Origin of the sequence: Nitrosomonas sp. (assembly GCF_019752415.1) — a bacterium.
Taxonomy (GTDB): domain Bacteria; phylum Pseudomonadota; class Gammaproteobacteria; order Burkholderiales; family Nitrosomonadaceae; genus Nitrosomonas.
Map to the genome: position 1 here is coordinate 57,554 of NZ_JAIEME010000025.1, position 48,997 is coordinate 106,550.

Genomic DNA, 48,997 nt, shown 5'->3' on the forward strand with positions numbered 1-48,997 from the left:
ACAAGTGCGTCAAGAACAAGCGAATAAGCAATATCAAAATCGATTATTAGAAATGCAAACCGTAGAAAAGATGATTCCCCACCTTATTAAAGATGAACCGAGCAAGCAAGCAGCTGTAATAGCTATTAGTGCTTTAGCATCACCCGAAGTCGCCGCACGAGTAGCAGAAACATATGGAGGACAAGGATCTATTAATGCATTAGCGCAGTTGGCAAGAACTGACTCGGCAAATTCATCAGCTCCCGCCATCACGGCTCTGACTAACATTGCGTCACGTGAGTCGGAATCTTATAAACCGGCTCATGAGGCACTTGGCAGCGTGCTTGAAGGGAGAGATAGAGCAATCGTAAAGCTTTTGGAAAATGAAGTAGCCATTTGCAATGGTTTCGTAATTGGAGGGAAGCAAGGTTGGGTTGTAATACCAAGATACTGCATTGATCGAACTAAATCGACAAAGTCCTTAATGTCGATCCAATTTGGGGATGGAAAGAAAGCTCAGGTCACTTCTCGAAGAAATAGTCCAGAAGGTTTGCTCGTTTTTCTGAAGCTAGATGCTGAATCGCCTACTTTTTTACATCTATCTAGAAAACAATTGCCAGTTGGAAGTGCTGTTTCTCACATCTCCTACCATCTAAACTCTTTAAACACTAACGACCGTAGTCTACTTAGTATAGTTCTGGGGGTAGTAGTTGAGTCTGGAAAAATGTCATTTCTAGATGTAGTTTCCCGCGATAAGGATATTTCTGCATATGGCTTAAAAGTAAAATTGAATATCAACAATCAAGACTATCTTTTAGGTACAGGAGGGGGTCCACTTCTAGATGACGAGGGAAATGTTGCATGTATGACGTTTATGCGTGATGCAAAAGGCAATGAGCAATGCGTTTCTGCAGAAGTGATTTCAACTGCTCTCAGCTCATTAAAGGCTGAATAATATAATACTTTAGTTTGAAATAAATCAAATTTTTAACTACAGCATACAAATGCAAGTAAGTTATATGCGGAAACTGATGTTGAAACAAATTCAACAATTTACCCAAAAAGTTATTGCAATTAGTATTTATTCTATTTATGAATCGAATAGGACGCAAATTATTATACTTTTGTCCTAATAAGTGCCAAATAAGACGCAAAAAAATTCTATTTTCGTCCTATTTTTTGATATTTTGTACCAAATTAGTTTTTGCTTGATATTTTTTCTAACACATTGGTTCATGCTCTTTTCGCGCTTTTTTTCTTTCTATTTATTTAGTACCAAATAGGACGCCCCCTCACAGATTGCAAGCTGTGGCAAGGTATTTTCTCGGTTACTTTCAATAAAAAACCGCCCTATCTGTCCATATACAGACTAAAATAAAAAAAGTAGCAGAAAATTTAATTATCAATGGATTATTTTCTCAATGAAGAAAAAATTATCACTTACATTAATAGCAGCAATCCTCCTGCTTAATGGATGCGGATCAGTCAGAGAAAATAGAATCAGACAAGATGTATTATCTGACAACAGCATGCCGGAAGAAATACGCAGGGCGATCGATCTTAAGGAGCTGGTCGTTGGCATGACACAAGAACAAGTGATAGCTTCCTGGGGGCTTCCTTGTAAATGGTGTTATGGAACGCGCAAAAGCGCAAGTGGAGACACATGGGAATACCATCTTCCCGGCGCTGATTTTTTAGTGGTTGGCGCTGATTTTTTGGGTGTTGGAACCGGAACTTATGTGTACTTTGATAGCAGCCAAAAACTTAAGCACTGGTCCCAAAAATAGAACTGGTATTCCGTGCTAGAACCCTTTCTTTAGCGCAATCCCCTGAATTGACTTTAATCTGACAGCGCCGCTGCAATTTCTCTGAAGCTGTTCAGCCCGGCCTCAAGATTCTCGATGATTTCACCCGCCAGCACATCCGGCTCGGGCAGATTGTCCAAATCGGCCAAACTCTTATCCTTTAGCCAAAAAATATCCAGACTGGTTTTGTCGCGTGCGATGATTTGCTCATAACTGAATTTGCGCCAGCGGCCCTCCGGATTGCTTTGCTCGTTCCATGTCTCCTTGCGCTCGTGGCGGTTCAGCGGGTTATAGCAAGTGATGAATTCCTGCAAATCCTCAAAGCGCAGCGGTTTCTTTTTTAACGTGTGATGGATATTGGTGCGGTAATCGTAATACCAGACTGCTTTTGTCCACGGTTCTTTGCTGGCTTCCCGGTTATCAAAAAACAGCACGTTTGCTTTCACGCCGTTGGCGTAGAAAATGCCGGTAGGCAATCGCAAGATCGTGTGCAAATCGGTGGTTTCCAGTAGTTTCTTGCGTACTGTTTCCCCCGCCCCGCCTTCAAACAGCACATTATCCGGCACCACCACCGCAGCCCGCCCGGTTGTTTTCAGCATGGTGCGGATATGCTGCACGAAGTTGAGTTGTTTGTTGGAAGTCGTTGCCCAGAAATCCTGCCGGTTATAAGTCAGATCGTCTTTTTCCTGTTCCCCTTCATCATTGGTGAAACTCATCGCGCTCTTCTTGCCGAACGGCGGATTCGCCAGCACGTAATCGAAGCGGCGCCCGGAATCAGCCACTAGCGCATCATTGGGCGAAATCATGCTATCGCCGTCGATCTCGCCAATGTTATGCAAAAACATATTCATCAAAGCGAGTCGGCGTGTACTCGCGACAATTCATTGCCGAAAAACGTTTCGTATTTGAGAAATGCTTTTTGTGTTTTATCCATCGCATGCTCGGCGACCAGAAAATCATACGCCGCCAGAAAGAATCCGCTTGTGCCGCACGCCGGATCGGCAATGGTCTTGCCGGGTTCCGGGCGCACGCATTGCACCATTGCCCGGATCAATGCGCGCGGCGTGAAGTATTGCCCTGCACCGGACTTGGTATCTTCCGCGTTGCGTTCCAACAGTCCCTCGTAGATGTCGCCCTTCACATCAGCGCCCATCGTCACCCACTGGGTTTCGTTCACCATATCGATCAGGCGGTACAGTTTGGCCGGGTCCTGGATTTTGTTTTGCGCCTTGGTAAAAATCGTCCCCAGCATTCCCGGCTTTTTGCCCAGCTCCATCAGCAGCGTCACATAATGCACCTCCAGTTCCGCGCCACGCTTGAGCTTAAGGCTTTGCCAGTTGTACTCGGCAGGAATATCCACGGTGCGGTTATACGGCGGCTGGCTGTATTCATCCGCCATCTTCAGGAAAATCAAATACGTGAGTTGCTCCAGATAATCGCCATAACCCACCCCGTCATCGCGCAACGTGGTGCAGAAACTCCAGACTTTTGAAACGATGGAGCAGTTGCGTTCATGTCTTTGCCCCGAATACTTCGTCATTCCCGCGTAGGCGGGAATCCAGCCTTACACCAAGTCCGGCCATAAATCTTTCCATGTCGGATTCATCTTTTCGATCAAATTTATTTTCCATTGTCTATTCCAGCTTTTTAAGCTGCTTCTCGCGTTGAATCGCTGCCAGACTCGTTGAATCAGATTACTGGTTACTCCGATATACAAAGTGCCGTTATATTGGCTCGCCAGAATATAAACCGCAGCTTGTTTTTCCATTATGCAACCGTCCTCGTTTTTTTCACAGGCAAGGAATCAGCCCTTAATCAACATGGATTCCCGCCTGCGCGGGAATGACGGCAAGGGCGCCCTTGCTACTTTCGACAGTTATTACCCTCTCTATTACCCTTACTAAAGGGTAATTACCCTTACTAAAGGGTAATTACCCTTTCTTTTTCCATCGAGCCGCTGGACCTCTGCCCTGGCATTCGACTGCGTTTGCATTTTGCTGCTCGCGCAAAACACGACGCACCATGTCTTTGCTCACACCGGGACAAGACTGCTCCACCTGAGCCACAGTAAATTCGCCCACAAAGCGGTCGATAGCTGCCAACACCAGATTGGTTTTCGAGCCGCGTGGCGCTTTCACTTCACCCACACACTCAGAAAATTCGCGGTAAGCCATCTTGAGAATGGACAACACGTAGTTGATGTAAGGCCACGGATCATGCTTGCCATCATGCCAACCCTGCGAGCTGTGCTCCAGCGTCTCGTAATAGCGATTCTTGTTTTCTTCGATCAAACGCTCAAGGCTGATATAGCGCCCCACCTCATAGCCCGATTGATAACACTGAAGCAAAAGCGCCAACCGCGACACGCGCCCGTTGCCATCGCGGAAAGGATGAATGCACAGAAAATCCAGATTGAATGCCGCCATCGCAATCAGCGGATGCGCCCAACGATCATCCAGGCAATGCTGCCAATCAGTAACCAGCTCCATCATTGCGGCAGGGGTGCCCGCCGCAGACACCGGGCGGAAACGCACCCGTTCACGACCATTCGCATAACGCTCGATGATGTCGCCGTCTTTTTCCTTGTATTGGCCCGCATCCCAGATTTGCCCGCGTGCCAGCCGGTGCAGCTCGCATATCGCCGCCTCGCTCACCGGCATGTGCGCAGCCCCTTCATGAATGAGCTTCAACGCATCGCGATAGCCGCGCACCTCTTCCTCGTCGCGATCCCGGAACAAAGGATTGGCCGCAACCAGCACCTCGCGCACCCGCGACGGATCAACCGACACGCCTTCGATACGGTTGGAAGAAACCGCGCTCTCGATCAGCGCATGCTCGCGCAGGGTTCTCAGCCGCTGCGGCGACTGCTGCGTATAAAGCGCCTGCTTGCCGCGGAATTCGCCGAGATCGGCGAGATACCAGGATGTGCTTGCGGGAATGGAAAAATCTTTTAAAGCAAAAAGGTGCAGCGTGTTCATGTCGTTTTCCTTTTTGTCTTGAGCGCAGTATCAGCCCGCTCCGCCTTGATGCGCGTCAGCAGCGCCGAAGCAGGTTCGTCATTCGGGTCTTGCGGCACCAGTTGGCCGGAAAAAGCTTTTTTCAGGATGGATTGGCGCAGGGCTTCGGCTTGTTGTAGGGAGGTGGTGATGGTTTGGTCGAGTTGGTCGGTTTCGGATAATTGTGTGTCCAAAAGCTCCACGATTACTTCTTGTTCTTCTGCGCCACAAATAGCGACAAGCACTGAGCCCAGCATCTCTTGATTAACTGTATTCTGCCCGGCACTTGAAACCTTGTTTAGTTCAACATACCGCCTAACGCTCAGAGTGTTAAAAAAGTGTTGTAAATAGATAGGAGAAATAATTTTGTTAAGTAACCTATAGCGAATAAAGTGATCGCAGTATGCAACTTCCATGTCTTCTTTTATCGAAATTATCCTCCCAACCAAATCTGCGCTCCCATTAACACGAATGCAAATTAAGTCATTTTTGAAAAGTCTGTAATTATTAATCTCATTTTCAGTAAGCAATATTTTTCGTGGGTTATCGAGAGATATTTTCTGGTCAGTGATGTCCGCCAGTCTTAAGACAACAAGTTCTCTTCCTGTTTCGCCACTTCTTTTAGAAATGCCATTTTGTGAGCCTACGGTTAATTCACCATATTTAACCCACCCCCATCCCTCCGGCAATTCAGGTAATCCGGCCAGTTCTTCAGCAGTGAGTGGCGGCAAGGATTTAGGGGGTTTGGGTTTTGAAATCCCCCCTCGCCCCCCTTTTTCTAAGGGGGGAATGTGCGCGGTGCTGGCTGGCTTCCCCCTTTGTAAAAGGGGGATAGAGGGGGATTTTTCCCAGTCGGCGAGTTGTTGCTGGTAGCGTTGCGCGCGCTCTTGCTGGATGCGTTTCAGCAAGGCTTCGGCGGTTTCGAGGGGTTTGTCATTCCCGCGAAGGCGGGAATCCATGTCGTTCAAAGGCTGGGCCCCCGCCTTCGCGGGGGTGACGTTCCGCTCCGCGCGCCACTGTGCAGTGAGCTTGCCTTCGAACGCGTGCTTCAGCAGCGCTTGGCGATACACTTTGAGCTGTGATTGGGCGGTTTTCAGGTTCTCGATGCCCTTGTCCAGCTCGGAAAATAGTTCTTCGATTTTGGCGACGATGCGGTATTGTTCTCTAAGTGGAGGAAGCGGGAAATCCAAATCCTTTAGTTGCTTCTTCGTTATCCCTGAAATGGTTGTTCCACGCCCATCAAATTTTAAGAATTGAAGTTTATAGCTAAGAAGATAGAGTGTGTATTCAGGAAATATCAGCTTTGGATTCTGGATTAATCCTTGCAAGTCTTGACTGAAACAAATTGGTTCTTCAGCGATTGCTATTTTTCCAAGTCCAACACGAGTTACAACTAGAAGAGTTTTGGCTGGAACTCTGTTGGTTGTACTTCCAGAGATACCTTTTTCAGTAACGTACTTCCGAATATTTATCTGACGCACACCTTCAATATCAGCACTCGTAATCCAAGGGATGTCGCCGTCCCAGTAACCAGGAATTTCGGTTGAAGGGGTGCCGCCGCCAATTACCTGATATACCTCACCTAAAGTGGTTAGCTCCCAAGTCTTGTGCAAATCCTTTGTAAAGCTACTCATCAACCCACCAGCACTTCATTCAATTCATCCAACAACGGGGCTCCATCCTTGCCCCAAACAACTGATGCATCCTCCCCAATCCGCCTTGTGCGTCGAGCGGCGCCATTTCCAAGTCGCCGCGTTCAATGTGGAAGGAGTTCGCAACGTGATCGCGGATCATGTGCAACCAGTGCATTTGTTCTTCGTTGAACTTCTCACCGCTGCCGGCGTGGCGTTGCATAATCCAGCTTTGGAAATTGCGGCGCACGGTGTCGTCGAAGGGGGTTAGGATTTTGTCCCAGCCGCATACACGGCGAATCAGTGCGACCAGTGTGGTGAGTTCATTGACTGGATTTCCGCCTGCCCCCCGCCTTTTCGAGGGTGACAGGGAATGCCGGGATTCCAGTTGTTGATACGCTTGCCACACGCGCAGCGGCACGAGTTTGGGTTTGTCGGTTTTCAGTTTATCCAGCACTTGGCGGATCAGGGCATAGCTGAGTTCGCGCCTGCGATACGGCTGGCTGAAAAAGATGGTCAGTGCGGCGATGTTGTCCTGATTCGATTTCAGGTAACCGGCAAATTCATCGGTTAAAGCTTGCGCATTATTGGCGGCGTCTTTGTCCCATTCGGCGCGCAACACTGTGTCGATGTTGTCGTGGTCGATGGTTTGTTCCTTGTCGCGGCGGATGGATTCGATGAGTTCGACCAGTTCGCCGTTCAATACTTTCGCGGCTTCAGTTACTAATTGCTGTTGCGCCTGTTGGCGTTTGTCGTCGCCGGGGTCTGAGCCGATGGGGAGCTTTGCCAGTTCCAGCGCACGGGCTTCGATGTTGTCGGCGTCGATTGCGCTGAATAATTTGCCGACAAACTGGGTGAGTTCCATACCGCCGGAGAGTTCGCGGATGCGGCGCTGGTCATCGGTATCGAGTTGTTTGTTGAGCCGCGCCAGGCGACCGGCGAGCGAGCTGACAGTGTCTTCATCGGTTGCACCCATCATCACGCTCATCGCCAAATCCTTGAGTGGCACGCTGGGTTTGGTAATGAGCGGCTGGCTGGCGGTCTTGAGCGATTGGGTGACGCCGATGGCATCGACGATCACATAGTGCGTTTTGGCGCTGACGGCGGAGGGCGTGACCTTTTTCAGGTCATCCTTGTCCAGCGTGCGCGTGCCACGGCCTTTCATTTGCTCGAAGTAGTTGCGGCTTTTCACGTCTCGCATGAACAACAGGCATTCCAGCGGCTTGACGTCGGTGCCGGTGGCGATCATATCCACAGTGACGGCAATGCGCGGGTAATATTCATTGCGGAATTGCTGCAACACGGACTTGGGGTCTTCCTCGGTTTTGTAGGTGAGCTTTTTGCAAAAGGCATTGCCCTCACCGAATTCCTCGCGCACGGTCTGGATGATGTCGTCAGCATGGCTGTCGGTTTTGGCGAAGATCAGGGTCTTTGGCACCTCGCGGCGTTCGGGAAAAATCTCCGGCAGCTTGTCGCGGAAAGTGCGGATGACAGTGCGGATCTGATCAAGATTGATAATGTTGCGATCCAATTGCGTGGCGGAATAGGCTTCGTCTTCGTCCTGCATCTCCCAGCGCTTTTTGCGCGTGAGCTTTTCGCGTTTTTCCACCTGTTGCTTGGCGGCGATCTGCGCGCCTTGCTGGGTGATCTGTGTTTCGATCACGTAGACCTCATTGCCAACGTTGACGCCATCGGCCACGGCTTTTTCGTGGCTGTAATCGCTGACTACGTTTTTCTTGAAGAAGCCGTAAGTGCGATTGTCCGGCGTGGCGGTGAGGCCGATCAAGCTGGCATCGAAATAGTCGATGACTTGTTGCCACAGGTTGTAGATGGAGCGGTGGCATTCGTCGATAAAGATGAAATCGAAGAATTCCGGCGGGACTTTTTCGTTATACACCACGGGCATCGGCGTTTTGGGTAGCGCCAATTCTGCGGGGTTGATTTCTTCGGCGGCATCATCGAGCGGCGTGTCTTTCAGGATGGAATACAAGCGCTGGATGGTGCTGATGCACACTTGGCTATCCTTGGCGACGAATGAAGATTTGAGCCGCTGCACGTTGTACAGCTCGGTAAACTTACGATTATCGTCGAGCGGCACATACGACATCATTTCCTGTTCAGCCTGCTCGCCAAGATTTTTGGTATCGACCAGAAACAGAATGCGCTTGGCATCCGCGTATTTGAGCAGGCGGTAAATAGAGGTGATGGCGGTGTAGGTTTTGCCCGCACCGGTTGCCATTTGAATCAGTGCACGTGGTCGATCTGCCTTAAATGAGACTTCCAGATTGATGATGGCGATTTCCTGACAATCGCGCAGGTGCAATTCCCTCGCGGGCAAATGATCGGGATTGAGCAGCGGAATGTGGTGCAGACGTTCGCGCAAACTGATACCTTGTGCCATCCATTCCTTCAGCGTTTCCGGGCGATGGAAGCAGAACACTTCACGCGAGCAGGGTTTGGGATCACGACCATCGGTGAAGCGGGTGATGATGCCGGTGCTTTGGTAGAGAAAAGGTGACGGTTTTTTGTTATTGATCCACTTGAGCGTAGCCGCCGCGTAGTCTTCAGTTTGCGCTTCATGAGCAGTGAGCCGTTGACCTTCTTCTTCACGTTTGGCTTCGATTACGCCGATTGCTTTTTTATCCACGAACAGCACGTAATCCGCCGGACCGGCATCGGTCTGGTATTCACGCACCGCTTGGCCTAATCCAACATTCAGATCGATCTTTTTGGCTGATTGAACAACCCAGCCCGCTTGCCTAAGCAATGCATCAATGTTATCGCGGGCTTTTTGTTCCGGATTCTGGTTTTCAGTCATATTCACCACCAAGCAACCATTTGCTTTTACCTGTTCCACCTATTCATTCAGCACATGATAGCGCACGGCGTTTAAAAAGCCACGAAGTACCGTGCTGCAAAAGGAGATACTGCAAGCATATTTAAGGATTCATTGTGCAACCCATAAGTAATCCTTCTCCATGAGTAAATCTGATAATATTTTTATTTCAGGATGAGAACCCATGATTATTGTTATTTCGCCGGCAAAAACACTGGATTTTGAAACGCCAGCCATCACGCAGAAACATACGCAGCCCGGTTTTCTCGATGACTCAACCGAACTGATTGAGCAACTCAGAAAACTGGAACCGGATCAAGTCGGCAAGTTGATGTCGATCAGCCCTAATCTCGCTGTTCTAAATTCAAACCGCTATTTCGCCTGGAATCGCCCATTTGACATGAAAAATGCCAAACAGGCAGTACTCGCTTTTAAAGGAGATGTTTACACAGGTTTGGATGCAGATACACTGACCGTTGCAGATTTGGCTTTTGCGCAGGATCATTTACGCATTCTGTCCGGATTGTATGGCGTGTTGCGCCCGCTGGATCTGATGCAGGCTTACCGGCTGGAAATGGGCACCCAGTTCAAGAATTCGCGCGGCAATAATCTGTACGAATTCTGGGGCGATAAAATTACCCAAGCACTCAATCAGGATCTAAAAAAACAAAAATCAGATATTCTGATCAACTTGGCTTCCATTGAATATTTCCAATCCGTCCAGAAGAATAAATTAAATGCGCGCATCATCACCCCGGTCTTCAAAGATGAAAAAAACGGTGTTTACAAAATAATCAGCTTTTTCGCCAAGAAAGCGCGTGGCTTGATGAGCCGCTATATCATCCAGAACAAGCTGACAAATCCTGAAGATATCAAACACTTCACTAGCTCAGGTTATCAGTTTAGTGAAGATGCCAGCAGCCGGGATGAGTGGATTTTCACTCGCGCGGAATCAAAATCAGTGTGATGCGTAGCGAGCAGCGCTACGAATTTCTTGACAGATAAAATGCAATGGATACCAATAAATCGATTGAACTGGCAAAAAACTATGTGACGTTATCCAACGATCACAATCTCCCGCTGATTCAACTCCTGTTCGCAGACAATGCCACCTACCATTCTGCTTATTTTGGTGAATACAAAGGCAGCACAGCGATTCATGCCATGATGACCAGCTTTTTCACCCTCTTCCCTGATGCTTACTGGGAGGTAGCGAAATATCGTTGCATTGGAGATAATGGCGTGGAATTCGCGTTTGTAATGACCGGAATGGATGCCTCTTCCGGTGAGCAAGTGGAACGACAAGGATTGGAGCGCATCTACTTCACTCCGGATGGTTTGATCAAGCATATTGCAATTCTAAAACCGCACAATTAGCTTGTGCTTATCAAACGATCACTTGTCTAATTTGGGTAATCATGCAATCAACAGAACCGTGAAAAGAAAATTTCACTGCCAGCATCTGATGAGTATCCAGAATGTCCGATTTGTAAATAATAATCCGGCGTATTAGGTTAAAATTTCACACATTCACTTCTGCCCCGCATCATGTTATGCCACATCACAAAATCAAAGTAGTTCGAATTGAAGAAGGTCAGCAACAGACTTATCTTTCACCTGCACAGAAAAAATTTAATGGATTAATTCAGAAAATTGATGCGCAGAAGAAGCTACTGGCCACGTGGCAGGAAGTAATGCCTCAATACCAGCAGGAAATTGCCGGGAAACTGATCCCGCTACGTAATTCATTCTGCGATCATCAAGCTGAAATGGTGATAATGCTGGATACTTTGTATAGTACTCAGAAGCTCGCCCACAACCAGCGAGATAAAATTGCACATCTGATTACCAGCATATGCGAGGAACTGATCGGTCAACACGGACGCGAGGATTTAAAACCGCTTTATGATTGTTACAGCGAGCAGGATTACGATGCCGCAGTTCAGGAAACCGATGAAATGGCCAGAGAATATATGAAATCGATGTTCGAACAGGAATTCGGTGTCGAACTGAACGATGATGAATTTGACTGTTCCAACCCTGAAGAAATGGCGGCACGCTTGGCTGAGAAAATGCAGGAGCGGCAGAAACAAGCCCAAGAATCCCGCTCCAAGCGGAAAAAATCCGCCAAACAATTGGAGAAGGAAGCGCGTGAGCAGGAAGAGGAAGCCAATGTCAGCAAATCGATCCAAGCAGTTTACCGGCAACTGGTAGCAGTGTTGCATCCAGACCGAGAGCTGGACCCAGCGGAGCGCGAACGTAAAACCGAATTAATGCAAAAAGTAACGGTTGCTTATGGAAAAAGAGACTTGCTGCAACTGCTGGAATTACAACTGAGTGTCGAGCAAATTAATCAGAGCAAAATTAACAATATTGCCGACGATCGCTTAAAGTATTACAACAAAATCTTGCAAAACCAGCTGGAAGAACTTCAGCAAGAAGTGGCACATATGGAATTGGACATCAGGCGAATGACTGGGCTTGCACAATATGCGCATTTGACGCCCAAGCGGGTGTTTGCTCTGTTGAATGAAGACATACGCACGATACGGAATCAGATCAACCGCATTCAACATGATTTGATGCTATTCAATGATGTAAAACAGTTCAAATCATGGCTCAAAAGCTACCGGATTCCCACAGCGAGGTTTGATCCGTTTTTCTAACACTATACTGCGCTCGACTCAATCTTTACTTGCTGCAGTAACATTAAAATTGAAAGTGTGACCAATGTAATTATATCTTCATATAACTATGTAAAAATTAACTTTCTCTTAGTATCTTTATACTTCAATCTTAAAAGCTTATTGCCCATAATAATTTTGTATATTCTTTTCCGAATTCTCCAAATTTTATTTTCGGCAGCCAGAAGCATTGTTTAAATTTACAGATAACGCTATCCTGATAAGCGATATTAATTTTTTGTCAACATAAGGCCATAATGACACAAGACGAACAAAAACGCGCTGCAGCAGCTGCTGCAATCCAGCATATTCCGGTTGGTTGTATTGTTGGGGTGGGCACAGGTTCTACCGCCAATTACTTTATCGAAGAGCTGTCTAAAATAAAAAATAAAATTGAAGGTGCTGTCGCAAGTTCGGATGTGACTGCTCAGAGACTGAAGAGTTACGGTATCGAAGTGCTTGATCTCAATAATGTCATTGATTTGCCCGTTTATGTAGACGGTGCGGATGAAATTACTGAACATTTGCATATGATTAAAGGTGGCGGCGGTGCTTTAACGCGGGAAAAAATTGTAGCTGCTGTCGCGCGCAAATTTATCTGCATTACAGACCAAAGCAAACTGGTAAGTGTCCTTGGCAACTTTCCATTACCCGTTGAGGTCATACCCATGGCACGCAGCTATGTCGCACGTGAAATTGTGCACCTGGGAGGACAGCCGGCTTTACGCCAGGGATTCGTCACTGATAATGGCAATGTGATTCTTGATGTACATAACTTGCAAATTTTGAATCCAGTTGAACTGGAAGCGACACTGAACCAGATTACAGGTGTTGTAACAAATGGTCTTTTTGCCCGGCGCTCAGCAGATACTTTATTACTGGGAACCGATAATGGAGTGCGGACAATTACTGTCTGATTTACAATGCTAATCTTTAGCAGCCGCAAACTTAACGCATCACATATTCCATACCAAAAAGGCACGCCATGGTAACCAAAGAACATATTTCCAAGCAGTTTGATGCTGATCTTGAAGAAGTGCGCACACGTGTTTTGCAAATGGGTGGTTTTGTTGAAGAACAAATCGAGCATGCAATTGAGGCATTGACAAGCGGCAATGAAGAATTGATTGATCAGGTAATTGCGCGTGACCATCGCGTTAACTCAATGGAAGTATCGATTGATGAGATCTGTAATCAGATTATTGCCCGTCGGCAACCCACTGCAGGTGATTTACGCATGATCATGATGGTTATCAAAACCATTACCGATTTGGAGCGCATTGGCGACGAAGCTGCGAAAATTGCACGAATGGCGAAATTGATCTATTCAACAGATCGTATGCATATACCACGCTTTATTGAAATCAAGCATGTAGCCAATATTGCTATGGACATGCTTCATAAAGCACTCGATTCCTTTGCCCGGTTAGATTTGCATGCTGCCGCGCAAATTGTACGGCAGGACGAATTTGTAGATGAAGAATTTCGTTCCATCTTACGACAATTGATTACGTTCATGATGGAAGATCCAAGAAAAATCTCCACTTGCTTGGAGATAGTATTTATCGCCAAAGCAATCGAGCGTATTGGCGATCATGCAAAAAATATGTCCGAGTATGTTGTTTACATGGTGAAGGGTAAAGATGTGCGCCATGTGACGGCCGATCAGATTGAACAGGAAATTCGAGAATAAATAAACTGTTTCTTATCTGTTTATTTACGTATTTACTATCGATTCCAGCACATTGCAACATCACCTCCCGCACCCTGTGCTCCTGCATTTGTCAGCGTAAGCACGCCACAAATATCGCCGGCCATTGAGCCGACCGGAGTCGCCCGGAGTGTGAAATTCGCATTTCCTACGACCAGAAAGTCAATATTGTACTGGGCAGTTCCTGTTCTTGGTGATTGTAAAATAGGCAATACAACGACTGTATCATCACCCGTATTGGCGATCCCATCTGCTCCTACAGTCGCATCATATTGGTTGTTTTCCGTATAGAATCGTTCTAGAAATTGCGCATTCTCATAAAGTATTGACTTAGCGACAGCGCGGTTGGAATCTCTCACGTAATTTTGGTAAGAAGGAACGGCAACTGATGCGAGAATGCCAACAATTGCAACGGTGATTAATAACTCAATAAGTGTGAAACCGTTTAATCTCATAATATGTTCTCCAGAGTTCATACAACTTTATCCTATATCATTCTAATTTAATGAATCGTTACATTTGCGAAATACGATTGCTTTAATTACTCGGTATGCGCGATTGATGTTACTTCTACAAGAATGCTACTGTACCAGCTCATGCCAAGTAATCCGCCCGCGAAGCCCGGCAAGCCCTTTTGTTGCTGTTGTTTGAATTAATGTCCCATCTGGTCCAGAAGATATGAGAACATCATCCGCGTTCCCTCTAATTCTTGTCACGCCGCCAGGAGAAAAACTAATTTCTATGCCTGCTGACAAACCGTCATCATAACCAATTGTTCTGTTTCTATTAATATCAAACGCAGGAAAAGGAAGCATACTGCCTGTTAAGAAATCAATAGTATTCACAAAACCTCTTCCACCAAAATCACACGGCGACGTGGAGGGTGCGATCGTAGTAAATGCAAATAGGCCATCTTCCAGACTCAGCGCACCAGTTACGCGTTCACCACTGATCGGCAAATTCAAATACCAGCCTTTTATTGTGGCGGAATAAGTCACCGCGTTTTGTGTCCCTGTTCGGATTGTGGCATCCGTGAATACCTGCTGTACCAGGTTGCCGGCTGCTACAGTAGCCGTGGTGGCGTTGTCCCATACGGCGTAAATAGTTTGTGCCGCAGTATTGGTAGTGTCGGCTGTCTCAAGATATTTACCCGTACCAAATAAGACCAGTTGCCCTCCTTTCGGATGAAGACTGACTGCGGGTGGAGCAATAATGGGCTTAGTGATACCCGAGATAAATAATGGTAAACCGCTTATTGCCACATTCCAGCTCGAAGGCGTCGTAGTGCTCACATCAAATTTCCATAAATTACCCTTGATGTCACCCGCATAAATGACGTCGACTTTACCATTTCCATTAGAATCAAATGGCATCGGTGTAGAAAGACCATTACCAGGACCGGCATTGGCAACGAGCTTGATGTAGTCTGTGCCAAGTGTCCAACTACCATCTTCCCCCCCTGTTATAAAAACTATATAAAGTACTGCTTTACCGTTATCACTGTTATAACCGTTGCCGACAATAACTGCCCATTGCCCATTCTCCATTTTCACAATTTGTTTGGCTTGGCCGTTATATGGATCTACTACCGGCTGGTTGTAGCTATAACCCATATCCACATCATCGGCATCAGAAAATTCCCACAGAACCAGGCTTGCTGCATTCGCAGCGGAAAAGATGGGCGCTGACTGGGATGTATCCGACGGATTGGTCACATCAAGCGCATAGAAGCCTTTGCCGCCACCATTTAGACTGCCAATCAGCACGCTTCTCCAGCTTGATGTAGAGCTGTTATACGTATCAGCCACCATGGGAGAACCATCGACAAAATAGCGATGGTTGGCGTTGTAATCCTTATCAGACAATCGACTTAAATTCGCAAATACCGCACTGGGAATATAAGTAATTAATTCCTTCCCGGCATCTGCAACCACACAACCCGAGGTTACCCCGGGAATGCAAGCATTAAAGCCATGCAGCGTACCGTCATTGGAGCCTACATATACCATTGGCAGCCGATTTTTATAGGCGGCGCTGAACGCTGCGTAGCCTGCATGATCTACATTGGAGTATCCTGCGCTGGGTTTACCCACATAGAAAGGGTTTGAATTAATAATATCGCCGAGCTTACTCGTGGCACGGCTACGGAATTTATTAACTGTCGTAGCGCTTGCGCAGCTAAATGTCCCGCTTAAACCTTCATTGGTACTGCTACCACGCAAAAAAGCGACTCTTTCCGGTCCGCAGTTATCAGCAGTTGCGGCTGCATTTTTATTAAGCAGCGTTTTCTGGGCATCTGTTAAGTTAGCATATTCGAATGCAACACCATCTGTGCTGCCTTTTGTAATCACAACCCGCGATGTTGAGTTGACAGTAGCAGGGCCCAATGAAACTGAACCGGCTTCCCATTCTGGGATTCCCCTATTCCCGGCTGCATCAATAGGAATCGATAATAATTGACCACTCCAATCACCACTATTAAATTTCGCCTGGTAAATACGTCCATTGGTCCTGAGTGTACTGGAATTGCTAGCCACTGCGGAAGCTGAGCCTGTCCGCGCGATGATCTGTGACAATGTATTCGATAAAGCATTTGCAAACATGGTCGGATCAGCGGCACTAAAAAAAGCACCTCGGCTATTCACGGCAGCATGCCAGAGATCGTCTATCTTTGCCTCATTGCTCGTGGTTGGATCAGGCCATGACTCCGACCCCGATGGTAATGTAGTGCGTAATCCAGTGACCCCTAAACCCACTGTAAAAGTGACCATATGCTGCCAGAAAGCAGGATCTGAGGGGTTGGTTGGTACTTTGTTGAGCAAGTCGGTGCGCAAATCATTTTTCCAATATTGCATTGCGGCATCTGCTAATGTGTCAGCATAAGCATCTGAATAGGGAAGCGCCGGGATATAGGTATAAGAGGCTGGCGTTGCCGGAGAAGAATGATTTGTGATAGTAGAGCCAGACGAGTTATCGGAATTATCTAAACTCGAAACAGAGCCTTCTGTCCAATAGCCATCCGTCATCAGAATATTATAATTCTGACGGCATACGTGTTGCGTGCCTCCGGTTGAACCTGGTGTCTCACCCCAAGGACCTTGATCGTCAGTTCTTTTGAAGTATTCACCCACTGCAATCACTGCCTGCCGCAGCGGTGTTCCTGCTGCTGGAATATCATGATCATAAAGATTGGTAAAGAAATTCGTTCTATCTGTACCTGTAAATTGCCTTACACCAGTTTTTACAACGCTCGTCGCCACGCCATCTATCGTTGTGGAGCCTTTATTAATGGCCGCAAAGCCTACGCGCATGGTATTTCCTTGTTCGGAAAATGCTTTGCCAACACCTGCACGGGCTAACAATACGCGAGAACGATAGTAGGTATACCAATTCGCAAAATTCTGAATCTCTTCACTATAAGTACAGGTAGTCACGGCAGCACAATCTAAACGATTGGTACCACCGGCATATGTAGATATTGAAGATTTGATTTCTACCTGTGTATAACTGGTAGCATCATTAATACTGCCACTGTTATATTTGAAATACACTGCAGGATAGAAAGTTTTTGATGAACTGGAAGACAGGGTTCCGTCACTTTTCAACCAAGCCGCAGTTTGTGTATTGTTAGCCGTCAGATCGCGGCAACCTATCGCAGTATTGTATGGATTGTGATAAGCACAAGTAGGACTGGCATTACTCATCAGCGATCCATCAGAATTACTCCAGGGTTGGTATCTTACGGTAGGATCGTAATAAATTTTGTTGACGTAACTGGAGCGCAATGAAGCGGTGTATTTGTTAGTAGAGTCAAAGTCGACGACATAATTGCTGTAATCATCCGAACCATAAACACCTGACGTACGGGGAAACATGTAGCGTACTTCTTGGAGAATCAAGTCCTCCGGCATGATCTCGAAGTGCATTGATCCCGAGTCATCCAGGGTAAACATCACATTGGGAGAGATATTTCCACCCAAGAATAATGGGCCATTCGATAATGGGGGCAATGCGTAAACTTGACTTGCCCAGAAAATCTGTAAGACGAAAGACCAAGTCAATAGTATTGAACGTATTAGATTCTCGTGCATGATTTCAACATCCTTTCTGATTACTCGATACCTAGAGACACTACGGCCTGAATATTTCCTGTAATTGAGCCACTGTCCCTTGTCTGAGACCCTGCGCACGTACAGTAATGCGGTAGTAATAGCGCTCACCGCTACCCGGTGGTGTTTTTTTTATCCCCTCAATGATGTAAGTCGGTGCAGGCAAACCCGCGGGCAATGCGGGTGCTGTATAGGCCACACCGTCTACCCGGAAAACTGTGCCCGCTACATAGCTAATAGGACAATTTGGCGTACAGTAGGTCACCCAGGCCGGACTGGGTGCTACAGCCCCTGCACCGTAGTAACACAATCCTGCTGTGCAAGTAGTGTCAAAGTCGACCACCCCATCAATCGGACTTGGTGTATTAGTTGTCGGATCGTTATCACGAATATGCTGTTCTGCATAACGTAGCGTCATTTCTGCCGCTTGAAGCGCGATATTACGGTCCCGCAAATTACCCGACATGCGTTCTTCCATGCTCGCCGTTTTCATTGCCGTAACACCAAACATGGTTAATACAACGAGAAAAATCAATCCCGTAACAAAAGTCGCTCCGCGTTGTTTTTGAGGCAAATTAAATCTGATGATCATGGCGAGATATTGACTCGATTGCGCAAATTGAATGTGGCGGAAAAAGCACGCCTTAATCGCCGGTCAGTTGGAACAGCAACCGCAGCGCCATTACAATTCAAGTAACTTCCAGCAGAAACAATATTGGTCTTTTCAGAGCGAACCAGTACACAAACACGGGCGGTAACAACTTGATCCCAATTGGCTGGCAATGCCACGTACTGGTTCGCTGATTGGTCTCCATTTGTATCAATCCCATAAAGAATCTGGAGATCTTCCACATTTTCGACCAATTCTATGCCTGAAGGCGGCGCACCCGGTGCAACTGGCGCAACAGCAATAGTGCCATCACATTGTAATCGTGCATTTACTGCGTCGATATTAAAGTGATTCTGGATGATAGTGCCTGTTGCAGTCACTGGATTACCCTCACAATCCCTATCATCAATAGCACCGTCATATTGTATAGTGAGTGTATCCGCTACCCCTGCGGCACCTGCTGTCCCATTAATCGCTGTGCCATCAAACTCAACCTTAAAACCTGTGAACGGAAAATCCACATGCCCTGCTTGCTTGATACTGCGCCCTAGTATCTCGAGTGCAAAACGACCGCTTTCTTGAATACGCGCGTTGTCTTCTTGCACACGAAAGGCTTGACGACTGCTTACAAAGGTTGTTCCAATAACCAATAGCAATACCAGACTGATTGTCAAAGCGATCATTAACTCAATCAAAGTGAAACCCTGTTGTATTTTGGGTGAAAAATTATTTATTATGTGCATATTTGATTAAATATGATGGGCATATGGATGCCAGTTTCAAGGCGAAAACTGCGTCAAGAAGCACCGTGTGCCGGCTGGTGTGCCTACTGGGCATCTAGGATCCGATGTGTTCCCCATTTCCTTTTCAGTCCACATGACTGTGATTAAAAAACCGAGCGCCAAATTACCAGCCACTGTCCCAAGTCCCCCAGGTAATACTATAGAATTAGCCGCGTTCCACTGCGCATGGTCATAAACAGCCATCTGAGTAGCATCACATGCTGCGGCAGCACAATCACTACTAGTAGGAATATTCGTTGCAAGATTATTGTAGGATCCATTGCGTACACCAGTTAAATTGGCACGCATCCGATCTGCAATATCCTGGGTTTGTTGCGTCGCAACTGAGCGATAATGTGACGTGTTGTTGCTTTTCATACCGGTGGTCACCATGCTCGCCATTCCCAGCAATCCAAAAGAAAGTATCAGCACAGTAATGAGAACCTCCAACATACTGAAACCAGACTGCTTTCTTGATCTAATAGAATTAAGACCAGGATTCATTAACATGCACCTGTTCCTACTTCAGTACGTAACCGGCCTTGATTGTTAAGGACTAGAGCCCGCGAAGCGCTTGTACCACGATTGTCACACAAAGAGAAAGTGGCAAAAAAACCAATTGAAAAACCGCTTGCTGCAAATGTTACTCTTGTGCGAACACCATTGGATGTTAGTGTATTGCCACCTGACAACGCCGAACCGACATGAATAATCTCTTCACCTGCATCCACTGCACCATCACCATCCACATCTGCAAAAACTATCCAGCCATTGGACCAGACAGTTCCACCGGCACAACTCGTGCCATTTGTACTGGGGCAAATGGTCGCAAAACCACTTCTCTTGATAGCCTCATTTTTCGCAAGCATCATCGCCGACAGAAAACTATTAACCTGTGTTATCAGAAGGTTATCTTGTACAAATACCCGATAATTGGGCACGGCCATCGTTAACAGAATACTTGCCACACTTAACGTAACTAATAACTCTACTAATGTAAAACCCATATGGACGGTTCGACTAATCACTTTCCTTTCAACTCCAAACAGAATTACTAGAAGTTACGGTCAGAATTTAGGTTTACTTAAGTGTTTTTGGGATTCTTAAAATCTAAGTGCAAAACTCCAAGGAATCTGGGCTTATAGTTGATCGCTCCAGAACTAGCTAATAAAGTGCTGTTTAGAGAGAATCATTGCACTAGGTTACAATCACAGCAAAGCCAACTTAATTAATTCTTTATCGTCATAAAAGCAGGCACAATCCATCATGAAACAAGATGTAATCGTCATTGGTGCAGGAATCATAGGGCTTGCAACGGCAGAGCGCCTGCTATTACAAGGTGCGAAAGTTACGATACTTGAGCGCAATAAAGCTGGGCAAGAATCATCCTGGGCAGGCGGAGGTATTTTATCTCCGCTTTGTCCATGGGATTATTCAGATGATGTCACACGCCTTACTAGCTATAGCGTGAAACAATTTCCGGCCTGGATTTCAGTCTTACACAAAGCATCTGGAATTGATCCGGAATATCAAATATCCGGTATGCTGATATTGCCACCCTACGATGTAGAATTTGCACAGCAATGGTGTTCAAAAAGAAAAATTAAAATAGAGCACCGAGGAATACTGGGTACTCCATCCATCGGAAACAACACTGAGACTCATACCAGCAGAACATTTGATCGCACTTTATTCTTGCCTGATATTGCACAAGTACGTAATCCAAGATTATTACGCGCTTTACTTAGCCGAATTGCGCAATTAGGTGGGAAAATCATAGAAAGCTGTACAGTGAATACCCTGAAAATAGCACATAAGCGAATTCAGTCTGTTACTTCGTCTTGCGGCGAGTTTATTGCAGATTACACTATTGTTAGTGCAGGCGCATGGAGCAAAGAAGTATTAGGGAAACACGCACTTAAACTGGATATCAAACCGATAAGAGGACAAATGCTGTTATTTAAGTTTGATACACCACCCGTACATGCCATTCTTGTACAAAATGATTTATATATCATCCCTCGCCGGGATGGCCATTTACTCATTGGCAGTACACTCGAAGACGTGGGTTTTGATAAACAGACGACAATATCAGCACATGACAATCTGTTAATACGTGCGCAGGCTATTTTGCCAAAACTTCACAAAATGCCCATAAAGCAACATTGGGCAGGATTGCGTCCAGCATCACCGGGCAACATCCCTACTATTGCTCGACATCCGCTGATCAGAAATTTATTTATCAACAGCGGTCATTTTCGCTATGGCGTCACAATGGCACCAGTTAGTGCTGAGATCCTGGTTAATGAGATAACGAGCACCCCGCAACCTTTTGATACCACTCCCTATCAACTGGGATGGAACATAGATTAGTTATCAGGCCTTTGGTAATGGAAACACAACCGATTCAACAACACCACTTAACTCTTCTATCATCACATCTTCACCGATTTGTTCGGCTCCGATTTGCTTGAGCCGGGATATTACTTGCTGTACCAGTATTTCCGGGGCAGAAGCTCCTGCCGTAATACCGATGATTTTCTTTCCAAGAAACCAATCTTCCTGCAATTGTTCGGCGCGATCTACCATATAGGCTTCCACATTGGCATTTCTTGCCACTTCACATAGCCGGTTAGAATTTGAACTATTGGGAGAACCCACTACAATGACCAAATCGCATTGATCCACCATTTTCTTAACGGCATCCTGGCGATTCTGCGTGGCATAGCAAATATCATCTTTTTTAGGACCGGTGATCATAGGGAATCGTCTTTTCAAGGCATCGACAATGCGTGCAGCATCATCAACTGACAAAGTAGTTTGTGTCACATAAGCTAAGTTGGCCTCGTCATTAACTTTCAAGACATCAACATCCATCACTGTTTCTACTAGATACATTCCTTTGTTTTCACCGTCAATTTGCCCCATCGTGCCTTCAACTTCCGGATGGCCTTGATGACCAATCATAATGATTTCCTTTCCATCCTTGCGCATCTTGGCTACCTCCACATGAACCTTGGTAACCAGTGGACAGGTCGCATCAAATACCTTCAATTTGCGATCTGCAGCTTCTCGCCGGACAGCATGCGATACACCGTGTGCACTAAAAATCAGGATACTGTCTTGTGGCACCTCATCCAGATTTTCTACAAAAACAGCGCCTTTCTTCTCCAGATTTTCAACCACAAAACGGTTATGCACAACTTCATGGCGCACATAAATCGGCGCGCCATGCATTGTGAGCGCACGTTCAACAATTTCTATCGCACGATCCACACCGGCACAAAAACCTCTGGGATTAGAAAGTAGTACTTTGATCATTTATTTATCCTCCATCAATGGATATTTTGCCTAGACTAAATTCAGTGATAAGCGAATTTCGCATTCAATATCACAGATCTCAAGCATTGAAATTTAACTGCGTTTATATCTCTCGATAGCGTGCCGTCAATGCGACACGTTTTTCATAAGCTTCCCGTGCAATCTGAATATCTTCCAGAAATTGCGGCAGCTCCTTCATTAGCAGTGCTTGTGGCCCATCGACTAATGCTTTGCTGGGTGCCGGATGAAAGTCGACCAACACCATATTAGCACCAGCTATGACACCCTGAGCTGTTACATGCATAACGTCCAGAATACCATCCGGCGAGCTTGCGCGAGTACCCACTGAGTGCGAAGGATCAACACAAACTGGCATACGAGTTAACCTTCTAACAACAGGTACATGCGAAAAATCAACAAAATTACGATGCGGATCACCCATATTTGTTTTCATACCGCGTAACCCGAAAACCACTTTGCGATTTCCCTCCGAAGCCAAATACTCTGCGGCATTCAATGATTCGTCCAGGGTAATACCAAAACCACGTTTTATCAGCACTGGAAAATTCTGCTGACGGCCAACAATTTTCAGCAGCTCAAAATTCTGTGTATTCCTGGTCCCAATCTGCAACATAACACCCGTTGCATTACCCGTCTGATACAACGCATTACGTATTTCTTCCAAGTGGGATTCATGCGTAATCTCCATCGCGATAACTTTTATGCCGTACTTTCCTGCCACATCAAAAACATAAGGAAGACAAGTTTTGCCATGCCCCTGAAATGAATAAGGACTGGTTCTTGGCTTATAGGCACCCATTCGCGTACAAACCTGCCCCTGATCACGCAATGCCTTCATCATCATTTCAACGTGCTCAATGGTATCAACCGCACACAATCCTGCGAACACATTCAGCGTGTCCTGCCCAAAACGAACACCGTTATAATCAAAATGTGTCGGGCGATCATCATTCTTATGTCGTCCTAAAACCCGATATTCCTCGGAAACTCGAACTACCCGGTCAACACAAGGAAGCGAGTTAACATCCTCAATAGATAACACTTTAGTGTTACCTATTAAATATATCTCTGTCAGCGTTTGTTCAGTACCTACTTCAGTATGAACGCGCGTCGATATCCCTGAGAAATTGGCAAGGTGCCCCAACAACTGTTTATATTCCGGACTATCCAGCCGGGTATCTGGAACAAGGATAAGAATCATAAAATAATTTCAAAAAGATAATGCTAATTCATTAGCATAAGATAATATAGCCCACGATTCTAACCGAAAAAACTATTGGTTACCATGATTCTGATAAACACTCGCGCTGATTAAATCTCTTCAGAACCAGGGATTCTTCATCAAAGCAACATAATCAAACAATCATTAGCACAATGTGGTCGTATGTCAACAACTTTGCTCGAATTACGAATCAAATTTTTGATACAACTATTCAACTTACCCTGAGACAATTTGTCACATAGCATTTCAAGAGAATTTAAGCTAATGTGCTACATTAGCTTACAATTAAAAAAGATTCATTGCGATATCCTCAAAATGTTTAGTGACCTCAGTCAATCACCCCTCAGTAAAAATTTACAACGTTTATTTTGGCTCCGGAATATTGCCATCGTGGCGCAGTGCCTGACATTTGCAATTGTGTACTGGACCATCGATATTGTAATTCCATGGGCGCAAATGATCTCTGTCGTCGCAATACTCTCTCTGTTAAATCTATTGACATGGGTACGATTACACCGTAAATGGCCGGTATCTCATACTGAGTTCTTTTTACAATTGCTGATTGATGTTCTGGCATTGAGTACACTATTGTATTTCAGTGGCGGCTCAACCAATCCATTTATTTCACTATATCTATTGCCTTTGACGATCGCAGCCGCCACACTGCCTTGGCGTTATACATGGGTTATGGCTATGGTCACAATTGCTTGTTATACGCTGCTATTATTCAAATATGTACCATTGCCGCACGAACATAGCAATCATCTCATTGAATTTGCGTTACATGTTTCAGGAATGTGGTTAGCATTTGTATTAAGTACTGTAATCATTGCATGGTTCGTCGTTAAAATGAGCTCCTCGATTCGAGATCGGGATCAGGATCTTGCTAAAGCGCGAGAACAGTCATTACGCAATGAACAAATTATCGCTCTGGGAACACTGGCAGCCGGTGCGGCACACGAACTTGGCACACCGCTCTCAACCATGGCAGTTGTGACTGGAGAATTACTCCAAGAATATAAAAATGATGTTGAATTTCAGAATAATATTCATATTTTGCGTGATCAGATTGCTCACTGCAAGCAAACTTTGACTCAATTACTGGCCAAAGCGGGTCAAGACAGAACTGAGAACGGTAGCGAACTTCCCGTCGATGAATTTCTTGATCAGGTTCTTGACAAATGGAAGTTGATACGCCCCTCTGTTAAATTTACTTACCAAAGTACAGGCACCCCCCCTACACCCAGGATTATGGACAATCAGCTATTGAGCCAATCCATACTTAATCTACTTAATAACGCAGCAGATGCATCTTCAAAATGCATAGAGATCAAGAGTCATTGGGAAAATCTAATGTTGCATCTTGAGATTATTGATGATGGCGAAGGGTTGTCGGCAGAAGCCATGCAACGCGCTGGTGAAGCGTTTTTTTCCAGTAAGACACCTGGGCAAGGTTTTGGAATCGGTTTATTCCTGGCGAATGCAAATATTGAGCGCTTTGGCGGTAGTGTTCGTTTGTTCAATCTTGAGACTGGCGGTGCTTGCACACAGGTCGTTTTGCCGCTATTAAAGCCAACATCATGATCGAACTTTCATTAACTGACAACAACGAGTATCCCAGTTTAATCATTGTCGACGACGATAAAGTTTTTTGTGATGTGCTGGCAAAAGCGATGACAAAGCGTGGCTTCAGCGTAACGTGCGCATATACTATTGATGATGCATTAAAGCTGGCCGAAGCATCAACACCTGAATACGCAATTGTTGATCTGAAATTATCCAGCGAATCCGGATTGGTGCTGGTTGAGAAACTGAAAACCTTGGATCCCGGTACCCGCATTGTTATGCTAACGGGTTATGCCAGTATTGCTACGGCGGTTGAAGCCATAAAACTCGGTGCTACCCATTATCTTGCAAAACCAGTAGATGCCGATGATATTATGGCTGCTTTTGAACGTGTATCTGGCGAATCGAATATAGCTATCAGTGCACATCCATTATCGGTAGGACGGCTTGAATGGGAATATATTCAGCGCGTTCTCACTGAGAATGATAACAATGTGTCAGTTACTGCCAGAATATTGAATATGCATCGACGTACATTACAGCGCAAGCTTGCCAAAAAACCACTACGTGAATAAAGAAAAATCTATTTTATAGAAACCTTGCAATTATCCGGACATCTTGCCCAACCATGCGTAAGTCATTTATTCTGAGAGTCTTCTTTTTCTCAAGATTCATTAATTCAGGTAACTGAACCATTCCCTGCGCATTATCACCTAGCAAATGCGGCGCAAGATAAATAATCATCTCATTAACTAATCCAGCCTCAACTAAAGCGCCATTCAGTCCACACCCAGCTTCCACCAATACTTCATTCATTCCAAAATCAGCTAGCGCAGTAATCATTTTCCCCAGATCGACTCGGCCCTTGGCATTGGACAAAACTATGACCCGAACACCCATCTTACTCAGTGCCTCATTTTTTTCCGGATTGTTATTATTCGCGGTAAAGATAAATACCTCTTCTCCAGCTTGCAGTAATTTAGCATCCAACGGAATTACTAAATGACTGTCTACGATAATCTTTTTTGGTTGACGGCGTGTCTTGATGTGACGTACCGTTAACTGAGGATTATCGGATTTTACTGTACCGATACCTGTCAGGATGGCGCATGAACGTGCGCGCCACCGATGCCCATCCTGTCGTGCAGATTCTCCGGTAATCCATTGACTAACACCATTATTCAGCGCAGTCTTACCATCCAAGCTTGCAGCTGTTTTTATCCTGACCCATGGCTTTTTGTGAATCATACGTGTAACAAAACCCACATTCAGCGCACTCGCTTCTGCTTCTAATAAACCGACCTGTACGTCAATTCCAGCCAATTCTAATAAGGCTTTACCACGACCTGACACTAGCGGATTAGGATCTTCCATGGCGATGATGATCCTGGCAATGCCTGCAGCAATCAAAGCATTAACACACGGCGGCGTGCGTCCAGAATGGGCGCAGGGTTCCAGTGTGACGTAAGCTGTTGCGCCACGTGCTGCCTCTCCAGCACTATTCAGCGCATTAATTTCAGCATGTGGTTGTCCAGCCTTCTCATGCCAACCGCTCCCGACTATCTGCGCATTATGGGTAATCACACAACCAACACGCGGATTAGGTGTGGTATCGTATAGCCCTTTCTCAGCTAACCGTAGCGCATACGACATGAAAGCATAATCGGCGGGAGAGAACATCTAAGGAATTGTAAAATATGACTGCGATTGATTCACCCGGTCTACTGCATTCCGATAAATGACCAGTAAAACATCAGGATGGTTTAGGTTGTTTTCTTCGATTGCAATTATTGATTTGGTTTTTGTACTTCTTTGATCGCATCACGAAAATCATCCACATCCTGAAAGCTTTTATAAACGGATGCGAATCGGATATAAGCTACTTCATCGAGCTTATAAAGTTCTTGCATCACACTCTCACCAATACTACGTGATGAAACTTCGCGCTCTCCCATGCTTAAAAATTTTTGTACAATACGGTCGATCGCTGCATCCACATAACTTGTGGGAACAGGGCGTTTATGGAGTGCACGTTTAAATCCCGTCAACAGTTTGTTTCGATCAAACTCGGCTCGGCTACCATCATGTTTTACAACTTGAGGTAAACGTAATTCAACGGTTTCGTATGTCGTGAAACGTTTATCACAAGACTGGCACCGCCGACGCCGTCGTATTTTCTGGCCATCCTCACTCACGCGAGAGTCAATCACACTGGTGTCTTCTGCACAGCAAAAAGGGCATTTCATAACAAAATTTAGCCAGTATTAATCAAGTTGGTCAGATCATTTTTCAATATCTGGCCAACTTGGAAAAGCTATCCATAAACTGGAAATTTTGCACACAATCGTTTTGCTTCGGTAGCCACTCGTGACAAAACCGCCGAATCCTCAGGTGCAGCAAGCACATCCGCTATCAAGTTGGCTAATTGTTCCGCTTCCAGTTCTTTGAAACCTCGCGTGGTCATTGCTGGTGAGCCGACACGGATACCACTGGTAACAAATGGTTTCTGAGGATCATTAGGTATGGCGTTCTTGTTAACCGTAATGTGTGCCAGTTCAAGTGATTCTTCTGCCTTCTTACCAGTCAGATTCATCGCACGCAAGTCAACCAGAAACATATGACAATCTGTTTGTCCTGAGACAATTCGCAAGCCGCGATTGATTAGCACTTTTGCCATTACTCTTGCATTTTCAATTACTTGCTCCTGATAATCCTTAAACTCTTTACTGGCAGCTTCTTTAAATGCGACCGCTTTAGCCGCGATCACATGCATCAATGGGCCACCCTGAGTTTGTGGAAAAATGGCAGAGTTTAGCGCCTTCTCGTGTTCAGGTTTGGCCATAATAATACCGCCACGCGGACCGCGTAATGTTTTATGTGTAGTGCTCGTAACAAAGTCTGCAATACCAACAGGATTAGGATAAAAACCAGCAGCTACCAATCCGGCGTAATGAGCCATATCGACAAACAGGTAGGCATCTACAGCATCAGCAATTTTGCGGAAACGTTTCCAATCAATGACTCTCGCATAGGAGGAGGCGCCTGCAACTATCATTTTTGGTTTATGTTCATGGGCTAATTGCTCAACTTGATCATAATCAAGCAACTCAGTTTCCGGATGCAAGCCGTAAGAAATCGAATTAAAAATCTTTCCGCTCATACTAACGCTAGAACCATGCGTTAAGTGACCTCCATGCGCCAACGACATGCCCAGCAGGGTGTCGCCGGGCTTTAGCACTGATAGATAGACAGCGGCATTGGCTTGCGAACCGGAGTGCGGTTGTACATTAACATACTCAGCACCAAAGAGTGCCTTTAATCGGTCAATAGCCAGTTGCTCAACCTGATCAGCATACATACAACCGCCGTAATAGCGTTTTGTCGGATATCCTTCGGCATATTTATTCGTTAGAACAGAACCCTGAGCTTGCATAACTGCGGGGCTTGCATAATTTTCCGATGCAATTAATTCAATATATTCTTCCTGGCGCTGTATCTCGCCTTTAATCGCCTGCCATACTTCTGGGTCGACATTTTCTATAGTTTGTTTCTGCGAAAACATGGTGATACCAATCCTTTGAAATATTTTTAAACCGAGAAAATACGTATATTACCATTACCTGCCGAAATGCAGATAGCTGATCACAAGCAGCAGAATAAAAAAGAGAAGAATTTTTCTTTATCAATACCAATATTTATTGCCGCCCGATTTATACAAATGGAGTGGTTGTAAGAAAGTGGAGAGACTATCCCTTGTAATCGTATAATTTGGGTAAAAAAACTGCCAAGCTCCACTGGTAAGTTTGAACGGAAGCAGTCCGTACTAGGGATAAAAAACAGTGTAGAAAATTTATACCCTATAATCTGTAGCTTGCTTCTCCAGAACAATGAAACAATAGAACAGTTCCTGTAAGTGTCTCAGCTATCGATCAAATAATTGCGGCTTCTTCTTCAAAGAGAAGTTTTACTTTCTCATCACTATCACTATCACTATTAATATCAACCGTTACTTTACCGCCATTGACCAGGCGCCCGAACAATAATTCATCAGCCAATGCACTACGAATCGTATCTTGGATAAGCCGTTCCATAGGCCGGGCACCCATGAGTGGATCAAAGCCATGTTTTGCAAGATACTTACGTAATTGTTCCGTAAACGTTGCCTCCACTTTCTTTTCGTGAAGTTGTGTTTCAAGTTGAATCAGGAATTTATCGGTTACTCGCAAAATAATTTCCTGACCTAAAGAGGCAAATGAAATGATCGCATCTAGCCGATTACGAAACTCAGGAGTAAATAGTTTCTTGATATCAATTAATTCATCCCCTGCAAATTTTGATTTTGTAAATCCCATCGAAGATCTAGTAAGGGATTCAGCGCCTGCATTGGTAGTCATTATAATGATTACATTGCGAAAATCTGCTTTACGCCCATTATTGTCTGTCAGCGTTCCATAATCCATGACTTGCAACAGGATATTGAAAATATCTGTATGCGCTTTTTCGATCTCATCTAATAATAAAACCGAATAGGGATGCTTAATTACTGTTTCTGTCAACAATCCCCCCTGATCATAACCCACATATCCAGGTGGTGCGCCAATCAGACGGGATACTGCGTGACGTTCCATGTATTCAGACATATCGAATCGATGCAAGTGAATGCCGAGGGCATAGGCTAATTGCCTTGCCACTTCGGTTTTTCCGACACCTGTTGGCCCTGAAAAAAGAAAAGAACCCACGGGTTTCCGCGGATTTCCCAGTCCACTTCTCGACATTTTTATGGCCGCAGTCAACGCATTAATTGCATTGTCCTGCCCAAAAACAACGGCTTTCATATCACGGCCCAATGTTTTCAATTTATTGCGATCGTTCGCAGAAATATTTTGTGGAGGAATTCGCGCAATCTTGGCTACCACATTCTCAATTTCACTTTTACCGATGACCTTCCGTTTCTTCGATTTTGGTAATATACGTTGGGCAGCACCGGCTTCATCCAGCACATCAATTGCTTTATCTGGCAAATGTCTATCATTAATATAACGTTCCGATAGTTCTGCTGCAGAAACTAATGCACTGGCAGTATATTTAACCTTATGGTGCTGTTCATAACGAGATTTCAAACCACGTAAAATAGCTACTGTTTCATCTACACTGGGTTCGTTAACTTCTATCTGCTGGAAACGCCTTGATAGCGCATGGTCTTTCTCAAAGATCCCGCGGTACTCCTTAAAGGTTGTGGCACCGATACATCGTAGTTGCCCAGTACTTAAAACCGGCTTCAACAGATTGGATGCGTCCAGAACGCCACCTGAAGCAGCACCAGCACCAATGAGTGTATGGATCTCATCTATGAACAAGATAGCCATTGGATTATCAGTTAACTGTTTTAGCAATGTTTTCAAGCGTTGTTCAAAATCTCCGCGATATTTGGTGCCCGCCAATAAAGCGCCCATATCAAGCGAATAAATTTGATGCTTCAAAAGTAAATCAGGCACATCTTCTTCAACAATACGTTTTGCCAAGCCTTCTGCAATTGCAGTTTTTCCTACACCAGCTTCACCAACTAATAAAGGATTATTTTTACGGCGTCGGCACAACGTTTGTATGACTCGCTCAATCTCCTTCTCACGCCCCACCAAGGGATCTATTTTATTAATTAACGCCAGGTGATTGAGATTTATCGTGTAATTCTCGAGCACGCCCCCGCTCGAATTGGTTTCGTGCTCAGTGTCCCCTTCATTTCCAGTTTTAGCGTCATTCTCGTGCGGTACTTTCCGAATATTATGTGAGATGTAATTCACTACATCCAAACGGGTCACACCTCTCTGATGTAAGAAATAGACGGCATGTGAATCTTTCTCACCAAAAATCGATACCAAAACATTGGCGCCAGTAACTTCTTTCTTTCCAGATGACTGTACATGCAATATCGCTCGTTGAATGACGCGCTGAAAACCTAATGTAGGTTGCGTATCAACTTCTTCTTTACCATTGATTACCGGTGTATGGCGTGTAATATGGTCCGCTAATACTGATCGCAAACCATCAATGTCTACCAAGCAAGCATTTAATACCTCAGCGGCGCTTGCATTATCCAGCATTGCCAGCAGTAAGTGTTCTACTGTAATGAATTCATAACGTTTTTGTCTGGACTCTACAAACGCCATATGTAAACTGACTTCTAAATCTGGCGCAATCATTTCAGTTTTCCTCCATTATACACCTAAGTGGGTGCTGATTTTTTCTAGCAAATTCAACCACCTGCTTGACCTTCGTACTTGCAATATCACTTGGGTATATACCACACACACCGACCCCCTGCATATGTACCTCTAACATTATTCGTGTTGCCTGTTCTTGATTCATGGAAAAAAATATTTTCAACACCTCAATCACAAACTCCATAGGTGTGAAATCATCATTCAATAATAAAATTTTGTACATGGAGGGAGGTTTTCGTTCAACTTTTTCCTGTACAAGCATAACGGCTTCTGGGTTACTCTCCGTCATAACTGTTTTCCCTACTCATTCTTTCTATAAAAATATATTGTACTAAATACTTCATTATCGACATCTTTGACGATTACGACAAAATTTTCAAGTATCTTGAGACAATTACCTAGTTCTTGCACACAAATATGTTGTAACGGCTTGACTTTAACCCTGGATTTGCGTAAAACTGCAAATGGCGTTTGGCTTCAAGTTCTCTGCGGTCCCGGTTTTATCCGTCAATGGTCTTGAAATTCAAATAGTGTTAGGGTTTCCGGCCCAGTTTTTATATAGGAAGTAGAAATGGCAACAGGTACAGTAAAATGGTTTAACGATTCCAAAGGTTTTGGTTTTATTACTCCCGACGATGGCAGTGAAGATTTGTTTGCACACTTCTCAGCAATCAATATGTCTGGATTTAAAACTCTTAAAGAAGGCCAAAAAGTGAGTTTTGATGTCACTCAAGGACCGAAGGGAAAACAGGCCTCTAATATCCAATCCGCTTAACTTTCATAAAAATACTGGCTTAGACCGTTTGTTTTAGTAGCAATAACAATAGAAATAAAGTAAGTAAGAAGAATACAACCTCATATTACCCCTTTGTTAGTATGGCAAGGGGTTTTTTCTTTGTTCTTTGTTCTTTGTTCTTTGTTCTTTGTTCTTTGTTCTTTGTTCTTTGTTCTTTGTTCTTTGTTCTTTGTTCACACGCTACAACTACATACGTTCAATCATGGCACTACCAAAATCCGAAGAAGAAACCTGTTTAGCATCAGTCATCTGTCGCGCAAAGTCATAGGTAACTATCTTGTCTTGAATAGTTGTTTCCATTGCTTTGATAATCAAATCGGCCGATTCTACCCAACCCAAATGCCGCAACATCATTTCCGCTGATAATATGATTGAACCAGGATTTACTTGATCTTTCCCCGCATATTTAGGTGCCGTACCGTGTGTTGCTTCAAAGATAGCGATGGAATCGCTAAGGTTTGCCCCTGGTGCTATCCCAATTCCGCCTACCTGTGCAGCCAATGCATCAGAAATATAATCGCCATTTAAGTTCAGAGTAGCTACTACGTCATACTCTTCTGGACGTAACAAGATTTGCTGTAAAAAAGCATCCGCAATCACATCTTTAATAATAACCCTGCCTTTTTCTAGCGGCAATTTCATCCACGGTCCCCCATCCAGCAATTCTGCTCCAAATTCTTTAGCAGCCAAAGCATAGCCCCATTTCTTGAATGCACCTTCAGTAAACTTCATAATATTGCCTTTATGCACCAAAGTAACCGATCGGCATTTATTATCAATAGCATACTGAATTGCCTTCCGGACAAGACGTTCAGTCCCCTCTTTCGAAACAGGTTTGATTCCAATACCAGAAGTCTGAGGAAAACGTATACTGGTCACTCCCATATCTGTAATGAGAAAATCAATTATTTTCTTTGCGGGCTCTGATTCTGCCTCCCATTCGATACCTGCATAGATATCTTCAGAATTTTCTCTAAAAATAACCATGTCGGTCTTCTCCGGATTCTTCACTGGGCTGGGTACACCACTAAAATAACGTACTGGCCGCAAACAAATGTATAAATCCAGCAGTTGTCGAAGCGCAACATTAATCGAACGTATACCACCACCCACCGGTGTTGTCAGCGGACCTTTAATGGAAACCACAAACTCTCTAGCGGCTTGTAGAGTCTCTTCCGGCAACCACACATCAGGCCCATAAATTTGTGTTGATTTCTCGCCCGCATAGATTTCCATCCACGAAATTTTGCGTTGCCCGAGATATGCTTTCTTAACCGCTGAATCGACGACTCTCCGCATTACGGGAGTAATATCAACACCAATACCATCACCTTCAATAAAAGGAATTATTGGATTATCAGGTACATTTAACGAATTATTCTCATTAACCTGAATCCTTTCCCCATCATTAGGTATTTTTATATGCTGATACATGACATCTCCAAGTATTCGAATACTATCTGTGCGATTACTAAATATTACCGGGCAGCTAAACATTATTGGATGAGAATGTTGTCACTTTTCTTCTTCATTGCATGATAAATTTTCTCAAACTAAAATAAAGTCCCGTGTTTAGACTATTATACGTGTAAATACGAAGCCTTTCCAAGCGACTGGAAAATCTGTTGCCACCTATCGATCATCCTAGTATTTTTTAAATGTATATCATTACTTCGGATAAGCAGCATTCACTCAATCTCCAGGACTACTCAACAGCACCCACACAATGAATTTAAACCTCCTCGTTCCCAATCTATTCTGGCCTGATATCTTGCAAACAGAAATCTATAATGATCTATCGGCGCCTTCTCTAGAAGTACTGTTATCAAAAAGTACCGCTACAACAACTCCGCCACAGGAAATAGAAGCGTGGCTATGTAAGGAGTTTAATGTAGCAAAGCAGAAAAATGACTGGCCTATTGCGCCGCTCATGCTAATCACTGACGCACCCGCTTTGGAAAAAACAAGTAAAGATTTCTGGATGCGTGCCGATCCTGTCCACCTACGTATTGAACAAAACCATATCATGTTAGCTGATAGTCAAGCTTTCCAAATTTCTATAGAAGAAGCCGAACAAATAGTACGGGATCTTAATCTCAGTCTGGGAAATCATGATTTCTCTTTCTTCCCATTACATCCTGACCGTTGGTATATCCGAACCCCAAAAGCGCCAGAGATCTTCACGCACACACTCAGCCATGTCACATGCAAGAACATTAATAATTTTTTGCCGTCAGGTGCTGAAAGTATCGCATGGCATAAAATTTTTAATGAGATTCAGATGCTCCTTTATGAACACCCAGTTAATCAAGCTCGTGAATCTCGTGGAGAATTGACTATTAATAGTGTTTGGTTCTGGGGAGGAGGAACTATGCCGCAATCAACACTCTCTCTTTATTCGCATACATGGAGTGATAATGACCTTCTGCGCGCACTAGCATTAGCCAGCAACACTGGCCACTCAGAGTTACCTGCCGATGCACAGGAATGGTTCCAAACCCAAATATCCGGGAATCATCTCGTGGTATTGGATGCTTTGCAAGGAAAAGCCAAGTATAGAGATGCTTATGGCTGGCGTGAGGCGCTCGTGAACATGGAGAAAAATTGGTTTTTACCTGTATATATGGCACTTAAGAAAGGAAAAATCAACCAATTGACCCTCACAGCGCTTAACGAAACTTCATCTCAGCGTTTTGAGATAACACGCTCTGATTTATGGAAATTCTGGCGAATAACTAAACCACTTCCCGCTCATATAGAAACACACTAGCAAGAATAAGGAAACATCGTGCAAAAAATCTCTCTTCTTAGTAACGTTAAACCTTATCTCGCAATTTGCATTGCGCTAATACTTGCAATCGTTCTGATAGCTGACACCTATTTTATCAATGAAATCCCATCGCACTTGCAAGCAGCACTCTGGTTTTCCTTGGTCTTTGCAATACTAATAGCAATGATCCAAGTAGCGGGTGCGGAGAAAAATATCAAAAACTTTTCCGATCAACTCCAAGTTAGCAAGGAAAGACTCGGGAATGAGATTAAGCACCGGTTATGGGCTGAGAAAACAGCTTCTGAAAGCAAAATAAAATCACAGTTTGTTGATGAAAACATGCCTGTCATGCTGGCTTATTTTAATGGTGATCTTCGTTGCCGTTACCATAATAGAATATTTCGCCGATGGTTTGGATTAAAGCCAGATCAAATAGATGGCCGGCTTTTAAACGAATTCTCAAATGAAGAGTTTTTCTCTGATATTCAAAATAGTATCGAAGAAATACTGGCCGGAAAAACCGTGCATAACGAACGTGTACTTAAGTCGACCAAGGGCTTCCCTTATATTTTTACGGAGCAATATCTTCCTCATCTTGATAGCAAGGGAAAGGCTATCGGTTTCTACACGCTACACACTCCCCGGGCGCAAGAAAAAAACCGTGATTCTTCGAAAAAGAAATTAGAGAGCCCAACCAAACCAGAACCAGAAAAAGCCAACAAAATACTGACTAAAGACAATACAAACCCGCCACCGAGTACTCAAACATCCAAATCAGGAATTACCGCTGCACGTATTACTCAGGCCATTGAGGGGGGGGAATTTAATCTTTATTGCCAGGAAATAACCCCTATCAAATCTTCTATCACATCAGTCTCACATTATGAGATTCTCATTCGTATGCATGAGGAAGAAAATAACTTGATGCCCCCTGGCTCATTTCTACCCCTTGTCGATCAATTTAAAATGATGCCCAAACTGGATCGGTGGATAATCAATCACATCGCCCAGTGGTTATCAGTTCACCCAAAATCCAACTCTGTATTTTATGTTAATGTCGCTAAAGATACGTTAAGTGACCGGGCCTTTCCTGGTTTTATTCAAGATCAATTACAAAAAATAAAAGCCCCGGCTACCAATCTTTGCTTTGAGGTTGAAGTATCAGACGCAGAAGCCAATACAGCCGATACACTTATTTTTACGCAGAAAATTCGAGAGCTGGGCTGCTTGGTTTCGCTATGCAGCTTTAGCGGCAACCCAGAATCGTTAAATCTGCTCGACAAAATGAAAGTCGATTTCCTGAAAATTGATGGCAGTTTAGTATGCAATATCCTTCGTGATGAGGAAGATCTCGATAAAGTAAAAACCATCAATCAACTTGCGCACAAGGCAGAAATTAAGACAATAGCCGAATTAGTTGAATCAGATGACATCATCGTAAAGCTACAGGAAATTGGCATCGATTATGCGCAAGGATTTGGTGTTGCTAAGCCTCATCCCTTCAAAGATCTCGAGTCATAGGCTGAGCGGCAGGGAATTTTTGTAAACCCCTGCCTCTAAAATCCGATTTCAGACTATCCCACAAAGCAGGATCAATCATTCTTCATCGGCTTACTGGCACGGTATAAAGCGATCGTGCCGACCAAGGTACGATGCTGAGCAGTCTCTTCTACCGGGTGGAATCCGGCATCCATTATAAATGCCGGCAAGCGACCCAAAATGTGATCGTGAATTTCTTCAAACCAGCGCATCATCAAAGAGATTAACCACATGACAAAATCATGTGGCTTTCCGAAATCCGCGATATGCAGCTCTCCGCCAGGCTTCAATACGCGGAAAGCTTCTCTGAGCATTTGCTGTTTATCTTGCCGCGTCAGATGATGCAGCATCAGACTGGTGAATACACGGTCGAAACTTCCATCCGGGTAGGGCAAACAAGTCGCTGTGCCCTGTTGCAAGATGATGGCTTCTCCTGCTTGCTGCCCGTCCTTTCTTCGCGCAATGTCCAACACCTGGGGATCCACATCAAGTCCATAGACTATGGCACCCGGCTCGGTTTGTTTGATCAACATAGTGAGCGTGCCGGTACCGCAACCCGCATCCAACACGATCTGGCCGGGCTGAATATGGGCCTGCGCAATCAATGCCGCCTTGGTTCCCGATTCTGGAAACAGGCACCGCATCATGGGATCGTACCAGCGCGTCAGCCAGTGGAAATGTAATGCCGGGATAAAATGAGGCTGCTTTTTCATGAAATCAGATTATTTCCGATAGTTGCGTGCGGCGAGGCGAGTTGCCAGCAAATTTATACAAAGACCTACAATAATTAAAGCAGCTGCACCGATTTTCCACGGATGGATGGGTCGTCCATCACCCATGCGGAACTCGCCAACCCGAACACTGGTACAAGCAGCGAGAATGACGCTACTGTCGCGGCCGGATAATGACTCAATAGCCAGTTCCATGTCGCAAAGCCCAACAGGGTAACCGGATACGCATTATAGCCAATGGCGGCGGCAGAGCGCCACGTGAGCCCGGATAAGCCTTCGAGATCCCAAAAGTTTTGTTCAAAGATGAACGACACCAGCAAGAGCGGAGGCCAAGCAACGAAACTTCCCCAAATGACCAGCGCCAGCATATCGATCTTGCCGAACCGTTTGGAAATCAGATTGCCCGCGCCCCACGAAGCCGCGGCTGCAATGATCAGGCCCATGCCCAGCGCCGAGATATCACCGCCCAGATTGGCGGCGACAAGCCCGATACCGGAAAATGAAATAATCGCCCCGGCGATCTGCCAAACAGATGGCTTTTCATGCAGAAACATGACTGCCAACAAGATGGTAAAGAACACCTGAATTTGCAACAGCAACGAAGCGAGACCAGCTGTTGTCCCGGCAGCCATGCCGAAAAATAGCAAAGTGAACTGCAATGCAAACATGACAAACCCGAAAACCGCCACTTGCCGGAATGCGATACTAGGCCGCCGGATGAAAAAGACCGCCGGAAACGCAGCAAAAAAGAAACGCAACGCGCACAGCAGAATCGGCGGCAGCTCGTCAAGCCCCGCTTTGATCATGACGAAATTGAATCCCCAAATCACCGCCACCACGATGGCCAGTGCAATATGATGCAGGTGCATTATTTTTTTGTATTTAATTCAGTTAAGACAGCATTTTTTGTATTTCCGCCCGCTACCGCATGGGCAAGGATCGTTCCGGCCAATCTTCTTCACTCGATTTCTTCCCTTCATCAGTACCTGAAGAGCCTGGTCGATGGGAACCGCCTCTCTCATATCTTTGGTTTTCTCATCCATTTTCTCATCTTGAGTCCACGGAAAGGCAAGGGAGACACCGAATCTCACGTCAGGGCCCGTTGAGGTCATGCAAAGACCAAACCACTTCGTGGCTTTCTCCCGGTATTTACGAAGCTTGCAGTAAGACTTCAGGCGAGGACTAGCCACTTTTGCTGGCTCATCGGTGCAGTGGAAGGTAATGCCTGTACCTTCCTTAAATCCGAACGTGGCATCATGCACCTTGCCATCAGCACGAGTCCAAGCAGCCAACCTGTCTACGGCACGACTCATTTCGGTCACAGCCTGCTCGCTCATTGCCAGGAGTAAAAAACCGAGATCAATCGTTGCTGGGTCTGGTCTGGCTTCAATTTCCTTCACCAATCGACCAATTGTCGTTTTTTTAGACCGAGTCAGAACACCATCGGGTGTGGCGGCTCCTTGCACCCCAGCTCGCCTCACCAATATCGCAATGTCTAATTCAGCCGAAAAATCATCAGATAAAAGCATCAGGTTAACGTCAGGCTGCACCCAGAGGTTTTTCTTCAAATGATAGCCAAGAATCGTTAATTCCTGCGATGCCATAAGTTGCTCAGCGTAGTTTGCCCGGCGGTTTACATAGCTAAGAAACTGTAGGGGAGACTGCAGCATCTCGGTCATGGCATCCAAAGCAAATACGTCCATAACCAACGGTGCTTGTACCAGATCGATGGATTCTGTCTTCAGGAATTGCCGTGCCTGAAAGCTCAAGGCTGGATAGTGATCACTAACGACACAGAAGATGTAAATCTCCTCGATGCCCTCCGTCAGTAGGATCTCGCGCTCGTCAGAAGCTACCAATCTATAACCCTTATCAAGCAAGCATTTGGCACACGCGGCACCTTGGTCGTAGGCAGCCTGTACCGCCTTCTTGAAGTCGTTGCGAATAACCTGGTCATTCCCTTTTCTCGACTCAAGCGTCAGGCGCTTTGATTTTGCCTGCACGATGATGGCCCGATTGCCCCAAACGACAAGCACGTCGACGTCAGAAACTTTCGTCGACTTGGTCTTGAAGACATCAACGTTCAAATGAACGCACTTATTCCCAAACACCAAGCCGAGACGCTCGGCAACAAAATTTTCAGTGAAGTCGCCACGATTCTTCGAGAGTGTTGGACGATACTCTTCATCTTGATACATCCAATGATGGGGCGATTCGTATATCGCTTCGGCAAGAGAGTAGGCTTGTAATGATAGAAACTCTCCACCTGGCATCCGCAATAGGGGCATAGCCGTGATGACATTGAAGTCATGGAGGGCATTGAACCCTTCATTGCGTTCTATAGATGACAATTCAAATGCCACGAGTACTCGCCTCACGATTTCGGTAGCAAGATTTGTCTTTACTGCAATTTCATCGGCTGTGAAGGCGAAAAGAGTAAGCATTGTCGATTCGTCCGGGTGCTGCTTTATCATGCGTTCACGAATTGCGCTAAAGTGATCGGCGTGGACTTCCTCGACTGCTTTCGCGACACGCGAAGCGTGGCCGATGTTAAAGCCTCGGTTTGCCTGGAGCCATTGCGCGTCAGCCGCGTACTTACGAACAGCTAGGTCCAAGTACTGAAAGTTGTACGCTGCTTCCCCGCTATAGAAAATCGGCTCCCGCAGCACTTCCCCGCATTCAAATGGGTTGAAACCACTCTCTACCGCTTCCTTGGTCAGGCCTGACCAGAATTCTCCGGACAGGCATTGGTGTAACTCCTCAAGGAGTTGCTCTGTCGCATCAATGTATTCCTGCACTGTTCTTGGTGAAGGTAGCATCCAGTCGATATTGGCTTTTATCATCAAGCCGAGCAAAGTATTGATCTCCGTTCGGATGAGCCGTGAGGAAGAGAACATCTTCCTTATATCGGTTTCCTTCATGTCATCCGCGTGGAGGATCACGTTGTCACGGAAACAGATGTGGGCTACTGCATGCACGTAGCCGGGTTGGCAACAAAGCACAGCTAGATCGGCAAAGACCTCTCGCTCTGCTCGCATGGTTTTCCTGTCAGTCATTGCTCATCCAAAGTTGTCTGCTTTTTAAGTTTTGCAGCTGTCGAAAATTGACCATTTTCCACTCGCCAAATTGGGGCGATTTCTTCCGACTACTAATGTCAGAAATCAACTGCTCGATTTGTCTGCGCGCAACCCGTTGAAGTGTAAAGATGCCTTGTTGTGGTCAAATAAACCCGGAGACTTTGTTAAGTCTTTTTCAAATTCTACCGGAGGCGGATTCGTATAATAAGTGTAATTTTCTGAATTAACCGGTCAGCTGTTACCACTTGACCATTTAACTCGCAAAAGGAATACCAAAGAGAAAGGCCAGATCTTACAACTGACATCCCATCCATCTGTGCTAACGCATAATCTTTGGTGGATGGCGCTACGCTTATCCACCCTACTGCTCTGGGTGCATTGCCGCATCAGTACCGCTGATTACCGGCTAATGCGCTGAAAGAGTTGTTTTCGCCGCACGCTGTATCGAAATTCCCTTCACCACCGCATACACCGCCGGGAAAATAATCAGTGTCAGGATCGTAGCCGAAACCATACCGCCCACCATCGGCGCCGCAATCCGGCGCATTATTTCAGAGCCGGTGCCAGTGCTGAGCATGACCGGCAGCAAGCCTACCACGCTGCCGACGATGGTCATCATCACCGGACGTATTCGATAGACCGCGCCTTGTACAACGGCCTCGTACAGATCCGTCAGCGTTACTTTTTCCGCCAGTGCTTTGCGCTGCCGGGAGATCGTACTGAGCGACTGGTCAATAAATACCAGCATGACCATGCCGGATTCCGCGGCAATGCCGATCAGCCCAATGAAGCCGACGACTGCGGCAATGCTCAGGTTGTATTCGAGCCAGTACATCAGCCAGATCCCGCCGACCAGCGAAAAAGGCACCGACAGCATGACGATCAGCGTTTCAGTCAAACGGCCGAAATTTAGATACACCAGCAAGAACACCATCAAAATGGTGAGCGGCACGACCAGTTTCAATTTCTCGGTAGCGCGTTGCATATATTCAAACTGCCCGCTCCAGGTCGCATAGTACCCCGGCGGGAATTGCACTTGATCGCGCACGGCTTGTTGCGCATCGGCAATATAACCGCCGATATCGCGGTCGCGGATGTCGACGAAGATGTAAGCAGACAGCAGCGCATTCTCCGTACGAATACTCGGCGGCCCCTGCACCAGCTTGACTTGCGCCAATTGACCCAGCGGAATCATCGTGCCGCCCATGGCGGGCACCAGCACTTGCGTGGCGATGGCTTGCGGATCGCTACGCAGTTCTCGCGGATAGCGGATCGCCACGTCAAAGCGCTCACGGCCCTCGACCGTGGTGGTAATCACTTGCCCGCCTAACGCAACCGAAATAACCTCGAGCAAATCACCGACCGCCAATCCGTAACGCGCCAACGCCAGACGATCCGGTTCGATATCCAGGTAATAGCCGCCGGTAATGCGCTCGGCATAGGCACTGGCGGTATCCGGCACTGTTTTCACCACGGCTTCGATCTTCCGGGCAATGGTTTCGATCTCATCCAGATTGCTGCCGAACACTTTGATGCCGACCGGTGTGCGGATGCCGGTCGCCAGCATGTCGGTACGGTTTTTGATCGGCATGGTCCAGGCGTTTGCGACACCGGGGATTTGCAACGCCTGATCGAGCTCGGCGATCAGTTTGTCGATCGTCATACCCGTGCGCCATTCGTTTTCCGGTTTCAGGTTGATGATGGTTTCGGTCATTTCCAATGGCGCTGGATCGGTAGCGGTATCGGCGCGCCCGGCTTTGCCGAAAACAGAGGCGACTTCTGGGAAAGTCATGATGATTTTATTTTGCGTTTGCATCGTTTCCGCCGCTTTAGTCACCGAAATGCCCGGTAACGTGACAGGCATATACAACAGCGTGCCTTCGTTCAATGTCGGCATGAATTCCGTGCCCAATCGCATCGCCGGATAAGCGGTGGCAACCAGTACGCCTAATGCGATTACCAGTATGGATTTTTTCCAGCGCATTACCCCGGCCACAATCGGCTGATACCATCGAATCATGAAACGGCCCAGCCGATTATCTTCCTCACGCGGGATACGACCGCGTATCAGCAACAGGATCAACACCGGAACCAGGGTGATGGACAGGAGCGCCGCACCGGCCATGGCAAACGTTTTGGTATACGCCAGCGGTTGAAACATACGCCCTTCCTGTGCTTCCAATGCAAATACCGGAAGAAACGATACGGTAATAATTAATAAGCTGAAAAATAAAGATGGTCCGACTTCCTTACAAGCGGCGATCACTGCATTCGTGCGCGACTCTCCCGGCCTGAGTCGCGCCAGATGTTTATGCGAATTTTCCACCATGACGATCGCGGCATCGGTCATTTCCGCGATTGCCAGCGCGATGCCGGCCAGACTCATAATATTGGAATTGATTCCGAGTTGCGCCATGGCGATGAAAGCAATCAGCACGCCAATTGGCAACATGATAATCGCCACCAGTGCACTGCGCACGTGCATCAGGAATACCACGCAAACCAGCGCCACGATGACGATTTGCTCGACAAATACTTCCTGGAGCGTCGTAATGGCACGATGAATCAGCTCGGAGCGATTGTAAATGGATTCAATCGAAACATCCTGCGGCAAGCCGGATTTGATTTCGTCAATTTTTGCTTCGAGCGCATGAATCACATCCAGCGCATTTTCACCATAGCGCGCCACCGCGATGCCGGAAACGGCTTCCCCCTCGCCATTCAGCTCCGTAATGCCGCGGCGTTCTCCGGGGATCAACTCCACCCGGGCGATATCCCGCAACAAGACCGGCTTGCCGATATGCGCCCTAACCACCAGATTTTCCAGATCACTAATGCCGCGCAGGTAACCCCGGCCACGCACCATATATTCCGTTTCCGCCAATTCAATGACGCGCCCGCCGACATCTCGATTGCTGGCGGCGATGACTTCGGTAATTCTTTTCAGTGGAATATCGTAGGCTTGCAGGCGGCGCGGATCGACCGTGATTTGATAGGTTTTAACAAATCCACCGACGCTGGCGACTTCCGATATTCCGTGCGTGGTGGTTAGTTGATAACGCAAGAACCAGTCCTGAATGGTGCGTAATTCATCCAGGGTGCGATCCTTAGCGGTGACAACATATTGATAAAGCCAGCCAACTCCGGTTGCATCCGGACCAAGCGCAGGCCGCACATCCCGAGGTAGTTGGTTTGCCGCAAAGTTCAAATATTCCAGTACCCGCGATCGCGCCCAGTAAATATCCGTGCCATCTTCAAAAATGACATAAATAAACGAAACCCCAAATGCAGACTGGCCACGCACAATTTTTGACCGGGGCACGGCGAGCATGGCCGTGGTGAGCGGATAGGTCACCTGATCCTCGACAACCTGCGGTGCCTGTCCGGGATATTCCGTATAAATGATGACTTGTACATCGGATAGATCGGGGATCGCGTCGACCGGCATCTTCCATACGGCGTATATTCCCCAGCCAATAATAAAGGCTGTGCTTAACAGCACCAGAAAAACATGCCGGATCGACCATTCAATAATGTACCTGAGCATGTCAGAGCCTCCCGTGGCTGTGCGCACCGTTGGCTGCTTCCATGCGCACTAACACAAATTCACCGGCTGATTCTTCCGCTATCTCAAAGCTAATTTGCTGACCCGGCTTGAGTGATTGGAGTAGAGCCGGTTCCAGAAAACGAAAATCCATTGTCATGGCAGGCCACTGAAGACTTTCAATCGGGCCATGCACAAGTGTGACCGTCGCATGGGCTAAATCAATGGCTTTGATCGTTCCCTCGCCGTGATAGGTCATGCGGGAAGCGCTGGCAATCTGTTCACTGGTGCTTGTTTCTTGATGGTTTTGTCCAAATCCACTTAATGCATTCTTGAAATTGCTTTCCGCATCGATCAGAAAATTCGCCTTGACCACCACGGCTTCTCCGGCTCGAAGCCCGCCCAGCACCTCGGCGTAGCCATCGGCATGCGTTCCGAGTTTCACTGTGCGCGGCTCAAAGCGGCCTGTACCAAGATCGATCAATACCACCCGGCGGGTACCGGTATCCAGTACTGCGGAATCAGGTACCGTTAACACTTTATTTTTGCTATGAAACGAAGCAAATTCGACGTGCGCATACATGGCTGGCTTTAGCAGACCATCGGAATTGGAGAGAATAATGCGTACGATGGCTGTGCGCGTTTCGGGCGTTACCGCCGGGTATATAAATGCCACTTCACCGCTGAAAACCTTATCAGGATAAGCATCTATTCGAACAGTAGCCAACTGACCCGGATGAATGAGGCCGAGATCCTGTTCGAACACATCGGCCAACATCCAAACACTCGACAAATCTGCGATTTGATAAAGCATTTCTCCCGGCATGAAACGTTGTCCCATGACCGCCTGCTTTTCCAGAACCACACCATCGACTTTCGCACGTAACGTCATGTACTGTTGCACTTCACCGGTTTGCTGCAGTCGCCGCAACTCAGCTTCTGCGATGTCCCAGTTACGCAGTTTTTGCAATGCGCCAGCAATTAGCCGTTGCATAGCAGCACGCACGTCCGCATTGCTGTCGGCAACGGATTGCAGTCCTCTTACCGCAATCAGGTATTCCTGTTGCGCGGTAATCAGCTCAGGGCTGTAGACATCCATCAAGGCCTCGCCTTTTCTTACTGTTTGCCCTGTAGTGTTCACATACAGCCGTTGAATCCAGCCTTCAAACTTGGTCGCCACGGTGTATTGTTTGCGTTCATCAATCTGAACCGTCGCTACCGCGCGCACAGTACGTATCAGCTCACGCAATTTTGCTGCTTCCGTGCGCACGCCCAGTTTCTGCACTTTTTCCGTGCTGATGGTCACGACATTTAGATCCGATGGCGGTTCATCGCCGTCATAAACCGGCAGATAATCCATTCCCATTGGATCTCTTTTCGGTACTGGAGAAGTATCCGGCAGGCCCATCGGGTTGCGATAGTACAAAATTTTCTTGGTTTTTTCCGGTTGGACTGTATCGCCATGAGCAGATTTTTGCGATTGCGTGCTGCCCCACCAATAACCAGCGGACATCAAGGCGGCCACTGTTAAGGCAAGCAACAATAATTTAACGATCGATTTCATGGGAGACTCCATCATCTGTGTTCATCATGCCGCTTGCCGACCAACAGCTCGATTTCCGCCAGCGCCTTGTGGTAACTTGCGATTGCGGTAACCAAGCTGGTTTCGTAATCGAACACGGTCATTTGGTTATCCAGTACAGTCAGAAAATCAACGCGATTCACCTTGTACGCTGACAATGACGATTCAACGGTCAGCCGCGCTTGCGGCAGGATGGTCGATTGATAAAGCTGCGCCGATTTGTAACTTTGCTCCGCAATGGCGAGCTGTTGCCGCGATGTGGCGGCGATCTCGTTGATTTGCGCCTGATGCAGGCTCATGGCCTGGTCGCGTAACGCCAATGCTTCCGAGACGCGCGGCTCCAGCTTGCTTTTGCGCCATACCGGCAGATTCATGGTCACGGTGAAACTGACCTCGTCGGCGCGCCCGGTGCCATCCAACCGGCTTTCGCGTTGTCCGTACATCAAGCGCGGCGTGAAGTCAGGGTAATAATCTTTTTGCGCCAGATCCAACACTTTGTCGCTGCGCGCGATCAAACTTTTCAACGCCAGCAAGCGCGGACGCTGGATCAAGGCGGCCTCATACAATGCTTCCAGTTTCAAAGCCGGTTCATGGTAAAGCTGTACCGACAGCGGCGTCGGTGCTTTACTACCCATGCCGCGCCCCAGCGCACGCAGCAGATTCGCTTCGAACATCGGCTGCTCACGCGCGAGGCCGATCAGGCGATCCATCATCCGCGATACTTGCGTCTGCGCTTTCAACACATCGGCCTGACTGCCTTGGCCGACTTGATAACGTTCTTCCGCAATGCGCAAAAAATGTTCGAGGGTTTGCTTATTCTTCTCGACCAGCTTGATCAGTTCGAGCGTGAGTCCGAGATCGAAATAGGCGGTTTTGAGGTCATGCACGATACGATTGATGGTTTCCTGATAGCCGTACTCGATCGCCTCTGCATCCTTGCTGGCTACCGCTTCGCGCAGATCGCGCTTGCCCGGGAAGGGTAATGTCTGCGCCAACCCGATCATCTTCATCGTCATGTCTTCGGTGCGAAACGGCGATGCGGCAATCGGCATATACAACACACCGATTTCAACTTGCGGATCGTCCAATGCACCTGCCGGCGCGACCCTTTGCTGCGCGGCTTGATGTTCCTGAGCCGCCGCCCGGATTTCTGGATTATTTTTCAGAGTTTCCGCGATCAAATCAGATAACAGCGGGGTGTTATGCACCAGAAGCGCGTCCTCGGTTGCTCTTTCAATTGACTTGGAAAAAATAATAGAACGAGATTCTTGTGCTTGAGCGGTTATCGCGGTGATTGTCCATATTAATGCGATCATACCTGCGCGAATCATCGGAGCCGATTGGATTTGAACAAAAAATATTAAATACATCAATGCCTCCAAGCCGTAATCAATGATACTGCCATGGCAGAAAACCTGCCGGCAGGTTATCGAATAGGGTTAGCGTGCATAGTTCGCCAATGCTACTTGGTGTACTGAGTCTCGCTTAATATCCCCTACTCGCGCTTGCCCGAGTAAGGATTAGGCGGTTAGAGGTGGGCGTTGCGGCTGTTCGGGTACAAATGAAATAAAACTGGGATGCAATGAAGTAATAGCGGAAGTGTCGTTGGTTAACATAGAGGCAGTGTAGCCAGACAGGATCGGCGTATTACTGTATGCGTTACAAGAGGTATCATCGCACGGCAGGCTTGATAACAAATGATCGGTTGTATTATCTGCTGTTTGCTTATGACAAGCTTCGTGATGATGGCTGTCGATAGTTATCGTTGATTTGTTATGATGACTGTTGATATTTTTTTCCTGCACACAAACTGATAAAACAGCCGCTGCTGTGGCCTGCAATGGCAGCCACAGCATAAAAAAAACCAATAACCATTTGTAATTGCGTCTTTTCATTTGTTTATTATAAACAATTTCAGGCTTATCGCTACATAAAGATTAAGTAGCCCAATCGTGCTGCTTCATCAATCGAATATTACTTAATCTCTGCAGCCATCTTGCGATGGGAATCGGCCATATCCGTATTTGCTTTCGCAGCTTGCTCGTATGCATTAATCAAGTTCCGGCAGTGTGCCTGCAAATCTAACGCTTGCCTGCCATAGTGAGAAGTATTTGACTCATATCCTTCAAGCATTTTCTTATGTTCTTGTGCTTTTGACAACATTTCTTTAGCAGCATCTTCATAATGTTTAACTAGTGCATTATGGTCAGTAGGACTTTTTGCGTCCTGAATAGCTTTAGTCATATCCATAGGGTGAGGATTCATTTGCGCACATGAAGCTAATAAACTTAATAAACCAAAAGCAATTAAAATTAAGATTCTGTTTTTCACAACATTTCTCCATAATAAAAATTAATATAGCCCAATAAAACCATAATGCTACTATAGTTATAGATTTTTGCACAACAAAAAGTAAGACAAAGTTGATGAATCATCTAATTTAGGTGGATTCAAGGATGAAATGGAATTTTATTATGAGCTTTTAAGATTTTGATGTCGTCCGCCGGACGCGTAAAGATCTCATATCATAAATACCTAATTTATAACCTCGAGCTTTAATTTGTGAATAACGCATAGAACTGACTTAATCCATATAAACGCCAGGTATTTTATTAGTTTCCGTGATAAGGCGATTTTCTAGCCAGTCCGCCCATTTAACAGCTTTGACAATCAAATCAGCCCGATACTTTGCATTATATTTTGGAGTACGTGAATGATAATTGGCCGCTTTTGTCCAAATATCGCCTTTATCATTCTTGATATGTAGCCGCACTCGCCATGCGGCCAGATCATAGGCATAACAACCCGGTTTTGCCACATGATCAGGCGTGATGCCATATTTGGATAAATCCTGAAGATATGAGGTATTAAATTGCATCGAACCAACATCGTGAGTCCCGTTACTGTTACTCACCCACTGACCCGGTTTACCACCCTCTTTTTCGGCTATCGCCAGTAAGATATTGGCTGGTATTTCATATTTGACGGCAGCAGTGATTGAACACACCACCCTTTCTTGCATATCCGGCGGCAAATCCATCATCAAGAGAATCGATTAAATACCTTATTCATTATTTACCTTCTCCTTGCGAAATATTGTTCATACCTGACGATTCCTGAGCCTGGCCTTTTTCAATGGCACTGCGCAAAGCATCCGTCCCCGCACTTCTTGCTGCTGTCAGCCGACCGGCTGCTAGTGTGCCACCATATGACGCAACGGCTGCCGCCGTACCTGCCGCTGCCATAAAACCACCGGCGCCATAACTGCCAATTCCGACAGTCGAACCTATGCTACTACCCGTTATAATACCAGCCAGCAACAGCGGCAACCTGGAAATCAACACAAAAAATGCAATCGTAAAAATCAGCATAACCGCCAGTTCTTCATAATTCAGAACGTTTTTACCCATTTTGGCGTAAAAACTAGATAACAGATCACTGCCAATACCGACGATCAGGAGCAT

42 protein-coding genes and 1 pseudogene (1 of these 43 only partly in view) are annotated in these 48,997 nt (G+C 46.1%); 13 read left to right on the forward strand and 30 right to left on the reverse strand.

Translation table 11 applies throughout. From position 1 onward, the window contains the following. Both K2P83_RS04975 and K2P83_RS04980 read left to right on the forward strand, forming a co-directional pair. A protein-coding gene (locus K2P83_RS04975) for a hypothetical protein (protein WP_292926877.1) crosses the window boundary here: on the forward strand, positions 1-934 show its 3' portion. The gene continues 422 nt to the left of window position 1, outside the view; only the last 934 of its 1,356 coding nucleotides appear in the window; its start codon lies beyond the left edge, outside the window; its stop codon occupies positions 932-934. Between the two features lie 466 nt (positions 935-1,400). Next, complete coding sequence (locus K2P83_RS04980) at positions 1,401-1,766, forward strand: hypothetical protein (RefSeq protein WP_292926879.1); 366 nt, start codon at positions 1,401-1,403, stop codon at positions 1,764-1,766. A 53-nt stretch (positions 1,767-1,819) separates the two neighbouring features. Here K2P83_RS04980 and K2P83_RS04985 read toward each other — a convergent pair whose 3' ends face one another. The 6 genes from K2P83_RS04985 to K2P83_RS05010 form a co-directional block, all read right to left on the reverse strand. Continuing rightward, on the reverse strand, positions 1,820-2,635 hold the full coding sequence (locus tag K2P83_RS04985; protein WP_292926965.1) for an N-6 DNA methylase: 816 nt from the start codon (positions 2,633-2,635) through the stop codon (positions 1,820-1,822). Next, on the reverse strand, positions 2,635-3,324 hold the full coding sequence (locus K2P83_RS04990; RefSeq protein WP_292926881.1) for an N-6 DNA methylase: 690 nt from the start codon (positions 3,322-3,324) through the stop codon (positions 2,635-2,637). The genes K2P83_RS04985 and K2P83_RS04990 overlap by 1 nt, the downstream gene beginning before the upstream one ends. Positions 3,325-3,348: 24 nt before the next feature. Next, entirely contained in the window at positions 3,349-3,552 is a 204-nt protein-coding gene (locus tag K2P83_RS04995) for a GIY-YIG nuclease family protein (RefSeq protein ID WP_292926883.1), read from the reverse strand. Positions 3,553-3,715: 163 nt separating this feature from the next. After that, positions 3,716-4,762: a Fic family protein gene (locus K2P83_RS05000; RefSeq protein WP_292926885.1), complete on the reverse strand. Its 1,047-nt coding sequence runs from the start codon at positions 4,760-4,762 to the stop codon at positions 3,716-3,718. Further along, positions 4,759-6,414: a restriction endonuclease subunit S gene (locus K2P83_RS05005; RefSeq protein WP_292926887.1), complete on the reverse strand. Its 1,656-nt coding sequence runs from the start codon at positions 6,412-6,414 to the stop codon at positions 4,759-4,761. The genes K2P83_RS05000 and K2P83_RS05005 overlap by 4 nt, the downstream gene beginning before the upstream one ends. Positions 6,415-6,433: 19 nt before the next feature. Continuing rightward, positions 6,434-9,268 (reverse strand): DEAD/DEAH box helicase family protein, encoded by a 2,835-nt coding sequence (locus K2P83_RS05010; protein ID WP_292926889.1) that lies wholly within the window; start codon positions 9,266-9,268, stop codon positions 6,434-6,436. A 163-nt stretch (positions 9,269-9,431) separates the two neighbouring features. On the opposite strand from K2P83_RS05010, the gene yaaA reads away from it, so the two are divergent. The 5 genes from yaaA to phoU all read left to right on the forward strand — a co-directional run bounded on the left by yaaA (position 9,432) and on the right by phoU (position 13,624). Further along, complete coding sequence (yaaA, locus tag K2P83_RS05015; protein WP_292926891.1) at positions 9,432-10,214, forward strand: peroxide stress protein YaaA; 783 nt, start codon at positions 9,432-9,434, stop codon at positions 10,212-10,214. A gap of 44 nt (positions 10,215-10,258) precedes the next feature. Continuing rightward, entirely contained in the window at positions 10,259-10,624 is a 366-nt protein-coding gene (locus K2P83_RS05020) for a nuclear transport factor 2 family protein (RefSeq protein ID WP_292926893.1), read from the forward strand. Between the two features lie 176 nt (positions 10,625-10,800). Beyond that, positions 10,801-11,913: a molecular chaperone DnaJ gene (locus tag K2P83_RS05025; protein WP_292926895.1), complete on the forward strand. Its 1,113-nt coding sequence runs from the start codon at positions 10,801-10,803 to the stop codon at positions 11,911-11,913. 275 nt (positions 11,914-12,188) lie between these two features. Beyond that, positions 12,189-12,848 (forward strand): ribose-5-phosphate isomerase RpiA, encoded by a 660-nt coding sequence (gene rpiA / locus K2P83_RS05030; protein ID WP_292926897.1) that lies wholly within the window; start codon positions 12,189-12,191, stop codon positions 12,846-12,848. Positions 12,849-12,916: 68 nt separating this feature from the next. After that, a complete protein-coding gene (gene phoU / locus K2P83_RS05035; RefSeq protein ID WP_292926899.1) occupies positions 12,917-13,624 on the forward strand; it encodes a phosphate signaling complex protein PhoU in 708 nt (235 codons plus the stop codon). A 35-nt stretch (positions 13,625-13,659) separates the two neighbouring features. Here phoU and K2P83_RS05040 read toward each other — a convergent pair whose 3' ends face one another. The 6 genes from K2P83_RS05040 to K2P83_RS05065 form a co-directional block, all read right to left on the reverse strand. Further along, positions 13,660-14,097, reverse strand: coding sequence for a type IV pilin protein (locus K2P83_RS05040; RefSeq protein WP_292926901.1), 438 nt, complete (start codon positions 14,095-14,097; stop codon positions 13,660-13,662). Positions 14,098-14,223: 126 nt separating this feature from the next. Then, positions 14,224-17,733: a PilC/PilY family type IV pilus protein gene (locus tag K2P83_RS05045; protein WP_292926903.1), complete on the reverse strand. Its 3,510-nt coding sequence runs from the start codon at positions 17,731-17,733 to the stop codon at positions 14,224-14,226. Between the two features lie 40 nt (positions 17,734-17,773). Further along, positions 17,774-18,343 (reverse strand): PilX N-terminal domain-containing pilus assembly protein, encoded by a 570-nt coding sequence (locus tag K2P83_RS05050; protein ID WP_292926905.1) that lies wholly within the window; start codon positions 18,341-18,343, stop codon positions 17,774-17,776. Next, the gene (locus K2P83_RS05055; protein WP_363279386.1) at positions 18,340-19,104 is read right to left on the reverse strand and encodes a PilW family protein; all 765 of its coding nucleotides are present in this window, start codon (positions 19,102-19,104) and stop codon (positions 18,340-18,342) included. Before K2P83_RS05055 ends, K2P83_RS05050 begins: the two co-directional genes overlap by 4 nt. 36 nt (positions 19,105-19,140) lie before the next feature. Beyond that, the gene (pilV, locus tag K2P83_RS05060) at positions 19,141-19,653 is read right to left on the reverse strand and encodes a type IV pilus modification protein PilV (RefSeq protein ID WP_292926909.1); all 513 of its coding nucleotides are present in this window, start codon (positions 19,651-19,653) and stop codon (positions 19,141-19,143) included. Beyond that, positions 19,647-20,171, reverse strand: a complete 525-nt coding sequence (locus tag K2P83_RS05065; RefSeq protein ID WP_292926911.1) for a GspH/FimT family pseudopilin — start codon at positions 20,169-20,171, stop codon at positions 19,647-19,649. Before K2P83_RS05065 ends, pilV begins: the two co-directional genes overlap by 7 nt. A 238-nt stretch (positions 20,172-20,409) precedes the next feature. Between K2P83_RS05065 and thiO the strand changes: the two genes are divergently transcribed. Next, positions 20,410-21,516, forward strand: coding sequence for a glycine oxidase ThiO (gene thiO, locus K2P83_RS05070; protein WP_292926913.1), 1,107 nt, complete (start codon positions 20,410-20,412; stop codon positions 21,514-21,516). A gap of 3 nt (positions 21,517-21,519) precedes the next feature. On the opposite strand, the gene ispH is transcribed toward thiO, so the two are convergent. Further along, positions 21,520-22,464, reverse strand: coding sequence for a 4-hydroxy-3-methylbut-2-enyl diphosphate reductase (gene ispH, locus K2P83_RS05075; protein WP_292926915.1), 945 nt, complete (start codon positions 22,462-22,464; stop codon positions 21,520-21,522). A gap of 103 nt (positions 22,465-22,567) precedes the next feature. Continuing rightward, a complete protein-coding gene (locus K2P83_RS05080) occupies positions 22,568-23,686 on the reverse strand; it encodes a 3-deoxy-7-phosphoheptulonate synthase (protein WP_292926917.1) in 1,119 nt (372 codons plus the stop codon). Between the two features lie 336 nt (positions 23,687-24,022). Here K2P83_RS05080 and K2P83_RS05085 point away from each other — a divergent pair, with 336 nt between their 5' ends. Both K2P83_RS05085 and K2P83_RS05090 read left to right on the forward strand, forming a co-directional pair. Next, positions 24,023-25,291 carry an ATP-binding protein gene (locus K2P83_RS05085; RefSeq protein ID WP_292926919.1) on the forward strand — a complete coding sequence of 423 codons (1,269 nt, stop codon included), beginning with the start codon at positions 24,023-24,025 and terminating at the stop codon, positions 25,289-25,291. Further along, positions 25,288-25,848, forward strand: coding sequence for a response regulator transcription factor (locus K2P83_RS05090; protein WP_292926921.1), 561 nt, complete (start codon positions 25,288-25,290; stop codon positions 25,846-25,848). The genes K2P83_RS05085 and K2P83_RS05090 overlap by 4 nt, the downstream gene beginning before the upstream one ends. A 13-nt stretch (positions 25,849-25,861) precedes the next feature. Here the strand turns inward: K2P83_RS05090 and ribD are convergent, their stop codons facing one another. From ribD to clpS, 5 genes are all read right to left on the reverse strand, one after another. After that, the gene (ribD, locus tag K2P83_RS05095; RefSeq protein ID WP_292926923.1) at positions 25,862-26,953 is read right to left on the reverse strand and encodes a bifunctional diaminohydroxyphosphoribosylaminopyrimidine deaminase/5-amino-6-(5-phosphoribosylamino)uracil reductase RibD; all 1,092 of its coding nucleotides are present in this window, start codon (positions 26,951-26,953) and stop codon (positions 25,862-25,864) included. A 107-nt stretch (positions 26,954-27,060) separates the two neighbouring features. Beyond that, positions 27,061-27,519 carry a transcriptional regulator NrdR gene (gene nrdR / locus K2P83_RS05100; RefSeq protein ID WP_292926925.1) on the reverse strand — a complete coding sequence of 153 codons (459 nt, stop codon included), beginning with the start codon at positions 27,517-27,519 and terminating at the stop codon, positions 27,061-27,063. Between the two features lie 68 nt (positions 27,520-27,587). After that, entirely contained in the window at positions 27,588-28,835 is a 1,248-nt protein-coding gene (gene glyA / locus K2P83_RS05105; RefSeq protein ID WP_292926927.1) for a serine hydroxymethyltransferase, read from the reverse strand. Positions 28,836-29,202: 367 nt separating this feature from the next. Beyond that, entirely contained in the window at positions 29,203-31,473 is a 2,271-nt protein-coding gene (gene clpA / locus K2P83_RS05110; protein ID WP_292926929.1) for an ATP-dependent Clp protease ATP-binding subunit ClpA, read from the reverse strand. 1 nt (position 31,474) lies between these two features. Continuing rightward, complete coding sequence (gene clpS / locus K2P83_RS05115; RefSeq protein WP_292926931.1) at positions 31,475-31,783, reverse strand: ATP-dependent Clp protease adapter ClpS; 309 nt, start codon at positions 31,781-31,783, stop codon at positions 31,475-31,477. A gap of 282 nt (positions 31,784-32,065) precedes the next feature. Here clpS and K2P83_RS05120 point away from each other — a divergent pair, with 282 nt between their 5' ends. Beyond that, entirely contained in the window at positions 32,066-32,269 is a 204-nt protein-coding gene (locus K2P83_RS05120) for a cold-shock protein (RefSeq protein WP_013964362.1), read from the forward strand. Positions 32,270-32,476: 207 nt separating this feature from the next. On the opposite strand, the gene icd is transcribed toward K2P83_RS05120, so the two are convergent. Next, the gene (gene icd / locus K2P83_RS05125; RefSeq protein WP_292926933.1) at positions 32,477-33,724 is read right to left on the reverse strand and encodes an NADP-dependent isocitrate dehydrogenase; all 1,248 of its coding nucleotides are present in this window, start codon (positions 33,722-33,724) and stop codon (positions 32,477-32,479) included. A 292-nt stretch (positions 33,725-34,016) separates the two neighbouring features. Here icd and K2P83_RS05130 point away from each other — a divergent pair, with 292 nt between their 5' ends. After that, the gene (locus tag K2P83_RS05130; protein WP_292926935.1) at positions 34,017-35,060 is read left to right on the forward strand and encodes a phosphoglycerate mutase; all 1,044 of its coding nucleotides are present in this window, start codon (positions 34,017-34,019) and stop codon (positions 35,058-35,060) included. 18 nt (positions 35,061-35,078) lie between these two features. Next, a complete protein-coding gene (locus K2P83_RS05135; protein WP_292926937.1) occupies positions 35,079-36,581 on the forward strand; it encodes an EAL domain-containing protein in 1,503 nt (500 codons plus the stop codon). Between the two features lie 71 nt (positions 36,582-36,652). On the opposite strand, the gene K2P83_RS05140 is transcribed toward K2P83_RS05135, so the two are convergent. The 10 genes and pseudogenes from K2P83_RS05140 to K2P83_RS05185 form a co-directional block, all read right to left on the reverse strand. After that, positions 36,653-37,312, reverse strand: coding sequence for a methyltransferase domain-containing protein (locus K2P83_RS05140; protein WP_292926939.1), 660 nt, complete (start codon positions 37,310-37,312; stop codon positions 36,653-36,655). A 74-nt stretch (positions 37,313-37,386) separates the two neighbouring features. Continuing rightward, the gene (locus tag K2P83_RS05145) at positions 37,387-38,199 is read right to left on the reverse strand and encodes an EamA family transporter (RefSeq protein WP_292926941.1); all 813 of its coding nucleotides are present in this window, start codon (positions 38,197-38,199) and stop codon (positions 37,387-37,389) included. Between the two features lie 18 nt (positions 38,200-38,217). Next, positions 38,218-40,386 carry an SEC-C metal-binding domain-containing protein gene (locus K2P83_RS05150; protein WP_292926943.1) on the reverse strand — a complete coding sequence of 723 codons (2,169 nt, stop codon included), beginning with the start codon at positions 40,384-40,386 and terminating at the stop codon, positions 38,218-38,220. 427 nt (positions 40,387-40,813) lie between these two features. Then, positions 40,814-43,954 carry a CusA/CzcA family heavy metal efflux RND transporter gene (locus K2P83_RS05155; RefSeq protein WP_292926945.1) on the reverse strand — a complete coding sequence of 1,047 codons (3,141 nt, stop codon included), beginning with the start codon at positions 43,952-43,954 and terminating at the stop codon, positions 40,814-40,816. A gap of 1 nt (position 43,955) precedes the next feature. Further along, the gene (locus tag K2P83_RS05160; RefSeq protein WP_292926947.1) at positions 43,956-45,515 is read right to left on the reverse strand and encodes an efflux RND transporter periplasmic adaptor subunit; all 1,560 of its coding nucleotides are present in this window, start codon (positions 45,513-45,515) and stop codon (positions 43,956-43,958) included. Between the two features lie 11 nt (positions 45,516-45,526). Further along, a complete protein-coding gene (locus K2P83_RS05165) occupies positions 45,527-46,903 on the reverse strand; it encodes a TolC family protein (protein ID WP_292926949.1) in 1,377 nt (458 codons plus the stop codon). Positions 46,904-47,053: 150 nt separating this feature from the next. Further along, entirely contained in the window at positions 47,054-47,428 is a 375-nt protein-coding gene (locus tag K2P83_RS05170) for a hypothetical protein (RefSeq protein WP_292926951.1), read from the reverse strand. 79 nt (positions 47,429-47,507) lie between these two features. Next, complete coding sequence (locus tag K2P83_RS05175; RefSeq protein ID WP_292926953.1) at positions 47,508-47,864, reverse strand: hypothetical protein; 357 nt, start codon at positions 47,862-47,864, stop codon at positions 47,508-47,510. Between the two features lie 253 nt (positions 47,865-48,117). Next, entirely contained in the window at positions 48,118-48,576 is a 459-nt protein-coding gene (locus K2P83_RS05180) for a transglycosylase SLT domain-containing protein (protein ID WP_292926955.1), read from the reverse strand. 28 nt (positions 48,577-48,604) lie between these two features. Beyond that, positions 48,605-48,997: pseudogene (locus K2P83_RS05185) on the reverse strand (P-type conjugative transfer protein TrbL); the annotation flags it as partial.

Bases quoted from the DNA above. Each gene is read 5' to 3' on its own strand.
- K2P83_RS04980 (WP_292926879.1), top strand. From the start codon at position 1,401: ATGAAGAAAAAATTATCACTTACATTAATAGCAGCAATCCTCCTGCTT.
- K2P83_RS04985 (WP_292926965.1), bottom strand. From the start codon at position 2,635: ATGAATATGTTTTTGCATAACATTGGCGAGATCGACGGCGATAGCATG.
- K2P83_RS04990 (WP_292926881.1), bottom strand. From the start codon at position 3,324: ATGACGAAGTATTCGGGGCAAAGACATGAACGCAACTGCTCCATCGTT.
- K2P83_RS04995 (WP_292926883.1), bottom strand. From the start codon at position 3,552: ATGGAAAAACAAGCTGCGGTTTATATTCTGGCGAGCCAATATAACGGC.
- K2P83_RS05000 (WP_292926885.1), bottom strand. From the start codon at position 4,762: ATGAACACGCTGCACCTTTTTGCTTTAAAAGATTTTTCCATTCCCGCA.
- K2P83_RS05005 (WP_292926887.1), bottom strand. From the start codon at position 6,414: ATGAGTAGCTTTACAAAGGATTTGCACAAGACTTGGGAGCTAACCACT.
- yaaA (WP_292926891.1), top strand. From the start codon at position 9,432: ATGATTATTGTTATTTCGCCGGCAAAAACACTGGATTTTGAAACGCCA.
- K2P83_RS05020 (WP_292926893.1), top strand. From the start codon at position 10,259: ATGGATACCAATAAATCGATTGAACTGGCAAAAAACTATGTGACGTTA.
- K2P83_RS05025 (WP_292926895.1), top strand. From the start codon at position 10,801: ATGCCACATCACAAAATCAAAGTAGTTCGAATTGAAGAAGGTCAGCAA.
- rpiA (WP_292926897.1), top strand. From the start codon at position 12,189: ATGACACAAGACGAACAAAAACGCGCTGCAGCAGCTGCTGCAATCCAG.
- phoU (WP_292926899.1), top strand. From the start codon at position 12,917: ATGGTAACCAAAGAACATATTTCCAAGCAGTTTGATGCTGATCTTGAA.
- K2P83_RS05040 (WP_292926901.1), bottom strand. From the start codon at position 14,097: ATGAGATTAAACGGTTTCACACTTATTGAGTTATTAATCACCGTTGCA.
- K2P83_RS05045 (WP_292926903.1), bottom strand. From the start codon at position 17,733: ATGCACGAGAATCTAATACGTTCAATACTATTGACTTGGTCTTTCGTC.
- K2P83_RS05050 (WP_292926905.1), bottom strand. From the start codon at position 18,343: ATGATCATCAGATTTAATTTGCCTCAAAAACAACGCGGAGCGACTTTT.
- K2P83_RS05055 (WP_363279386.1), bottom strand. From the start codon at position 19,104: ATGCACATAATAAATAATTTTTCACCCAAAATACAACAGGGTTTCACT.
- pilV (WP_292926909.1), bottom strand. From the start codon at position 19,653: ATGTTAATGAATCCTGGTCTTAATTCTATTAGATCAAGAAAGCAGTCT.
- thiO (WP_292926913.1), top strand. From the start codon at position 20,410: ATGAAACAAGATGTAATCGTCATTGGTGCAGGAATCATAGGGCTTGCA.
- ispH (WP_292926915.1), bottom strand. From the start codon at position 22,464: ATGATCAAAGTACTACTTTCTAATCCCAGAGGTTTTTGTGCCGGTGTG.
- K2P83_RS05080 (WP_292926917.1), bottom strand. From the start codon at position 23,686: ATGATTCTTATCCTTGTTCCAGATACCCGGCTGGATAGTCCGGAATAT.
- K2P83_RS05085 (WP_292926919.1), top strand. From the start codon at position 24,023: ATGTTTAGTGACCTCAGTCAATCACCCCTCAGTAAAAATTTACAACGT.
- K2P83_RS05090 (WP_292926921.1), top strand. From the start codon at position 25,288: ATGATCGAACTTTCATTAACTGACAACAACGAGTATCCCAGTTTAATC.
- ribD (WP_292926923.1), bottom strand. From the start codon at position 26,953: ATGTTCTCTCCCGCCGATTATGCTTTCATGTCGTATGCGCTACGGTTA.
- nrdR (WP_292926925.1), bottom strand. From the start codon at position 27,519: ATGAAATGCCCTTTTTGCTGTGCAGAAGACACCAGTGTGATTGACTCT.
- glyA (WP_292926927.1), bottom strand. From the start codon at position 28,835: ATGTTTTCGCAGAAACAAACTATAGAAAATGTCGACCCAGAAGTATGG.
- clpA (WP_292926929.1), bottom strand. From the start codon at position 31,473: ATGATTGCGCCAGATTTAGAAGTCAGTTTACATATGGCGTTTGTAGAG.
- clpS (WP_292926931.1), bottom strand. From the start codon at position 31,783: ATGACGGAGAGTAACCCAGAAGCCGTTATGCTTGTACAGGAAAAAGTT.
- K2P83_RS05120 (WP_013964362.1), top strand. From the start codon at position 32,066: ATGGCAACAGGTACAGTAAAATGGTTTAACGATTCCAAAGGTTTTGGT.
- icd (WP_292926933.1), bottom strand. From the start codon at position 33,724: ATGTATCAGCATATAAAAATACCTAATGATGGGGAAAGGATTCAGGTT.
- K2P83_RS05130 (WP_292926935.1), top strand. From the start codon at position 34,017: ATGAATTTAAACCTCCTCGTTCCCAATCTATTCTGGCCTGATATCTTG.
- K2P83_RS05140 (WP_292926939.1), bottom strand. From the start codon at position 37,312: ATGAAAAAGCAGCCTCATTTTATCCCGGCATTACATTTCCACTGGCTG.
- K2P83_RS05145 (WP_292926941.1), bottom strand. From the start codon at position 38,199: ATGCACCTGCATCATATTGCACTGGCCATCGTGGTGGCGGTGATTTGG.
- K2P83_RS05150 (WP_292926943.1), bottom strand. From the start codon at position 40,386: ATGACTGACAGGAAAACCATGCGAGCAGAGCGAGAGGTCTTTGCCGAT.
- K2P83_RS05155 (WP_292926945.1), bottom strand. From the start codon at position 43,954: ATGCTCAGGTACATTATTGAATGGTCGATCCGGCATGTTTTTCTGGTG.
- K2P83_RS05160 (WP_292926947.1), bottom strand. From the start codon at position 45,515: ATGAAATCGATCGTTAAATTATTGTTGCTTGCCTTAACAGTGGCCGCC.
- K2P83_RS05165 (WP_292926949.1), bottom strand. From the start codon at position 46,903: ATGTATTTAATATTTTTTGTTCAAATCCAATCGGCTCCGATGATTCGC.
- K2P83_RS05170 (WP_292926951.1), bottom strand. From the start codon at position 47,428: ATGAAAAGACGCAATTACAAATGGTTATTGGTTTTTTTTATGCTGTGG.
- K2P83_RS05180 (WP_292926955.1), bottom strand. From the start codon at position 48,576: ATGATGGATTTGCCGCCGGATATGCAAGAAAGGGTGGTGTGTTCAATC.